The organism is Agromyces litoreus (assembly GCF_040496015.1).
GTDB classification, from domain to species: domain Bacteria; phylum Actinomycetota; class Actinomycetes; order Actinomycetales; family Microbacteriaceae; genus Agromyces; species Agromyces litoreus.
Genome location: NZ_JBEPKA010000003.1, coordinates 111,552 through 167,772 on the forward strand (window position 1 = coordinate 111,552; position 56,221 = coordinate 167,772).

Sequence of the window (56,221 nt, forward strand, 5' to 3'; positions counted from 1 at the left end):
CGCGGCATCCGTGGTCAGCTCGCTGCCGGCCGTCGGCGCCATCCTCGCGATCGCGCTGATCGCCGCCCCGGCCGCGGCGGCGAGGGCGGTCGTGCCGACCTACCGCGGGGTGCTGCTGGCGGCACCCGTGATCGGCGCCGCATCCGGGGTGATCGGCGTGCTCGTCTCCCGGGTCGCCGCCGTCGCGGCGGGCCCGGCGATCGCGCTCGCCGCCGCCGGCTTCCTCGTCGTCGCGCTGCTCGGCTCGCGGGTGCGGCGGCTACCCTCGAGGCGGGCTCCCATTCCGGTGGAGACCGCGGAGGACGCACGGATCGCATGAAACGGAACACCTGGCAGCGCGAGGCGGTGCGCGAGGCCCTCGACGACACCGAGGGGTTCATCAGCGCGCAGGCGCTGCACTCGGCGCTGCACGCGAGCGGCTCGCCCATCGGCCTCGCCACGGTCTACCGCGCACTCGGCGACCTCGCGGCCAGCGGCGACGCCGACTGCCTCCAGTCTCCCGAGGGCGAATCGATCTACCGGGCGTGCAGCACCGGCCACCACCACCACCTCATCTGCCGCAACTGCGGCCTCACCGTCGAGATCGCGGCCGATGAGGTCGAGGCGTGGGCGCAGCGGGTGGCGGGAGAGCACGGCTTCACCGCGGCGGCGCACGTCGTCGACGTGTTCGGCCTCTGCGCCGAGTGCTCGCGCGAGGCCGGGTCGGCGCCGCTCGGGTGACGCGCCCGGGCGACACGTCCGGCCGAACGGTGAATCGCCTGATCACACGGATTTCACACCGGCGGATTTGAACTCGGTGCGACGGGGTGGATACCGTACTCGACGGTCCTCGTGGACCAAACCGCCCAGTCCGCGCCCGCGGCGCCACGATCGAATCCATCGTGCCGTCGAGGTCGTACGGTTCCTCGCGTGGTATTCGGCCCGGATGGCCGGATGCGCTGGACCCGGCGCTCGCCAGGCAGCACAGCACCGCCCAGGCTCGAGCCCGTCTCCCGGATCGCAGGAACCCGGCCGTGACCTACGAGCGCGCTCGCGCCCGCCGGAGCACCGCACCGTCGCCCGGCGCTGGGAGCGCGCATCGGAGTGCCTTCACACATGCTCGAACCGTCCGTCACCCCCGCGGCCGGCGCCGCGACCGCCCAGGTCGTGTCGCCGCCCGGCACCCCGTCCGACCCCGCCGCCGCGCACGCCGAAGCGGCCGCCCGGCGCGCGACGCCCGCGCTCGAGGTCCGCGGCCTCACCAGGTTCTTCGGCCGCCGGTCCGGCGAGGCCCTGCAGCGCCTCGCCGACGGCGCGACCCGCGAGGAGATCGCCCACCTCGGGACCGCGGCCGTCGTCGACGCGGAGTTCGACGTCCGTCGCGGCGAGATCTTCGTCGTCATGGGCCTGTCCGGCTCCGGCAAGTCGACGCTGATCCGCATGCTCAACGGCCTGCTCGAGCCCTCCGCCGGCTCGGTCACCGTCATGGGCGAGCCGATCACCGGCGTGCCGCCGAAGCGGCTCCGCTCGATCCGGCGCGACCACGTCTCGATGGTCTTCCAGCACTTCGCCCTGCTGCCGCACCGCACGGTGCTCGACAACGCCGCGTACGGCCTCGAGATCCAGGGCGTTCCCGCCGAGGAGCGCCGCGAGCGCGCCGGCCGCGTGCTCGAGCGCGTCGGCCTCGGCGGCTGGGGCGACAAGATGCCCCGCGAGCTCTCCGGCGGCATGCAGCAGCGCGTCGGCCTCGCCCGCGCCCTCGCCGCGGACACCGACATCCTGCTCATGGACGAGGCCTTCTCGGCGCTCGACCCGCTCATCCGCCGCGAGATGCAGGAGCAGCTCGTCGAGCTGCAGCAGGAGCTCGGCAAGACCATCGTCTTCATCACGCACGACCTGAACGAGGCCATGTTCCTCGGCGACCGCATCGCCGTGATGCGCGACGGTCGCATCGTGCAGAACGGCACCGCCGAGGAGATCCTCACGGACCCCGCCGACGACTACGTCGCGCAGTTCGTGCAGGACGTCGACCGGGCCCGCGTGCTCACGGCCGGCAACGTCATGGAGGCGCCGCGCGCGCTCGTCTCGTCCTCCGCAGGCCCGCGTGCGGCGCTGCGCACCATGCGCGACCTGCAGACCTCGACCGTGTTCGTCGTCGCGCCCGGCCGCCGCCTGCTCGGCGTGGCGCATGACCGCGAGGTGCTCCGCCTCGTGCAGCGGGGCGAGCGGACCCTCGAGCCCGCGATCCGCGACGACATCGCGACCGTCGGCCCGGACGTGCCCCTGGCGGAGCTCCTCGGCAGCGCCGTCGAGCACGAGCTGCCGCTCGCCGTCGTCGACGACCGGCACCGCCTGCTCGGTGCCGTGCCGCGCGTCACGCTCCTGGCCGCGCTCGGCAACGTGCCCGCCGCCACCGGCGAGCTCCCGGCGATCACGCCGCCGGCGACCGTGCCGATCGACGTGATCACCGAGACGCTGCGCTCGACGGAGGAGGCCGAGTCCGAGCCGGCGCCGGGCCTGGAGGAGGCGCTCGCCGCCGACACGGAGCCCGCGATCGAGGGGAGCCGCGCATGAACGAGTTCCGACTTCCGCTCGGCGAGATCGTCGAGGGCGCGATCGACATCCTGACCGAGGCGCTCGACGGCCTCTTCGCCGTGATCCGCGCGATCTTCGCCGGGTTCTACGACCTCGTCGACCTCGTGCTGTCGACGCCGCCGTTCTGGGCCGTGATCCTCGTGATCGCCGCGCTGGCCTGGTTCGCCAAGGGCTGGAAGCTCGCCATCGGCACCCTCCTCGGGATGCTCGTCATCGTCGGCGTCGACCAGTGGGACAACGCGATGGACACGCTCGCGCTCGTGCTCGTCTCCAGCGCGATCGCCGTCGTGATCGCCATCCCGCTCGGCATCCTCGCCGCCCGCAACGACGTCGCGAGCCGCATCATCCGGCCGATCCTCGACTTCATGCAGACGATGCCGGCCTTCGTGTACCTGATCCCGGCGCTCATCCTGTTCCGGGTCGGCGTCGTGCCGGGCATCGTCGCGACCATCGTGTTCGCGATGGCCCCCGGCGTGCGCCTCACCGAGCTCGGCATCCGCGGCGTCGACCGCGAGGTGGTCGAGGCGGGCCAGGCGTTCGGTTCGTCGCCGTGGCGCATCCTCCGCCAGATCCAGCTGCCGCTCGCGATGCCGAGCATCATGGCCGGCGTCAACCAGGTCATCATGCTCTCGCTCTCCATGGTCGTCATCGCCGGCATGGTCGGCGCCGGGGGCCTCGGCGGCGAGGTCGTGCAGTCGCTGACGCGCATCGACGTGGGCCTCGGCTTCGAGGCGGGCCTGTCGGTCGTGATCCTCGCGATCGTGCTCGACCGCATCACGGGCGCGTTCGGCTCGGGCCGCCGCCGCGTGCTGCCGCGACTGCGCCGTGCGGATGCCTCGGATGACACGATCACGGATGCCTCGAAGGCGACCGACCTCGCCGAGACCGACGACTCCGGCCTCGCGCTGAATCACTCGGGCGTGAAGTCGCCCGTCGGCTCCAAGTAACCAGACCATCCGGTCACCGCCGCGTCGTACGTCGACGGCGGCGACCGGCATGCCCCGGAGGCGGCGGACGCCGACTCCGGGACCCCCGCGCGGACCTCGCGCGGAGCCCGACGCCCGTGCCTCAGCACACGGGAGGAAAGGAAACACCCTGCACATGACCAAGCGTCACCTGCTCTCCACCCTCGCCCTCGGCGGCGCCGCGGCGCTCGCGCTCACCGGCTGCACCGCCGGCGGCGCCGACGCCGAGGCCGAGACCGTCGCCAACGGCGACCGGAAGGATCTCACCATCGCCGTGTTCAACGGCTGGGACGAGGGCATCGCCGCGAGCGAGCTCTGGAAGGCCGTGCTCGAGGAGCAGGGCTACGACGTCGAGCTCGAGTACGCCGACGTCGCGCCCGTCTACTCGGGCCTGTCCACCGACGACTACGACGTGGTCCTCGACACCTGGCTGCCCATCACCCACCAGGACTACATCGACGAGTACGGCGACGACCTCGTCGACCTCGGCGCCTGGAACGAGGACGCCAAGCTCACCATCGCGGTGAACGAGGACGCCCCGGTCGACTCGCTCGCCGACCTCGCCGCGAACGCGGACGCGTTCGACAACCGACTCGTCGGCATCGAGCCGGGCTCGGGCCTGAACCGCGTGACGACCGAGAGCGTCATCCCGAACTACGGCCTCGAGGGCATGGACTACCTGACCTCGTCGACCCCGGCGATGCTCGCGGAGCTCACCGCGGCCACCGACGCCGACGAGAACATCGCGGTCACGCTGTGGCGTCCGCACTGGGCGTACGACGCGTTCCCGATCAAGGACCTCGAGGACCCCGAGGGCCAGCTCGGCGACGCGGAGGGCATCCACTCGTTCGGCGGCAAGAGCTTCGAGGAGAACTTCCCGACGCTCTCCGGCTGGCTCCAGGGCTTCGAGATGGACAGCGAGCTGCTGTACTCCCTCGAGAACGCGATGTTCAACGAGAACGACTCGGACGACTACGCGCCGATCGTCGAGCAGTGGATCTCCGAGAACCAGGAGTACGTCGACTCCCTGACCTCCTGATCCCCGCATCGATCAGCACGGATGCCGCGGCGCCCTCGGGCCCGCGGCATCCGTCGTCTCCGCGGCGCCGCCGCGCGGGGCGTCCAACGTCCCTTGAGGCGCCGGTGGGCCCGCACTAGCGTTCGCAGCGGGCGCGGGGGCGCCCGTTCCGACGCGATGGAGGGGACCATGGCGCACGACGACGCACTCACGCCCACGTTCACGCGAGCCGGCGAGTCGACGACCGCGAGGTACACGACGATGCCGGACGGCGTGATGCTGCCGGAGACGGCGTACCGCATCGTCCGCGACGAGACCATGCTCGACGGCAACGCGCGGCTCAACCTCGCGACGTTCGTCACCACGTGGATGGACGACCACGCCGATCGGCTCTACCGCGACGCGTTCGACAAGAACATGATCGACAAGGACGAGTACCCGGCGACCGCGGCGATCGAGGAGTACTGCTGGCGGATCCTCGCCGACCTCTGGAACGCGCCGGACCGCTCCGACGTGATCGGCACCTCGACCATCGGGTCTTCCGAGGCGTGCATGCTCGGCGGCCTCGCCCTGAAGCGGCGCTGGCAGCACGCGCGCCGCGCCGCCGGCGAGTCGACCGAGACGCCGAACCTCGTCATGAGCTCGGCGGTGCAGGTGTGCTGGGAGAAGTTCTGCAACTACTTCGACGTCGAGATGCGCTTCATCCCGACGACCGAGGAGCACCCGATGATGGACGGCACGGGGCTCGAGGACGTGGTCGACGAGCACACGATCGGGGTCGTGGCGTTGATGGGCGTCACGTACACGGGGGCCTACGAGCCCGTGACCGAGATCGCAGCGAAGCTCGACGAGATCGAGGCCTCGACCGGGCTCGACGTGCCGATCCACGTCGACGGGGCCTCGGGGGCGATGATCGCGCCGTTCCTCCAGCCCTCGCTCGAATGGGACTTCCGGGTGCCCCGCGTGCACTCGATCAACACCTCCGGCCACAAGTACGGGCTGGTCTACCCCGGCGTCGGATGGGTGGTGTGGCGCAACACCGCCGCCCTGCCCGAGGACCTCGTCTTCAAGGTCAGCTACCTGGGCGGCGAGATGCCCACCTTCGCGATCAACTTCTCGCGACCGGGTGCGCAGGTCCTGCTGCAGTACTACCGCTTCCTCCGGCTCGGGCGCACCGGCTACACCGAGATCCAGCAGGCCTCGCAGAACGTCGCCCGCTACCTCTCGCACGGGGTCTCGAAGATCGGCGCCTTCGAGCTCATCACCGACGGCAGCGACATCCCGGTCTTCGCCTGGCGGCTCAAGCCGGGCCACACCGACAAGTGGACGCTCTACCACCTGTCCGAGCGGCTTCGCGTGAAGGGATGGCTCGTCCCCGCCTATCCGCTCTCGGGAGAACTGTCCGGCCAGACCGTCATGCGCATCGTGTGCCGGAACGGGCTGAGCCGCGACCTCGCCGAGGACCTGCTCACGGACATCCGCATCGAGACGGACTTCCTCGAATCCCTCACCGAGCCGATGCCCCACCCCGGGATCGGAGAGACGTTCCACCACTGAGGGCCCGATCGCGGATTTCGGGCACTCCGGCGCGGTCTGGTAGGCTCTCCCTTTGGCTGGGCGCTTCCACCGCCCGGACCGTGGATGAATCCCCCTGTATCTACCGCGCGAGCGGAGGGGCTCGTCTGCAGACAAGAGACCTTGGGAGGGGCCGTCCGGCCCCTCGGTATTGGAGGAAAGACCAATGGCAGCAGTGTGCCAGGTGACCGGAGCCGTCCCCGGCTTCGGCCACAACATCTCGCACTCGCACCGCCGGACGAAGCGCCGCTTCGACCCGAACGTGCAGAAGAAGACCTACTACGTGCCGTCGCTGCGTCGTAACGTCACCCTGAACGTGTCCGCCAAGGGCATCAAGGTGATCGACGCCCGCGGCATCGAGGCCGTCGTCAAGGACATCCAGGCACGTGGGGTGAAGCTCTAATGGCGAAGCAGCAGGACATCCGTCCCATCATCAAGCTCCGTTCGACGGCCGGCACCGGGTACACCTACGTGACCCGCAAGAACCGTCGCAACAACCCCGACCGTCTCGTGCTCAAGAAGTACGACCCCGTGGTGCGCAAGCACGTCGACTTCCGAGAGGAGCGCTAAGACATGGCCAAGAAGAGCAAGATCGCGCGCAACGAGCAGCGCAAGGTGATCGTCGATCGCTACGCCGCGAAGCGCGCCGAGCTGAAGAAGACCCTGGTCGACCCGAACGCGACCGACGAGGCCCGTGAGGCCGCCCGCGTCGGCCTGCAGAAGCTGCCGCGCAACGCGTCGCCCGTGCGCGTGCGCTCGCGCGACGCCATCGACGGCCGCCCCCGCGGCGTGCTGACGAAGTTCGGCATCTCGCGTGTCCGCTTCCGCGACATGGCGCACCGTGGCGAGCTGCCCGGCATCACCAAGTCGAGCTGGTAGGCCACGAGCCTTCCCGAGAGGGGCGTCCCGGTCATCCGGGGCGCCCCTCTCGCATGCGGCGGATTCCCAGTCGACTCGCAAGGCGGATGCCGTAGCGTTGTCGACATCTGCAGTGGGCGTTCGCCCGCGTGAACCGGCTGGGAAGTCGACGACCAGCTGGGACCACCCCATCTCCTCACACCTCCTCTCCCAAGAGCCGTCTCGCGGCGGCATCCGGGAAACGAAGCCCCGCACCAGCACGATCGACATGACCGGGAGCTACACCGCCGTGGCTCGCGTCATCCGGGAGTCCGGCCTGCTCAACCGCACGCCCGTCTTCTACCTGCTCATGGTCACCGGCCTCACGCTGGCCCTGGCCGGCGCGATCGCCGGGTTCATCCTGCTCGGGGACTCGTGGTACCAGCTGCTCATCGCGGCGGCGCTGGGCATCATCCTGACGCAGTTCGCCTTCATCGCGCACGAGGCGTCGCACCGGGCGGTCTTCGCCTCGGGCCCGGCCAACGACCGGTTCGGGCGGACGCTCGCGAACATCGTGGGCATCAGCTACGCGTGGTGGATGACGAAGCACACGCGTCACCATGCCAATCCGAACAGGATCGGCAAGGACCCCGACATCGAGTTCGACACGATCTCGTTCGTCGAGGCGGATGCCGCGCGGCAGCGCGGGTTCATGGCGGCCCTGACGCGCCGCCAGGGCTGGCTGTTCTTCCCGCTGCTCACGCTCGAAGGACTGAACCTGCACGTGCGCTCCTTCGGGACCCTGCTCCAACGACGACCCGTGAAGGGTCGCTGGATCGAGATCGGGTCGATCGCCCTGCGCTTCGGGGTCCTGCTCACGGCCGTCTTCTGGATGCTCCCGCTCGGCATGGCCTTCGCGTTCCTGGGCGTGCAGCTCGCCGTCTTCGGCATCTACATGGGCGCCTCGTTCGCGCCGAACCACAAGGGCATGCCGATCGTCCCCGCCGACGCGAAGCTCGACTTCCTGTCCAAGCAGGTCCTGACCTCGCGCAACATCTCCGGCGGGTGGTGGGCGAGCGCCCTCTACGGCGGGCTCAACCACCAGGTGGAGCACCACCTCTTCCCGTCGATGCCCCGGCCGCACCTCGCGAAGGCCCGCGAGATCGTGCGCGAGCACTGCCGAACCCTCGGATTGCCGTACACGGAGGCCACGATGGCCGAATCGTACGGTATCGTCATCCGATATCTGAACCGAGTGGGCCTCGCGGCCCGTGATCCGTTCGACTGCCCGCTGGTCGAACGATTCCGGCGGACGTGAAGTCCGTCGGGCGCACCAGACTTCGGGGGCGGATATCGCCTCCGAACCCGCACGACCACCACGGTCGTGCCGTCGCCGCCGATCTTCGTCGGTGACATGAACACAGAAGGAAAACACAGCATGGCAACCGGAACCGTCAAGTGGTTCAACGCCGACAAGGGCTTCGGCTTCATCGCCCCCGACGACGGCAGCGCCGACGTCTTCGCGCACTTCAGCGCCATCCAGTCGGGCGGCTTCCGCTCGCTGGAGGAGAACCAGAAGGTCGAGTTCGACACCGAGCGCGGCCCCAAGGGCCTCCAGGCGTCGAACATCCGGGTGATCGGCTAGTCCGACCCCGACCTGCCGCGGCATCCGTCACGTCTCGCGTGGTGGGTGCCGCGGTCCGCGTCAACCCCTGCCCCGACGGGCCGCGAAACCCCGGAAATCCGCGTGATTCCGCGGGATTCTGCTACATTCGAGGCGGCCTGAACGGCTACGGGGGATCGGAACGTGACGTTCCCCGTGTTTCCACACGACAGCTGTATCCACAGCGAAGGTCCGAGGAGGACATTCAATGGCTGACAAGTCGCTCAACAAGTCGGAGCTCGTTGCCAAGATCGCCGCGTCGACGGGCCAGAGCCAGACGGCCGTCGACGCCGTGCTCAACGGCTTCTTCGACACCCTCGCCGAGTCGGTCGGCTCGGGCACCAAGGTGTCCATCCCGGGCTGGCTCGCCGTCGAGCGCACCCACCGCGCCGCCCGCACGGGCCGCAACCCGCAGACCGGTGAGACCATCCAGATCGCCGCCGGCAACTCGGTCAAGGTCACGGCCGGCTCGAAGCTCAAGGCCGCCGCGAAGTAAGTCCGCGGCGTCGCCAGACGCATCCGAGACTCGAAGAAGGGGCGCCCGGTCGATCCGGTGCGCCCCTTCGTCGTCCCCAGTCGCCGACGGCCCTCGCCAGAACCGCTCCGGACCGTGAGGTCGGGGCCCGCCCGCTGCTCATCGCTCCCAGCCGGCTCGCCTAGGCTGCTACGGTGATCCGTTCCGTCCGCGTGCTCGGCCCTGCCGTCGTCGTCGCCGTCGCGCTCGTCGCGACGATCGCCGGCCTCGCCTACGGCGGCGGCGCGGACCCGTACCCGATCCAGGACCCCGGCCCGGTCGCCCGATGGGGCGTGCCGATCGCGAAGCTCTTCGTCAACCTCGGCGCCGCGGGCATGATCGGGGCGCTCGTGCTCGCGGTCTGGGCGCTCTCGCCGCAGCGGCGGGAGTTCGGCCTCGCCCTCGACGTGGCGGCGGCGTCGGCGGCGGTCCTGACGGTCGCGAGCGCCGCGACCACGGTGCTCACGTTCGTGCTCGTCACCGGCGTCGAGGTCACGTTCACGGACCGCTTCGGCCAGCAGCTCGGGCAGTTCGTCACCTCGATCGAGCTGGGCCAGGCCTGGCTCGCCACCACCCTCGTCGCGGCGGCGGTGACCGTGCTGGCCTTCGCGGTCCGCAACCACACGGCGCTGGTGTTCGTGACCGTGCTCGCCGTCGCGTCGCTCGTGCCCCTTGCGCAGCAGGGCCACGCCGCAGGCACCTCCGGCCACAACGAGGCCGTCGCCGCGCTCGGCCTGCACCTCGTGTTCGTCGCCGCCTGGCTCGGCGGACTGCTCACGATCGTCCTGCTCAAGCACGCGCTCGACGGGGACCGCCTCGTGACCGTGCTCTCGCGGTACTCCACCGTCGCACTCGTCTCGTTCATCGTCGTCGCGATCTCCGGGTACGCGAGCGCAGCACTGCGCATCGGCAGCTGGGAGCAGCTCGCGACGCAGTACGGCGTCCTCGTCGCGCTCAAGGTGGCGGCGCTCGTGGCGCTCGGCCTCCTGGGCGCCCTGCAGCGCCGGGTCATGATCGGGCGGATATCGCGCGAGACGGTCCCCGGGGGCGCACCCACCCCGGCGGCGAACCGGATGTTCCGCCTGCTCGTCGTCGTCGAACTCGCGTTCATGGGCATCGCCTCCGGCGTGGCGGCCGCGCTCGCCCGCACGGCGACGCCGGTGCCCGAGGACGTCTCGGTCGGCCTCGCGCGCACGCCGGCCGAGATCCTGACGGGCGAGCTCCTGCCGCCGCCGCCCGACGCGTGGCGCTACCTCACGTCGTGGAGCCCCGACCTCATCTGGCTGCTCGCCTGCGGCTTCGGCATCTTCTTCTACGTGGCGGGCGTCGTGCGCCTCCGCCGGCGCGGCGACCGCTGGCCCTGGTACCGGGTCGTGCTCTGGGTCTCCGGCATGCTCGTGCTCGCCTGGGTCACGAGCGGCGGCGTCGCCGCGTACGAGCAGTACCTGTTCTCGGCCCACATGCTCGCGCACATGACGCTCACGATGGCCGTGCCGGTGCTGCTGGTGCCCGGGGCGCCGGTCACGCTCGCGGCCCGCGCCATCCGTCCGAGGAAGGACGGCAGTCGAGGCGGCCGCGAGTGGATCCTGCTCGCCGTGCACTCCCGCTTCGCGGGCGTGATCGCGAACCCGATCGTGGCCGCGGTGCTCTTCGCCGGCTCGCTCTGGGTGTTCTACTACTCGCCGCTGTTCCGGTGGGCGATGGAGGACCACGTCATCGGGCACCAGTGGATGAACGTCCACTTCCTGATCACCGGCTACCTGTTCGTCCAGTCGCTGATCGGCATCGACCCCGTGCCGTATCGCCTGCCGTACCCGTTCCGGCTGCTCCTGCTGCTCGGCACGATGGCGTTCCACGCGTTCTTCGGGCTCGCGATCATGATGGGCACGGGGCTGATCCTCGCCGACTGGTACGGCGCGATGGGATGGGGCACCGACGCGCTCGTCGACCAGCAGGTCGGCGGCGGCATCGCCTGGTCGATCGGCGAGATCCCCACCGTGGCGCTCGCGATCGCGGTCGCGGTGCAGTGGTCGCGCTCCGACGAGAAGGAGACCCGACGCCGCGACCGCCACGCCGAGCGCACCGGCGATGCGGAGCTCGAGGAGTACAACGCCCGGCTCGCGGCGCTCGCCGAGCGCGACGGCGTCCGCTGAGCGGCCTCAGCGCAGCTGGATCGAGATCGACCCGTCGGGTCGCACGCTCGCGTCGAGGGCGAGCGTGAACCCCTCGTCCTGCTCGAGCGTGGAGAACGTGCCGTCGAACAGCGACTGGACCTCGACCGAGATGTGGGCGACACCCGGGGTCGGCGGCATCTCGAACGCGGTGTCGCCGGGGACGAGCGTGACCTCCGGCGACTCGACGATCGACCAGACGGGCTCGCTGACCACGCGGTCGTCGATCACCACGCCGAACGGGCAGCCGGCCGGCTGCAGCACGGGCTGGCTCGCGCACTGGTCCTCGAGGTACTCGTCGACCTTGGTCTGCACCCGCTCGGCGAACGCCTCGGTCGGCAGGGCGTCGACCGTGACCTCCGCCGCCGCGCCGGGCTCGGCGACCACCTGGGCGGGGATCGCCTCGAGGAGCGTCGAGTCGTACCCGAACTCGTACGCGGCCGGCGCGATCGCGAGGTACGGCGCGGTCTGGGTGAACGCGGTCAGCTCCTCCCCGGACTTCGTGGCCCGGGTGTCGAGCGTGAGCGTCCCGACGGTGAACACCGGGTTGTGCGCGGCGGTGACCTGGATGACGGCGAGCGGGCTCGTGGCGAACTCCCACCGGTGCAGCAGTCCGTACAGCGGCTCGATCGGTCGCACCTCGAACGCGGTCTGCACGATCGAGGCGTCGAGCCGGTAGCTCACCGTGACGGTGTGCCGCCCGCCCTCGTGGGCCTCGTCCGAGATGACCCGCACGTCCTCGGGGCCCGCGTCGACGACCCGCGAACGCAGCATGGCGGTCGAGATGTCGGCGGGCAGCCCGGCCGCGGCGAGGTCGCCCTCGTCGAGCTGCACGCCCGGCGTCGCCGCGGCGCCGACGATGTCGTCGCGGGCGATGGCGTCGAGGTAGCGCTCGACGAAGGCCGGCGCGCCGTAGATGCTCTGGTTCAATCCGCCGAGCGCGGCGAGGAACGCGCCGAGCAGGAGCATGGTGAGGCCCGTCCACCCCGCGATCGCGGCCGGCGACAGGCGTCCCGCTCGTCGGCCCGATCTCCCCACGCGGCAAGTCTAGACAGGGTGCGCGCACGCCCCCACCCATCCACGACGGCGGGTGACGGGGCCACGGATGCGTCCTCGCGGCCGATCGGCGGGGCGACCCGGTCTACAGTGAAGACGCCCGCGTGCGGCATCCGCGCCGTCTCCGCCACCGAACGTCCGAAGGCTCCCCGTGCAGACCGTCACCCTGACCGCCGAACAGGAGGCGGTGTTCCGGGCCATCGAGCACACGCGAGAGCACGTGTTCGTGACCGGGCGGGCCGGCACCGGCAAGTCGACGCTGCTGAACCACCTGAACTGGAACACCGGCAAGCAGATCGTGATCTGCGCGCCGACGGGGGTCGCGGCGCTCAACGTCGGCGGCCAGACCATCCACTCGCTCTTCCGGCTCCCGATCGGCGTCATCGCCGACCACGACATCGACCAGAACGACGCCGTGCGCAAGATCCTGAATGCGATGGACACGCTCGTGGTGGACGAGGTGTCGATGGTCAACTCCGACCTCATGGACGCGATGGACCGCTCGCTCCGGCAGGCGCGCCAGCGCCCGCACGAGCCGTTCGGCGGGGTGCAGGTCGTGCTGTTCGGCGACCCCTACCAGCTCGCACCCGTGCCGGGGTCGGGCGACGAACGCCGCTACTTCGCCGACACCTACCGGTCGATGTGGTTCTTCGACGCGAACGTCTGGCAGGAGGCGGACCTGCGGATCTACGAACTCGGGGAGGTGCACCGCCAGCACGACGATGCGTTCAAGCACATGCTGAACGCCGTGCGCCACGGCATGGTCACCGCCGAGATCGCGGCCGCGCTGAACGACGTCGGCGCGCGGCGGCCGCTGCCGGAGCAGGGGGCGATCACGCTCGCGACCACGAACGAGACCGTGAACCGCATCAACCGCTCGGCCCTGCACCGGCTGCCCGGCCACTCGCTCGCGAACGAAGCGGAGGTGAACGGCGAGTTCGGCGGGCGCGGGTACCCGGCCGACGAGCGCCTCGAGCTGAAGGTCGGCGCGCAGGTCATGTTCCTGCGCAACGACACCGGCACCTGGAACGAGGGGCCGCGCTGGGTCAACGGCACGATCGGCACGGTGACCTCGCTCGACCGCGAGGTGCGGGTCGAGGTCGACGGCGAGGAGCACGAGGTCGAGCCCGCGACGTGGGAGAAGTACCGGTACACCTGGGATGCGGCCTCGAAGCGGCTCGAGCGCGAGATCGTGGCCGAGTTCACGCAGTTCCCGCTGCGGCTGGCCTGGGCGGTGACGATCCACAAGTCGCAGGGTGCGAGCTACGACACCGCGATCGTCGACCTCGGTCCGCGCGTGTTCAGCCCCGGGCAGACCTACGTCGCCCTCTCCCGCCTCACCGCGCTCGACGGGCTCTACCTGGCGCGCGCGCTCGTCCCGCGCGACATCATCGTCGACCGTGACGTGGAGCGCTTCATGACGGGCGCGAACCGGGGGATCGAGCCCGCCCGCGACGCGACGGCCTGACGCGGCTCAGGCGGCCGCGGCCGCGCCCGCCGGGGATCGGGGTCCGATCTGCGAGACTCCATGCGTGGCCTGGCTCTTCCTCTCCCTCGCGATCGCGGCCGAGGTCGCGGCGACGAGCTTCATCGGGTTCACCGCGGGATTCACGAGGCTCTGGTGGACCGTCGTCGTGCTCGTCGGCTACGCGTTCTCGTTCTGGATGCTCGCGCTGACCGTGCGCGAACTCGAGATCGGCATCGTCTACGCGATCTGGTCGGGCGTGGGGACTGCCGCGATCGTGGCGATCGGCGTGCTCTTCCTCGGCGAATCGCTGACCGTGGCGAAGCTGCTCGGCATCGGGCTCATCGTCGCCGGCGTGCTCGTGCTCAACCTCTTCGCCGGAGAGGCCGCGGCGCACGGCTGACGCGGCCGTCCCGGCCGCCCGGTCAGTGGGCGTGGCCGGTCCGCACGTGCAGTTCGCCGTGCGGAACCGCCAGCCGCCCGGCATCGGTGGCCGCGAGTGCGGGGGTCGCGAGCGCCGAGACGAGCACGGCGCCGACGGCGAGGCCGGCGAGCGAGCGTGCGGAGCCGGTCGCGCGGGGCCGGGCGGTGCGCTCGCGCGGCGTCGAGCGCACCGCGGAAGCGGCGGACACGGCGACCGCCGTGGTGAAGACGGCGGCGGCGCCGAGCGGCAGGCCGGGAACCGCCGACAGGCCTCCGCCCGCGACCGCCGCGCCACCGGCCACGAGCGCCGCGGTGGAGGCGGCCAGCGTGGTGCGCGGGGCCACCACCCGGCCGGCGCGGAGCCCCGAGACGCCCCAGCCGAGCGCGGCGATGCCGAGCCCGGCCAGGACGACCCGGGGTGCACCCCCGGCACCGGCGGCCAGCGCGGCGAGGACGAGCCCGCCGCCGAGCGCGGCGAGCATGGGCCAGGTCCGCGTCATCGTCGCCAGTGCCCGCATGGCCGGCCCCCTACGCCGTCGCCACACGCGTGGTGCGCTCGACGCCCAGGCCCACGCCGAGCAGCACGATCGCGCTGGCGAGGTGGAGGAAGTGGTCGGGCGTGTTGAGCGCGAGGATGTTCGCCGGCGTGCCGGCGATGAAGAAGCCGACGACGCCGAGCAGCAGGTAGGCGGCGCCGACGATCGTGTTCACGGTTCGTGCGGCGGCGACGTTCGCGAGTCCGGCGATCAGCAGGGCCGCGCCGATGGCCAGGTGCGCGATGTTATGCAGCGGATTCACGGCGAAGACGCCGAGCAGGAGCCCGCCCTCCGTCGCGAACAGGTCGACGCCGCCGGTGACGGCGAAGCCGAGCAGCCCGACCAGGACGTAGACCGCGCCGAAGACGGTCGCGGCGATGCGGTTGGGTGAGTTCTTCATGGCGATGCCTTCCGTGTCGTCGCGCGGCGGATGCCGTGCTGGGAGGGATTCGGCGCCGAAGCCGCAGCGGATTGCCCGGGTCGCCGCGACCGCGTCGCCGGGGGACACCGGGCGCGACGACCGCCGCGCATCACGGATGGCGGCGCGGAGCGCCGTCCGGCCGATCGCCGGAGTCGGGTTACAATCGCTGCGGACACACGGCGGGGGGCACGGTGGCTGCAGGGGCAGGGCGCATTCGACGGCTCGTCGCTGCGTGCGTCGCGACGACCCTCGCCCTCGCCGGGCTGGCGAGCTGCACGACGTCTGGCGGACCCTCCTCCGAGTACGACCAGGCCGACGCCGCCTTCTCGCCCGAGGTCGTCGAGCAGCTGGAGGCCACGCTCGCGGATGCGCTCGAACTGAGCGGGTCCAGCGGCGCGGTGGCCGGCGTCTGGGCGCCGTGGGCCGGCGAGTGGACGACCGGCGCGGGCGCGGTCGACTTCACCGACGGCGCCGCGGGGGTCACCGAGGAGACCCGGTTCCAGCTCGCCGCGGGCACCGGCGCCGTCACGTGCCTCCTCATGCTGCGGATGGTCGACGCCGGCGTCGTGGAACTCGACCAGCCGGTGTCCTCGCTCGTGCGCGGGATCCCCGGGCTCGATGGCATCACGCTCGAGCAGCTGTGCCGGAACACGTCGGGGATCGCCGACTACTACGAGCCGCTGCGCCGCTACTTCCGCGACAACCCGGAGCGAGTGTGGCCGGCGGCGGAACTCATCGCGAGCGGGCTGGCGTCAGGCCGCACCGGCGAGCCGGGCGCGGCCTGGCGGCGCTCCGACACCGGCATCGTCCTGCTCGCGATGGCGCTCGAGCAGCACACCGGCCGCAGCTGGAGCGACCTGGTGGGGCAGTACGTGCTCGGACCGCTCGGCCTGGACGACACCGGCATTCCCTCGCCCCGCCGCACCGGGTACGAGGGCGCGCTCGGCGGCTATGCGTTCCTCACGCCCGGCGGGCAACCGAACTGCGACGCCCGCGTCGACGTCTCCGAGCGGTCGAGCTCGATCGGCGGCGCCGCAGGGGGTGCGCGGACGACGCTCGGCGACGCGCTGGTGCTGAGCCGCGCGATCGCCAGCGGCTCGCTCCTCGAGGAGAGCACGGCGCGGACGGCATGGACGCCCATCCCGTTGGGCGGCGATGCACCGGGGTGGCAGGCCCAGGGAATCGGAGCGCGCGAGTACGGACCGCTGCGCGGCACGTCGGGCGAGTCGATGGGCGCGCTCGCGGCCATGTTCACCGACCCGACCACCGGCCTCACGGTCGTCGTGGCGCTGAACAACTCGGCCGGCGGGGAGCGGATGGTGCGCGAGACGGCCTTCGCGCTCGCGTCGATCGCCGCGAAGGCGGCACCCGTCGAGGGCCGCGAGCTCCCGCTGGTGGAGCTTCCCTGGTCGCTCGACCAGGCCCGGGAGCGGATGGCGGCGGCCGCGCCGTGCCCGCCGCCGGAGGAGCCCGCCTCCGACGGGTGACCAAGGGCCCGGAGCCTCGGTCGGGACGACGGCAGACTCGCGGTGTGGCCGCGGCCCTGCCGCGGCCCGGAAAGGGGCCGCATGTGCCGCTGGTTGGCCTACTCGGGTGAGCCGCTGCGCACGTCCGCGGTCATCCTCGATGCCACCCACTCGCTCGTGGCGCAGTCGCTGGACTCGCCGCTCGGTGCCGAGACCGTCAACGGCGACGGCTTCGGCATCGGCTGGTACCCGGTGGGGTCGGTGGCGGGGTCCGTGCCCGCGGTCTTCCGGAGCATCGAGCCCGCGTGGAACGACGAGAACCTGCGGGAGCTCTCCCGGTCGATCGAGAGCCCGCTGTTCCTCAGCCATGTGCGGGCGGCCGCCGGCCCGCCGATCCAGCGCACCAACTGCCATCCGTTCCGCTGGGAGAACTGGCTGTTCATGCACAACGGATTCCTCGCCGAGTTCGGGAAGGTCCGACGCGAGCTCGCCTTCGCGATCGACCCCTCGCTCTACCCGCACGTGCTCGGCACGACCGACTCGGAGGTGCTGTTCCACCTCGCGCTCACCTTCGGCCTCGTCGACGATCCCGTGAAGGGCCTCACCGCCGCGATCGACCACGTCGAGCGCGTGGGACGCGAGCAGGGCATCCTCTTCCCGATGCAGGGGACGATCGCCGTCGCCGACGGTGCCACCGTCTGGGCGCTGCGGTACTCCTCGCAGGGGCGGTCCCGCACGCTCTTCCACTCGGCCGACATCCCCACCATCCGGGAGATGTACCCCGAGGCCGAACGCCTCGCGCAGTTCGGAGACCACGCGCACGTCGTGGTCTCCGAGCCGCTGAACGACCTCCCGGGGGCCTTCATCGAGGTGCCCGAGTCCACGATCGCGATCCTCGACCGAGAGGGGTACCACCATGAGCCCTTCCGCTCCGCGGCCTGAACCCGGCGGAGGGGCCGCCGGCGCTCCCTCGACCGCCCGACCGCGCGAGGCCGGATGGGTCGTCGTGACCGCACTGTCGGCGGCCCAGTTCGTCATGGTCCTCGACAGCACCGTGATGAACGTCTCGATCTCGCAGGTGGTCGAGGACCTCGGCACCTCGGTCTCCGCGATGCAGGCCGCGATCACCTTCTACACGCTCACCATGGCCGCGCTCATGCTCGTGGGCGCGAAGCTCGGCGACCTGTGGGGCCGCCTGCGCGCGTTCGTCATCGGCGCGATCATCTACGGCGTCGGCTCGCTCACGACCGCGCTCAGCCCGAGCATCGCGGTGCTCTTCACGGGGTGGTCGGTGATCGAGGGCGTGGGCGCGGTCCTCGTGATCCCGGCGATCGCCGCGCTCATCGCCGACAACTACGAGGGTCGGCAGCGGGTCACGGCCTACGCGATGATCGGCGCGGCCTCGGGTGCCGCGGTGGCGGCGGGGCCGCTCATCGGCGGATTCCTCACGACCTACGCCTCGTGGCGCTACGTGTTCATCGGCGAGGTGGTCGTGATGGCCATCGTCGTGCTGTTCTCCCGGCGCATCGTCGACCGCCACGAGCCCGTGCCGCTGCGGATCGACGTGCCCAGCGTGCTGCTCTCGTCGGCGGGGCTGATCGCGATCGTGCTCGGGATGCTGCAGAGCAAGACCTGGGGATGGATCGTCCCGCTCCAGGTGCCCGTGATCGCCGGCGTCGAGCTCGCGCCGCTCGGCGTCTCGCTCACGATCTGGCTGATCATCGGCGGCATCGCCCTGCTCGCCTGGTTCGCGCACCGCCAGCGCCGGCTGCTCGAGACCGGCCGGGAGGCCTTCGTCGACGTGCGTCTGCTCCGGATCGGCCGACTGCGCAGCGGCCTCTCGTCGCTCGGTGCGCAGTACGCCGTCACGGCGGGGCTGTTCTTCATGGTGCCCGTGTACCTGCAGATGACGCTCGGGCTGGACGCGCTCCAGACCGGCCTGCGCATCTTCCCGCTCTCGATCTCGCTCATCTTCTTCTCGTTCGCCGGCACGCGCCTCTCGAGGGTGTGGTCGCCGCGCCGGATCGTGCGCCTCGGGCAGGTCGTGCTCGCCGCCGCGGCGTTCCTGCTGCTCGGCTCCGTGGATGCGGAGCTGCGGCAGGTGGCGTTCACGACGGGCATGTTCATCGCGGGCGCCGCCCTCGGCCTGCTCGCCTCGCAGCTCGGCAACGTGAACATGTCGAGCGTCGGCCCCGAGCAGTCGAGCGAGGTCGGCGGCCTGCAGGGCGTCTTCCAGAACCTCGGCTCGTCGCTCGGCACCGCGCTCATCGGGTCGATGCTGATCGGTGCGCTCGCCACCTCGTTCGCCGGAACGGTCGCCGAGAGCGACCTGCCCGAGGACGTGCAGGTGGCGATCGACGAGGCCACCGAGCACGGCGTCGACCTGGTGCCCGCCTCGACGGTGACGGAGATCGGCACCCAGGCGGGGCTCACCGACGACCAGGCGGCCGAGCTGGCCTCGGTGTACGGCGACGCCCAGGTGCTCGCACTGCGCGTCGCCTTCGTGGGGCTCATCGCCCTGGCCCTGCTGGCGCTGCTGCTCTCGCGTCGCATCCCCGACGAGGTCGAGGGACGCGAGGTCGAGGAACGCGAGTCCGAGGAGAGCGGGGAACGATCATGACCACCATCCGCTTCGACCGACCGTCGGAGGGAGGACCGACCGTCGAGTTCGACGAGCCCGCTCCTCGCCACGACTTCGCGGCACGCGCGGCGGCCGGCCGCGCGGCGCGCGACGAGGCGCCGCGATCGTCGCACGCCGGCTGGACGCCCCCCGAGGACCGGGCCGACCCGATCGGGCTGCTCGAGGAGCAGGAGACGACCCGAGTGCCCGAACTCGTGCCGATCCGGCACGCCCGGATGCTGGTCTCGCCTTTCACCTTTTACCGCGGTGCGGCACTCATCATGGCCGCCGACCTCGCCCGGACACCGGTGTCGGGGATCACCGCGCAGATCTGCGGCGACGCGCACCTGTCGAACTTCGGTCTCTTCGCCTCGCCCGAGCGCGACCAGGTGTTCGACGTCAACGACTTCGACGAGACGCTGCCCGGCCCCTGGGAGTGGGACGTCAAGCGGCTCGCGGCGAGCTTCGAGATCGCCGGCCGGTACCGCGGGTTCGACGACGACGACCGGCGACGGATCGTGCTCGAATGCGTCTCGGCGTACCGGGCCCAGATGCGAGGGTCCGCCGAGGCGCGCGTGCTGGACGCCTGGTACGACCACCTCGACGCAGAAGGAGCCCGAGCGTGGCTGGCCCGGGAACGCAAGGCGAACCGGATCGGGCGCAAGGCCCTCGAGCGCAGCCGCACCGCGATGGCCAAGGCGCGTCGTCGGGACAGCGTGCGCGCGTTCAGCAAGCTCGTGCGCTCGGAGGACGGCGTCATGCGGATCGCCGCCGACCCGCCGCTGATCGTGCCCATCGAGGACCTCGTCGACGCCGGCATCACCCGGGCGGACGAGGAGCGCCTGATGCGCGCGATGCTGCACGAGTACCGCTCGACGCTGCCCTTCGCGCGCCATCCGATCGCCGAGTACGACTACGTGCACCTGGCGCGCAAGGTCGTCGGCGTCGGGAGCGTGGGCACCCGTGCCTGGATCATCCTGCTGCGGGGCCGCGACGACCGCGATCCGCTCATCCTGCAGGCCAAGGAGGCGCAGGCCTCGGTGCTCGAGCGGTTCCTGCCCGCGAGCCGGTACGACAACCACGGCGAGCGGGTCGTCCGCGGCCAGCGACTCATGCAGGGGGCGAGCGACATCTTCCTCGGCTGGCAGCGGGTCACGGGCGTCGACGGCGTCGATCGCGACTTCTACCTGCGCCAGCTCGCCGACGGCAAGGGTGCTGCCGACGTCGAGGTGATGACGCCGAAGGCCGGGCTGCTCTACGCCCAGATCTGCGGCGCGACGCTCGCTCGCGCCCACGCCCGCGCGGGCGACCGAGTGGCGATCGCGGCGTACCTCGGGAAGTCGGACCGCTTCGACCGCGCCATCGCCGCGTTCGCCGCCGACTACGCCGACCAGAACGAACGCGACTACGCGGCCTTCTCGCGAGCCGTGGCCTCGGGGCGCCTCGACGCCGCCGACTCCGAGTAGGTCGATCGCGCCGAAGGCTGCCGCCCGGACCGCCGCCTTGGTAGCGTGCTGGGCATCGGGCCGTGCGCGAGGGCGCCATGGCCGACACGACGAGGTCCGGGGGGCGCGATGTCGACATCCGAGGGCGGTCAGGCCACGACGGCGCAGCCGCGCGAGTTGTGGACCGGACAGGTCGGCTTCATCCTCGCGGCGATCGGCTCGGCCGTGGGCCTCGGCAACATCTGGCGCTTCCCCGGGGTCGCCTACGAGAACGGCGGCGGCGCGTTCATCATCCCCTACCTCGTGGCCCTGCTGACCGCGGGCATCCCGATCCTCTTCCTCGACTACGCGCTCGGACACCGGTTCCGCGGCGCGGCGCCCACGGCGTTCCGCCGCCTCGGCGGGGGTCGGCTCCGCTGGCTCGAGAGCCTCGGGTGGTTCCAGGTGATGATCTGCTTCGTCATCGCGCTCTACTACACCGTCGTCATCGCGTGGGCGGTGAGCTACTTCGTGTTCTCGTTCGACCTGCGCTGGGGCGAGGACACCGCGGGCTTCTTCGTCGGCGATTTCCTGCAGGTGGGCGAGGCGAGCCTGTCGCTCGAGTTCGTACCCGGCGTCCTCATCCCGCTGGTCCTCATCTGGGGCGCCGCGGTCGTGGTGCTCGCGTTCGGCGTCGCCCGCGGCGTGCAGCGCATCAACGTCATCTTCCTGCCGCTGCTCGTGGTCGCGTTCGCCGCGCTCGTGGTGCGCTCGCTGTTCCTCGACGGCGCGGCCGACGGGCTCAACGCGCTGTTCACCCCGGACTTCTCGGCGCTGGCCGACCCGAACGTGTGGATCGCGGCCTACAGCCAGATCTTCTTCTCGCTCTCGATCGCGTTCGGGATCATGATCACCTACGCGTCCTACCGCAAGCGGCGCTCGAACCTCACGACCCCGGGCCTGGTCGTCGCGTTCGCGAACTCGTCGTTCGAGATCCTCGCCGGCATCGGCGTGTTCGCGACGCTGGGGTTCTTCGCGTTCCAGCAGGGCGTCGACGTGGCCGAGCTCGAGGGCCTCACCGGCGTCGGGCTGTCGTTCATCACCTTCCCGGCGATCGTCTCGCAGATGCCCGGCGGCCCGATCTTCGGCATCCTCTTCTTCGGCTCGCTCGCCATGGCCGGCTTCACGTCGCTGCTGTCGGTGCTCCAGGTCGTCTCCGCTGGGTTCCAGGAGAAGTTCGGCCTGACCCCGCGCCAGGCGGCGACCCGGGTGGGTCTCGTCTCGATGGTGCTCTCGGTGCTGCTCTTCTCGACGACTTCGGGCCTGATCGCGCTCGACACGGTCGACAACTGGGCGAACAACATCGGCATCGTCGCCTCGGCGATCCTCGCGGGCGTCGTCACCTTCTGGGTGCTCCGGAAGGGCCCCGAGCTGCGGTACCACCTGAACTCGGTCTCGACGTTCCGGGTCGGCGGCGTCTGGACGGTGCTCGCGGGCGTGCTCGCACCCGTGGTGCTCGGCTACATGCTCGTCTCCCGGATCGTGGTGCTCCTGGTCGAGGGCTACGAGGGCTATCCCGACTGGTACCTCGCCGTGGTGGGCTGGGGCACGATCCTCTTCTTCATCGTCGCCGCGCTCGTGCTCACCGGCATCCCGTGGCGCCGAAGCCCCGACGCGTTCCGACCGTGGCCGCCGCTGCCGGAGCCGGGCGCGCGCGCTGATGCCGGCATCCCGACGGAAGGGGGTCGGTCATGACCGGCACCGCGATCGTCTTCCTGCTCATCGCGATCCTCCTCGTCTGGGGCGGGTTCACGGTCAGCGTCCTCGCGCTGAGCCGCCGCCCCGAGCGCGGGGACTACCCGGCCGGCGGGGAGGACGACCACCGCGAGGACCTCGGCCCGGTCGAGCGGGACACCTGACACGCGGAGCGCAACCCCGAGAGCCGGGCGGGCCGGTCGCGGCATACTGTGGTGACCCGCGCACGCGGCGAACAGGAGGTGCATCGTGGGTGAACCGGACGCGAACGGGTCCGATGCGGCCGTGCAGGACGACTCGGACGAGCGACCCGGACGGTGGAAGCGGTTCCACGAGCGGTTCATCGTCGAGGAGCGGTACCTGTCGGCGACCACGCGCCGGAACCTCTACGTCATCTCGGCCGCGCTCGTCGTGGTCGGGCTCGCCGGGTTCTTCGTCGTGCTCGACTCGATCCTCGAGGCCGACGACCTCTCCGCGATCGACGCCCCCGTCCAGGACTGGCTGGAATCGGGGCGCGACCAGTGGCTGACCACCTTCATGATCGTGCTGGCGGTCGTCTTCGGGCCGATCGCGATGCCGATCATCATCCTCGTGACGACCGTCGCGTGGGGCGTCTTCGCCAAGCACGCGTGGCGGCCGCTGCTGCTCGCGGGCGGCATGATCCTCGGCGTCATCGTCGTGCAGGTGCTCGCGCCGCTGATCTCACGTGATCGCCCGCCGGCCGACGAGATGCTGTTCGGGTACGACCCGACGTCCTCGTTCCCGTCCGGGCACGTCATGGGCGTCGCCGACTTCCTGTTCATCGGCACCTACCTCGTCTTCTCGCGCCACCGGAGGCCGGTCGTGACGACGCTCGCCTTCATCGGGGCGGCGTTCATCGTGCTGCTCACGGCGGCGTGCCGCATCTACCTCGGCTACCACTGGGCGACGGACGCGCTCGGCTCGATCTTCCTCTCGCTGGTGGTGCTCGGGCTCGTGATCGCGGTCGACACCTGGCGCACGGTCCGAGTGGGTTCGCCCGAGCAGATCGCCGAGGCGGACCGCGCCCCCGAGATGTGGGGGCGCGATGAGCGCGAGTGAGCCCGACGGCACGTCGAAGCGGCCGCACGCGCCGACGCCGCTGCGCGTCAGCCGGCGGCCGTGGCTCGTCGCGGGCCTGATCGCACTCGTCGCCGTCGTGGCGATGGGCGTGGTGATCGTCGTCGCCGAGTCGCGACAGGCGTTCCCGTTCGAGGTCGACCTCGCTGCGGCCCTCGCTGCGGCGCGGACGCCGGCGGTGACGGCGTTCGCCCAGGTGCTGAACGTCGTCGGTGGCGGCGTGCTCTCCAACGTCGTGCTCCCGATCCTCATCGTGGTGGCGTTCCTGCTGTGGCGCCGGCCCTGGGCCGCGCTGTACTTCGCCATCGCCGCCGCGGCCAGCGCGGGCGTGACCCGGCTCGTGAAGGTGCTGGTCGGCCGGGTGCGTCCCGAGGACATCCTCGTGGAGCCCGACTTCGGCTCGTTCCCCTCGGGCCACAGCTCGGCGGCGGCGCTCATCGCCACGGCCCTCGGGCTCGTCTTCCTGCGGACCTGGGTGTGGGCGGCCGCGGTCGTGTACACCGTGCTCATGATGCTCAGCCGGATGTACCTCGGCGCGCACTGGCTGTCGGACACGATCGGCGGCGCCCTCGTCGGCGCAGGGGTGGCGCTGGTCGTCTGGGCACCGTTCGCCTACCGCCTCTACCGTGAGAACCGGCTGCCGCATCCGCCGATCTGGCGACCCGTCGCGACCTCGGCGCCCGACGACGGCGTCGGCGCCGCCCGGGCCGACTGATCAGGCCGGGACGCGTCGTGTCGACGGCCGGAGGGCGGTTCGCACGGTGGCTGCCGCCGGGCGTGCGCACCGCGATGCACTACCGGCGCGACTGGCTCATCCCCGACCTGCGCGCGGGCCTCGTGGTCACCGCACTGCTCATCCCCGCCGGGATGGGCTACGCCCGGGTCGCCGGCCTGCCGCCCGAGACCGGCCTGTACGCCACGATCGTCCCGCTGCTCGCCTACGCGATCTTCGGGCCCAGCCGGGTCCTGGTGCTCGGACCGGACTCCGCCCTGGTGCCGATCATCGGGGCCGCGATCCTGCCGCTCGCCGTCGGCGACCAGGACCGCGCGGTCGCGCTCGCCGGGCTGCTCGCCCTCATGGTCGGCGGCATCCTGCTGCTCGGCGGCATCCTCAGGCTGGGCTTCGTCACCGACCTGCTGTCCAAGCCGATCCGGGTCGGCTACCTGAATGCGATCGCGCTGCTCGTCCTGGTGTCGCAGGTGCCCGACCTGCTCGGGTTCGAGGTGGAGTCGGGGTCGCCGATCGAGGAGCTCGGTGCGATCTGGGTCGCGATCACCGGGGGCGGGATCGACCTGCTCGTGGCCGCGTTCGGGGTGGGCTCGCTCGTGGTCATCTGGGGGCTCACGGCGCTGCGCTCGCCGGTGCCGGGCGTGCTCGTCGCCGTCGTGGCGGCGACCGCGATCACGGCGCTCGCGGGCCAGGAAGGCCGGATCCCCATCGTCGGCGCGCTCCCGCCGGGGCTCCCGGCACCCGCGCTCGGCGGCCTCGAGTGGGGCGACGTGCTCGACCTCGCGCTCCCCGCGGCGGGCATCGCGCTCGTGGCGTTCACCGACACCGCCGTCTTCTCGCGCTCGCTCGCGGCGCGGCGCGGCGAGACCGTGAACGGCAGCGCCGAGATGGCCGCGATCGGCGGGGCGAACCTCGCCGCGGGCGCGCTCGGCGGGTTCCCCATCTCGGCGTCCTCGTCGCGGACCCCCGTGGCCGAGCAGGCCGGGTCGCAGTCGCAGCTCACCGGGGTGGTCGGCGCGGTGCTGCTCGTGGCGTTCATCGTCCTGGCGCCGGGCGTCACCGCGTTCCTGCCGACGGCGGCGCTCGCCGCGGTCGTGATCACCGCGGTCGTGCGGCTGCTCGACGTCCGCGGGTTCATCCGCCTCCTGCGCATGGACCGCGTGGATGCCGCGCTGTCGCTCGCGGCCTTCGTCGGGGTCTTCGCGTTCGGCGTGATCCCGGGCATCGCGGTCACGATCGGCCTGTCCCTGCTCGCGTTCGTGATCCGCTCGTGGCGGCCGTACCGGGCGGAGCTCGGCCGGGTGCGCGGGCTCCGCGGCTACCACGACCTCTCCCGCTACGACGAGGGCGAGCGGATCCCCGGCATCGTGATCGTGCGCTGGGACGCCCCGCTCTTCTTCGCCAACGGGGGACTGTTCGACGACTTCGTGCGGTCGCGGGTGACGGCGGCCGGGTCGGAGATCGGCACGGTGATCCTCGCGGCCGAGCCGATCACCGACATCGACACGACCGCGGTCGACGAGCTCGTCGAGCTCGACGAGTGGCTCGCGGCTCGCGACATCCGGCTCGTGATCGCGGAGATGAAGGACCCCGTGCTCGACGACCTCCGTCGCTACGGCGTCGCCGACCGGTTCGAACCCGACCGGATCGCGCCCACGGTCGGCGCTGCCGTCGACGAGATCACCGGGACGCTGCGCGGCGACCTCGAGGGCACGCGGTGGGATGACGACGCCGACGGGGGAGGGGACGACGCGCCCGGATCCGTCGGCGGTCGCGACGGCTGACGCTCACCAGGTCGTGTCGCCGCGGATGACCGCATCCGAGCCCCCGTCGATGAAGACGACCTGGCCGCAGAGGTGCGCGTTCTCCTCGCTCGTCAGCCACGCGAGCAGGTACCCGGCGTCCCGAGGCCCGAAGATGCCGTTCAACGGCATCGGGACGGTCTCGAGGATGGCGCGGCGCGCCTCCTCGGTCCCGGTGAACGCCGCCGTCATCGGCGTCTCGACCACGCCCGGGGCGATCGCGTTGAGCGGGATGCCCGCTCCGGCCCAGTCGGCGGACGGGGCGGCTCGCCTGATCCAGCGTGCGAGCGCACGCTTCGCGGTGCCGTAGATGAGGTTCGCCTGCTCCGGCGGCCCCGCCTCGAGTTCGCGGGCACGGGCCGTCGCGGCCGGTTCGTCGCCGGCGAGGAAGGCGTCGAGCAGGGCGTCATCGGGCGGGAAGAGGGAGGCCATCGACGTCGTCGCGACGGCACGCGGCGCGGTCGATCCCGCGAGCAGTGGCCGGAGGCCCTCGAGCGTGGCCAACGTGCCGAAGTAGTTGACCGCGGCGGTCGCGGCGATCGGCGCGGCCAGCCCGGCGTTGGCGATGACGGCGTCGACGACTCCGCCGGTCGCGTCGGCGACGCCGGTGACGAGGTCCGCCCGTCCGGTCGGAGTCGACAGGTCGACGGTGACGTCGGCGTCGTGCAGGTCCACGCCGACCACGCGGTGCCCGCGCTCGACGAGCAGTTCGCTCGTCGCCTTCCCGATGCCGCTGGCCGATCCGGTCACGACGTACGTGCGGGTCATGTCGTCCACCCTCCTCGCCGGGCGCCGCGCCGATCCGGTGCAGGCGCGGTTCGGCCCGTCACCAGCCTCGCCGCGCGGGCCGCGCCGAGGCGGGCCGTTCGGCCCCCGACGGGCGGGCGCCGGGGCCTACCTTCGGGTGGACGGAGGTGCGGGATGAGCAGCGGTGGGAACGCGGGCGTCGCGGGCGGCGGCGCGATCTACGGACTCGGGATCCTCGGCGCGTGGGTGTACTTCTGGCAGCAGGCCGATGCGTTCTGGGAGTACGTCTGGGCGATCGTGCAGGGCCTGTTCTGGCCCGCGTTCATGGTCTACGACCTGTTCGCGGCCCTCGGCGACTGACGCGCGCGGCCGGGAGGCAGAAGGTCCCGGATCCGCCGACGGCCGCGCGGATACCCTCGGGGTATGCCCGAGCACAGTGCGGACGACCCGGACGACCGGTCGCGGCCGGAGACCGACGCGTCGTCCGGCCCCAGTCGTCGAACCGTCCTCGCCGCGGGCGCCGCGGCGGTCGGCGTCGTCGCCGTCGGCGCGGGCGGCCTCGCGTGGTGGACCTCGACGCGCGACTCGGGGCCGGACCCGGCGGCACCCGTCGGGACGGACGGGGCGGAGCCGTCCGGAGAGGCGGCCGACGGGTCCGTCGTGGAGACGTTCCGGGAGCCTGAGGTGCGTGCGAGCACGGATGGACGACTCGACCTCGAGCTCACCGCGGCGGCGACGACCGTGACGATCGACGGGCGCTCGGTGCGCGTGCTCGGGTTCGAGGGCGGCATGCCGGGTCCCACGCTGCGGGTCCGTCCCGGCGACCGCATCGCGCTCCGGCTCAGGAACGAGCTCGACGCCGCCACCAACCTGCACACGCACGGCCTGGAGGTCTCGCCCGAGGGGAACTCGGACAACGTCTTCGTGATGATCCCGTCCGGCGGTGCGTTCGACTACGCGTACGAGCTGGGTGACGAGCACCCGCCCGGCGTGTTCTGGTACCACCCGCACCACCACGGCACCACCGCGGAGCAGCTGTTCGCCGGCCTGTACGGCGCCATCGTGGTCGAGGAGCCGGACCCCCTCCCGGTCGACCGCGAGCGGGTGCTCGTCATCGCCGACATCTCGTTCGACGCGAACGGCGACCTCGCGACGGCGACCCGATTCGACCGGATGCTCGGTCGCGAGGGCGACCTCGTGCTCGTGAACGGGCAGCTGCAGCCCACCATGGTGGCCACGTCGGGGGAACGCGAGCGGTGGCGGATCGTGAACGCCTGCACCTCGCGGTACCTGCGCCTGCGCCTGGACGGGCAGCGGATGCGACGGCTCGGCATCGACGCCGGCCGCGACGCCGCGCCACGCGACGTCGACGAGCTCGTCCTCCTCCCCGGCAACCGCGCCGACGTGCTGGTCGACGCGACGGCGGGGGCGGACGCTGTGCTGCGCACGATGCCGTTCGACCGGGGCGGCATGGGCGCGATGGGTGCGCCGCGCAGCGCGACCGTCGGCGCCGACCTCGCGCGGTTCGTCGTGCGGGGGGATGCCGCGGCATCCGCCGCACCGGTGCCCGGGCCCACGGCGCCACCGCGCGACCTGCGCGAGGAGGCGGTGACCGGCCGTCGGACCCTCACGCTCGCGATGGGCGGCGCCGGCGGGGGGATGGGCCAGGGCATGGCGTTCACGATCGACGGGCGCACGTTCGCGGAGGGGCGGATCGACCTCGAGCCGGCAGCGGGTGCCGTCGAGGAGTGGACGATCGTGAACACGAGCACCATGGACCATCCGTTCCACCTGCACGTCTGGCCCATGCAGCTGGTCGAGGTCGACGGGGCGCCGGTCGAGGGCGTGGACCGCCGCGACGTGGTGCCGGTGCCGGCCGCCGGCCGGGTCGTGGTCCGCATCGCGTTCGAGGGGATCACCGGGCGCACGGTCTACCACTGCCACATCCTCGACCATGAGGACCTCGGCATGATGGGCGTCATCCGGGTCTGATCCCTGCGGCCGACACGCCGATCCCGGCCCGGGACCAAAGACCGTCCCGGCAGGGTCGTCCCGGGTACCGTGTGAGGCGTCAGCGACGCCCGACGAAGGGATTGCCCGTGGACCTCTGGAACTGGATCTGGTTCTTCTTCTGGACCTTCGCCTACATCGCGTACCTGATGGTCCTGATCTTCATCGTGATCGACATCTTCCGCGACCACTCGCTGAACGGCTGGTGGAAGGCCGTCTGGCTCATCTTCCTCGTCTTCCTGCCGTGGATCACCGGACTCGTGTACCTCATCGCGCGCGGCCAGGGCATGGCGGAGCGATCGCAGCGCAAGCAGGTCGAGTACGAGCACCGCACGGCGGAGGAGTACCGCGAGATCTCCTTCGCGAATCCCGCCGAGGAGATCGCGAAGGCGCAGGCGCTGCGCGAGCAGGGCGTCATCACCGACGGCGAGTTCGAGGCGATCAAGGCGAAGGCGCTGGGGTCGAAGTTCTGAGCAGCGGATCGACCGACTCGCGGCACCGCGCGCGGTACCGCGAGATCGCGACGGTCCTGCGCCGGCACGGCCTCGGCCTGCTCGCCGGGGTGGTCGGGGCGGGCCGCCGTCCCGGGCTCCGCCGTGCGGCACCGGGCGACGAGCGCGCTTCCGGCGGCATCGTCGCGCCGCCCGAGCACCTGAGGCTCGCGTTCGAGGAACTCGGACCGACGTTCATCAAGCTCGGGCAGCTGCTCTCCACGCGCTCCGACCTGGTGCCGCCGGCGTACGCCGACGAGCTCGCGAAGTTGCAGGACGCCGCGCCGCCCGTGCCGGTCGAGCACGTGCGGGCCGTGATCCGGAGCGAGCTCGGCGCGGACGCCGACGAGCTGTTCGCCGACTTCGAGGACGTGCCGCTGGCCTCTGCTTCGATCGGCCAGGCGCATGCGGCGAGGCTCGACGACGGGACCCGCGTCGTCGTCAAGGTGCGCCGGCCCGGCGCCGTCGCGCAGGTGCAGCAGGACCTCGAGATCCTGCGCAACCTCGCCGAGCGGGCGAGCCGGACGTGGAGCCTCGCCCGGGACCACGACGCGCGCGGGCTCGCCGAGGAGTTCGGGCAGACACTGCTCGCCGAGCTCGACTACCTGCAGGAGGGCCGGAACGCCGAGCGGTTCGCCGAGGACTTCGCGTTCGAGCCGGATGTCGCCATCCCGCGCGTGTACTGGGACTACACGACCTCGCGCGTGCTCACCCTCGAGCGCATGACGGGACTCAACGTCGGCGACGCGGCGGCGCTCGATGCGGCCGGCGTCGACCGGAAGCGGGTCGCGCGCCGCGGGGCCGAGATCGTCCTCAAGATGACGTTCGAGGATCGCTTCTTCCACGCGGACCCGCACCCCGGCAACCTCTTCGTCGAGCCCGACGGCACGATCGCGCTGATCGACTTCGGCATGGTCGGCGAGATCGACGCGTCGCTGCGCGACCACCTCGGCGCGCTCTTCGTCGCGCTCGTGCGCGGCGACCCGGAGCGACTCGCGTCGGCGCTGATCGACCTGTCGCCGACCTCCGCGGGCGTCGACCGCGAGCTCCTGCAGGACGACCTCTCCGACTTCCTCTCGCGGTACCGGCTCGATTCGCTCCGCGACACGCCGTTCGCCCGCATGATCGCCGAGCTCTTCGGCATCCTGCGCCGGCATCGGCTTCGGCTGCCGCGGGAGATGGCACTCCTGTTCAAGGCGCTGCTGGTCATCGAGGGCCTCGCCCTGCGACTCGACCCGGAGTTCCGGCTCGGCGAGACCCTGCGCCCGTACGCGCAGCGACTGGCGCGCGAGCGACTGAGCGCGATCGTGCTCGCCACGCGCATCGCGCGGGCGACCGCCGACCTCGGCGAGCTGGCGCTCGACATGCCGGGAACACTCCGGCGGCTGCTCGAGCACGCAGATGAGGGCGGCATCCAGGTGCACCTCCGCGCGGCGGAACTGGAGCCGCTGATGGGCAGGGCGGAGCGGATCGGGAATCGCCTCGTGGCCGGGATGATCAGCGCCGCGTTCATCACCGGCGTCGGCAGCCTGGTCGCGAGCGAGCGCCGATGGCGGTCGTGGGAGGGCGTCATGGTCGGCACCGGGCTCGGCGTCATCGGCTCGCTGGGCGGCTACCTCGCCGTGACGATGCGCCGGACGGGGTCGCGGCGCGCTCGGTGAGCGGCGGAGGCGATCGCGACCGTGCCGGTGTGTGGACGGAGACGTCGTCGCGCGGGCCCCTGACCTACACTCGTGCGGGTGGCCGACCCCGACGGCGCGCTCGCCCGCCCCGCCCTCCGCACGGAGTCGTCGTCTCGCGTGCCCGCCGCGGCGCTCGCCGGGGAGTTCGGGACCGTGCTGCTCGCGGCGCAGGCGGGGGCTCGCTGGGCGAACACGCGGCTGTGGAACGAGTACGCCCCGGCGGTCGCGGCGTTCCTGCGCGCGAGGGGGTCGCGTGAACCCGACGACCTGACGAGCGAGGTGTTCCTCGCGGTCTTCGACCGCCTGCCCGAATTCGACGGCGGCGAACCCGAGTTCCGGGCGTTCGTGTTCACGATCGCGTATCGCCGGCTCACCGACGAGCTGCGGCGCCGCGGACGGCGCGGGGAGGCCGAGGAGTGGCGACCGGAGCTCGACGGGCGCCGGGTCGCGAGCGCCGAGCAGGAGGCGATGACGCGGCTGGGCGACGACGGCGCCCGACGGCTGCTCGAGGGACTCTCGCCCGACCAGCGCGACGTCATGGTGCTGCGCATCATCGTCGACCTCACCGTCGACCAGGTGGCGGCCGTCCTGGGCAAGCGTCCGGGGGCGGTCAAGGCGCTGCAGCGACGCGCACTCGAGACGCTGCGGAAGAGAATCGCGTCGGGCCGTACCCCTCGCGGCGTCTCCGTCGATGGCAGGGAGTGAGATGAGGACACACCGGATCACCGACCACGACGCGGAGGCGCTGCTCCGCGGGCGTTCCCCCCACGCCCGCACCGAGCTCTCCCCCCTCGCCGACGCCGTCGCGGAGCTCCGGACCTCTTCCTCATCCGGGATGCCACCGCGGCCTTCGGCGGCGGTGGCATCCCGGCTCGACCTCGACCTGGTGTCGGCGGTCGGGTTCGTCCCTGCAGATGACCCGGATGCGACGGCGCCCACCCCCGCGCCGTCGGCGAGGAGACGACGAGTGGTGACGGAGTGGTTCGCGGGCCTCGGCCTGGCGACGAAGATCGCGATCGGTGCGAGCGCGGCCCTGGCGGTCGGCGCGACGGGTGCCGGTGCGGCCGGTGCGGCGGGCGTCCTGCCCGAGCCGGCGCAGGTCGTGTTCGAGGAGATGACCGGCACCGACGCGGCCGACGTGGCCGACGTGGCGGAGACCGAGGAGATCGCCGACGAGGGCGAGCGCACGACCGGCCTCGAGCACGCCGAGGAGCAGGCCGGCTCAGGCCTCGAGGTGGCCGTCGAGCACGCTGACGAGCACGCCGAGCAGGGCCTCGAGACCGCCGAGGAGAACGCCGGGCACGGCATCGGGACGGGCGACGAGGCCTCCGAGGGCGCCGGCGCGCCCGAGGGCAAAGGTGCTCCGGAGGGTGCCGGCGACCAGGCGTCGAACGCCGACGACCGCCCGACCGGCGGCAAGGACTGACCTCCCGCCCCCGCACGACGGGCCCTCGCCGGAGACGGCGGGGGCCCGTCGCCGTCTCCGGGATCACTCGGCTGAGTGATACCTGAGGGGTATTTTGACGATACCCCGGGGGTATTGATATCCTCGGGTCATGACCTCGAAGCGGTACCTCATCATCGGCGGCGTCGCAGGCGGCATGTCCGCCGCGACGCGCCTCCGTCGGCTCGACGAGCAGGCCAGCATCATCGTGCTCGAGCGGGGCGGCCACGTCTCGTTCGCCAACTGCGGCCTGCCGTACTACCTCGGCGGCGTCATCGAGGAGCGCTCCAGCCTCCTGCTCCAGACCCCCGCGTCGCTCGGCAGCCGGTTCAACCTCGACGTCCGGGTGCGCACCGAGGCCGTCTCCATCGACCGCGCCGCGAAGACCGTCCTGGTCCGCGACCTGGTCACGGGGGAGGAGGTCGTCGAGGCCTACGACGCACTCGTGCTCTCGCCCGGTGCCACTCCCGTCCGTCCCCCGATCCCGGGCGGCGACCGCATGCTCACGCTGCGCGACATCGACGATGTCGACCGCGCGATGGGCGAGCTCGAGGTCGCGCCGCGCACCGCGCTCGTGATCGGCGCCGGCTTCATCGGCGTCGAGATGGTCGAGAACCTCGTGCACCGCGGCCTCCGGGTCACGCTGGTCGAACTCGCCGACCAGGTGCTTCCGCCGCTCGACGCCGAGATGGCGGCGCCCGTGGCCGAGCGCCTCCGCGCCGCCGGCGTCGACGTCAGGCTCGGCACGCAGGTGACCGAGCTCGCCGAGGACGCGGCCACCCTGAGCGACGGCAGCACCGTCCCGGCCGACTTCGTGCTCGGCTCCATCGGCGTGCGGCCCGACACGACGCTGGCCGCCGCCGCCGGCCTCGAGCTCGGGGAGCGGGGCGGCATCCGGGTCGACGACCACCTTCGGACCAGCGACCCCCACATCTGGGCCATCGGCGACGCCGTCGAGAAGGTCGACGCGATCAGCCGCGAGCCCCGCCTCGTCGCCCTCGCGGGCCTGGCGAACCGCCACGGCCGGCTCGCGGCCGACGTCATCGCCGGTCGCGACATCCGCGTCCGCGATGCCCTCGGCACCGCCGTCGTCGGCGTCATGGACCTCACGATCGCCTCGACCGGATGGCCCGAGAAGCTGCTGCGCCGCACCGGCCGCGAGCTGCGCGTGATCCACACCCACCCCGCCTCGCACACCGGGTACTACCCCGGGGCGCAGACGATGGCGCTGAAGCTCGTCGTCGACGCCGAGACCGACGAGATCCTCGGCGCGCAGGGCGTCGGCGGCGAGGGCGTCGACAAGCGCATCGACGTCATCGCGACCGCGATGGCGGGCGGGCTCACCGCCTCCGAGCTGGCCGACCTCGAACTGGCCTACGCGCCGCAGTTCTCGTCGGCGAAGGACCCGGTCAACATGCTCGGCTACGTCGCGCTGAACGCCGCCGAGGGACTCACCCCGTCGATCCAGTGGCACGAGCTCGACGCCGCCCTCGAGGCCGGCGACGTCCTCGTCGACGTCCGGACGCCGGCCGAGGTCGCACAGGGCGCCATCCCCGGCTCGGTCAACATCCCGATCGACGAGCTGCGCGAGCGCGCCGACGAGCTGCCCGCGGGTCGCCTCGTCGTGCACTGCAAGGTCGGCCAGCGCGGCCACACCGCGGTGCGCCTGCTCGCCCAGCTCGGCCGCGAGGCCGTGAACCTCGACGGCGGCTACCTGACGTGGCAGGCCGGCGAGGCCGCGCGCCGGGACGCCGAGGTGCGCGAGCCCGCGACCGCGGCCTGAGCACCCGGCCACGCCCTCACCAGACCACCGTACGCACACCACCGAGGAGATCCATCACCATGTGCAGCCCCGTCACCTGTTCCTGCGGCAAGACCACCTGGGCCGGCTGCGGCCAGCACGTCGATTCCGTGAAGGACCACGTGCCCGCCGAGCAGTGGTGCGACGGCGACCACGGCACCCGCTGAGCCGAACCGCCCGACACCCCCACCGACCACCGAACCCGAGGAGATCACCATGTGCCGAGCCGTCACCTGCCGGAAGTGCGGGAAGACGACGTGGGCCGGCTGCGGCCAGCACGTCGACCAGGTCATGCGCGGCGTCGCCCGCGCCGACCGCTGCCAGGGCCACGAGAACGAACCCGCCACGGGCTTCTTCGCGCGCCTCTTCGGCCGCTGATCCGGGCCGTGCCGCTGCTGCTGCCGTGGCGTCGGTCGGAGCGTCCGCGATCGGTGCGGCGTGTCGGATCCCGGCACGCCGCGCCCGCATCGGAACCGGCGGAACGGTCCGTTCCCGCCCGTGAGGCCGTCCGCGCCGCGCGTGCCGAGGCCGCGCAGGACTGGTCCGCCGCGATCGGGCCCGCCACCTCGTGCGCGCTCGCCAAGGACGGACGCTCGCATCCGGCCGCGAAGTTCCACGAGGGCCGGACCGCGGCGCTCGGCGAACTGCTGCGCGCCTGCCCGGACGACGCCTCCTCCGACGACGTGGCCGCGCTCGCCGCGGCGAACGCACTCGACTGGACGACCCGCGCACTGCCGGGGGCAGGTCGCGGGGACTGGGAGAGCTACCGCGCCGGTGCCCTGGAGGTGCTCCGCGGGATCGCCGACGCCTGATCCCGACGCCGCGGCGCGCGCCGTGTGGTGCTCGCGCCCGCGGCATCCGTAGCATGGCCGGGGGGTCGCCACGGCGACCGCGCGGGCGATCGGGGGCGGGTCGGCATGCTGGCGGTGATCGTGGTGCTGGCGATGATCATCGTCTGGAGCGCGCTCTCCCGCCCACTCGATCGCCGCGGCATCACCTCGGCGCTCTTCCTCATGGTCGTCGGCTTCGCGGTCGGCCTGGTCGCGCCCGACCTCCTCGACGTCTCGCTCGAGACCGTGGTCGCGGAGCGCGTCGCCGAGATCGCCCTCGTGCTGCTGCTCTTCAGCGACGCGACGCGGCTCGACCTGCGGGTCCTGCGCCACCAGCTCGGCTGGCCTGCGCGCCTGCTGCTCATCGGCCTGCCGCTGACGATCCTCGCGGGGGCCGCGATCGGCGCGCTGGTCTTCCCGGGCATGGCCCTGGCCTCCGCGTTCCTCCTCGCGACGATGCTCGCGCCGACGGATGCCGCGCTGGGCCAGCGCGTCGTCTCCGACGACAAGGTCCCCGCCCGGGTCCGCCAGGCCCTCGACGTCGAGAGCGGACTCAACGACGGCCTCGCGGTGCCGCTGTTCCTGGTCGCGCTGTCGATCGCCAACGCCGAGCTGGAGACCGGCCTGACGACGGCGGTCGCCGGCAGCATGACGGCCCAGATCGGCTGGGGGGTCACCGCCGGCCTCGTCGCCGGCCTCCTCGGCGGGATCCCGTTCCGGCTGGCCGATCGGCGCGGATGGATCGCGCGGGACTGGCGGCAGATCCTCCCGCTCGCGGTGGCGCTCCTGGCCTACGCGATCGCGGAGCAGCTCGGCGGCAGCGGGTTCATCGCCGCGTTCGTCGCGGGCCTCGCCTTCGGCCGGCTCGCCGGCCCGGCGCGCTCCACCGTCACCGTCCTCTCCGAGGCCGCCGGCGACCTGCTCGCGGCCGTGACCTGGATCGCCTTCGGCGCCATCGCGATCGGGCTCGCGCTGCCGTACCTCAGCTGGCAGGTCGTGCTCTACGCCATCCTGAGCCTCACCCTCGTGCGCATGGTGCCGGTGGCGATCGCGCTCCTGGTCGGCCGCGGCGGAGCGCCGAGGATCGAGACCATCGGGTTCATCGGATGGTTCGGACCGCGCGGACTCGCCTCGCTCGTGTTCGTGCTCATCGCGGTCGAGCGCGGCGTCCCCGAGTCCGAGACCGTGCTCACCACCGTCGTGGTCACCGTCGCGCTGAGCATCATGCTGCACGGCCTGACCTCGGCGCCGCTCGTCGCCGTGTACCACCGGTGGTACACGGCGCGTTCGGACCTCGACTCGGCCGCGGCCGAGGCGGTGCCGACCGAACTTCCGCGCCGACGCCGGCAGTTCCCCGGGGTGAACGGGCGCGACGCGTCCTGACCCGGTCCATCGCGATGCCACGGCGCATCCACGCGGGTCCGCGGAAATGAGGACTGGTCGCCGTCCGGGCAGGCGAGTAGGACGAAGACGGGCCTGAGGAACGCGCCGGATCATCGTCGGTCCGGCCGCCGGCCGCCGTGCCCCCGCGGCCGGACGCCGGTGCCCGTCCCCGGCCCGAGCCGAGGAGGCGGTCATGTCGTCGATCAGCACAGCCGAACTGGCACCGGGGCACGGCCTCGGGGCGGTCCGCACGATGCCCGAGTTCCGCGACCTGGTGGGGGCCGGATCGCTCACCCCCGAGGACCGGCTGACGCTGGTCGACCAGGCCGAGGCGCTCATCGACGGCCTCTACGTGCACCTCCCGCTCAAGCGGGCGATGCACGCCGTCGATCCGTCCCAGAGCCTCCGGCTCCTGCGCTACCGGTCGCCGATGCTCACCGAGCCGGAATTCCACACCGCGCTCCAGCGCGTGTTCCTCGGCCTGCGCGACCTGCACACGAACTACATCCTGCCCGCGCCCTATCGAGGCTTCGCGTTCCTCGGCATCCTCGTCGAGCGGGCCGTCGACGGCGACTCCACCGAGTGGATCGTGACGCGGACGTTCGACCACCTCACGGGCGACCCGCACCTCGTGGTGGGCGCGAGGGTGACGCACTGGAACGGGACGCCGATGGCCATCGCCGTCGAGCGCAACGCCGCGCGGGAGGCGGGCAGCAACCGCGCGGCCAGCACGGCGCGGGGCCTGGAGAACATGACGATCCGTCCCGTGGCGATGTCGCTGCCGCCGGACGAGGACTGGGTCGACCTGACCTACCGCGTCGCCGGGAACGAGCACGAGACCCGGCTGCCATGGCGGGTGTTCGAGTCGGCCGACGAGGTGACCGGCGGCAACGCGACGGCGAGCCTCCCGAGCGGCGTCGCGGCTCCGGCGACGAAGCTCCTCGGGCTGGATCTCAAGACCGAACTGAGCCGGCAGGTCAAGCGACGCCTGTTCGCACCGGCCTCGGACGAGGAGCAGCAGCGCTACGCGCGCGGCGGAAGCGGTGCTCGCGGGGCGTTCGGGATGGCGCCCGCGACGGAGCTCGAGGTGGCGGCGGGGATCATCCCGACCGTGCGGCCGGAGTTGAAGGCGCGCACGGTCGACACGGCCCACGGCACCTTCGGCCACCTGCGGATCTTCACGTTCTTCATGGAGGACTTCAAGGTCGAGGCCTTCATCGAGGAGGTGGCACGCCTGCTTGAGGAGCTGCCCCGGGACGGGCTCATCCTCGACGTGCGCGGGAATGGCGGCGGGTTCGTCATCGCGTCCGAGTTCCTGCTGCAGTTCTTCACGCCCCGGCGCATCCGCCCCGAGCCGATGCAGTTCATCAACACGCGCGCCACGGCCGACCTCACGGCGCGGGTCGCGGACTACGGCGACTGGCGTCCGTCGATCGACGAGTCCATCGCCACGGGCGCGCCGTTCTCGAGCGCGATCCCGCTGTACCCGGAGGAGGTCGTCAACAGCGTCGGGCAGCTCTACCACGGGCCGGTCGTTCTGGTCACCGACGGGCTGTGCTACAGCGCGACCGACATCTTCGCCGCGGGCTTCCAGGACCACGAGATCGGCCCGGTGCTCGGCGTCGACGAGAACACCGGCGCCGGCGGCGCGAACGTGCTCACCCACGAGGACCTCCGCAAGGACTGGGTGGGTGGACCGCTGCGCCCGCTGCCCGCCGGGGCGCAGTTCCGGGTCTCGCTGCGACGCTGCCTCCGCGTCGGCACCCGGTTCGGTCAGCCGGTGGAGGACCTCGGCGTCGTGCCCGACCACCTGCACCGGCTCACATCGCGCGACGTGCTCGAGGACAACGACGACCTGATGGATGCCGCGGGAGCGCTGCTGGCGGCGGGGGTGCCCCGCACGCTCGACGCCGAGCTCGAGCTCTCCTCGAACGGCACGCGGACGCTGACGCTCGAGACCGCCGCGATCGAGGGCGTGGACGTCTACCTCGACGGACGGCCGGTCGCCACCGCGGTCACCCCGGACGGCACCACGGAGGTCGGGATCGCAGCCCCGGTCGCGGCGGGCGCGACGCTGCGCGTCGAGGGATTCGTCGACGGGACGCTCGTGGCCGCCCGGCAGCTCAGGTCGTGACGCGCGCGGGCTGGCGCCGGCCCGTGTCTCACGCGAAGACGGTCAGGGCACGGGAGGCTCGAGTCTGACACGCGCCCGCACCTGCACCGGGGAGCGACGAGGGTCCAGGCGATCATGGCGCGGGCCGGACGTGCCGCGATCGACGACGTCCACCGAAGTGAGGACTACTCGGATCATCGGGGTGCGAGTAGACAGGAGGGACGACTCTCGACGAGCCGGTCGTCATGCCAGCGGGTGGTGAGTTGCGCCTGCTCGATCGGGGAGCGCGTCATTGCTGACGAGGGGTCGAACCATGGACGCTCCACTTGAATTCAGATCATGGCGGGACCGCGTCGAGCGGCGCGAGGCCGAGCCGCTCGCAGAGCGCGCAAGCCTTCGCCTCGCGAGCTTCGATCGCGTCGATGGCGTCGAGTACCGGCTCGAGGGCCGCGATCGCTCGGTCGATGTGATCGCCGAGGTCGGCGAGTTGGGCCGGCACGCCTTTCCTCCCAGGATCGAGGGGATCGATGCGGGCGAAGCGCTCGAGCGCCCGGACGGGCACGTGGATCTGCCTGCGTTCCGGCCGCCGCATCTGGCTGTCCACCCGCAGCCCGACGATCTCCCGGAAGACCTGTACCGACGCCGCTGGGCGCGGCGGCCGATCGGCGAGCAGGACGACAGCGGCGATCCCACCACCGTGTTCGTGCCCGACACTCGCTTCGAGTTCTCGGACACCTCCTATCCCTGGAGCTGCTGCGGACGGGTCGACACACCCGGCGGCAGTGGGTCCGGCGTCATGATCGGTCGCCGTCACATGATGACGGCCAGTCACGTCATCGATTGGGGTCCGAGCAACACCGCCGGTTGGGTGAAGTTCACCCCGATGGTCTTCGACACGAGCGAACCCTTCGGCTTCGCCTATGCGACCCGGATCTACTGGTGGTTGCAGGCGGATCCGTCCGACCAGATCCAGTCCGGGGAGGCGGCCTTCGACTACGTGGTCTGCGTGCTCGATCAACCGCTCGGTGACCTCACCGGATGGATGGGGACTCGCGGCTACTCCACCGACTGGGACGGCGGCGCGTACTGGGCGCATGTCGGCTATCCGAGTGATTCGGGCGGCGACCGACCGATCTACCACGGGCCCGGCGTGATGGACAGCACCGTCACCGAGACGACCGGCGGTCGCGACTCGTTCCGCATCATGCACCAGAACGACGTGATCCCCGGCCAGTCCGGCGGCCCGTTCTTCGGCTGGTGGGACGGCGAAGTGGGACCGCACGTGATCGCCAGCCAGAGCGCCGAGAACTGGAACACCACGCCGGGTCCGAATGCGGCCGGCGGGGGAAACCCGCTGCCCGAACTCGCTCGCCATGTGCTGACGGTGGAGCCCTGACCTCAGCGGGACGGCGAGCCGGCTCGATCAGAGCCGATGACGGGAATCGAACCCGCGCTGTCTGCTTGGGAAGCAGAAGTTCTACCATTGAACTACATCGGCGTATCGCATCCGCTGCGCCGAGGCGTCCGGATGGGACGCAGTCAGCATAGCAAGCGCGGCCGCGCCGATCGCACCGGAACGAGCCCGTGAGCGGCTCGCCTATCGGCGCAGCAGCCGACGAGCCCGGCGGACGACCGGCCGGAGCACGTGGCGCGCCAGCGCGGCGGGTCCGTGCGACCACGCGTCGAGCAGCCGGTACCGGCGGATGGCGCCGCGCATCGGTCGCGCGTAGCGCTCGTAGTCGCCCGCCTCGCGGGCCTCGGCGAACGCGTCGAGCGAGAGCCGGGAGATCCGGCGTCGCTGTCGCAATACGGCCGCGCGCCGGCGCGACACCACGGTCCGGTCGGGCGTCACGCGCTTGACGGGAACGCTGAGCCCGGCGGCGGCGTCATCGGCGAGCCGGACGGCCAGGCCCGTCCGGCGGTGGCGGAACCCGCCGGCCTGCGTTCCGGCGGCGTCCTCCACCGACAGCGGCTCGAGCTCGACGTCGCCGCGCTCCGCGGCCGACCGCAGCAAGGCACGCACACGCTCGTCCCGAACGACCACCGCGTTGGTGCCCCGCCAGTCCGCGGCGTACCGCTGCAGCCAGGCGTCGGCGAAGGCGACATCCGCGCCCTCCGCGAAGACGTCGTCGCAGAAGTTGCACGCCTCCGGCTGGAACGCGCCGAACCCCCACCCGCCGTCGAGCGTCTCCGCGGACCGTCGCACGTGGTGGGTGCCGTCGCGACCGACTGCGTCGTAGTCGTAGTCCCAGGCGTAGCGGTCGGGGTTCTTCACCCGGAAGTCGATGCGCTCGAGCTCGGTCGGCGGGACGCCCGCCTGCCAGCCGAGCGACTCGGCGAAGAAGGTGGACTTGAGGTGGCCGCAGACCAGGCCGACGTACACCCCGAACTGCGCGTCGAGGTCGGGCATCTCGCCCGCGAGCAGGCGCAGCGCCTTGATGAAGCACGGCACGCCGACGACCGCGTACGTGCGCCCGTCACCGCGGATGGCGGCGACCACGTCGGCGAGCGTCGTCGCGGAGTACATCGACTTGCGGTTCGCCTCGATCTCCTCGGGCGAGGTCGAGACCGTGTACGAGAACCGGGGGTCGCCGGCCGTCCGGCCGACGTGCAGCACGCCGTCGACGAGTCCGGCACGCAGCAGTTCCTCGAGCACGAGCGAGGTGAGGCCGCCCGAGCTGCTTCCGACCACCTCCGCCTCCGACGCGCGCCGCCCGGCGACGATCTCGAGGTGGGCGCCGAGCCGGCCGTCCGTGGGCAGGTCCGGGAAGCGCTCGCGGGTGAGCTCGTCCTCGTTCCGCGCCTCGTCCGAGAACGGGCACACCCGACTGGCGGCGCGCACCGCGGCGGGGTCGACGCCGTCGAGGGCGGCCCCATAGACCCCCGTCGCCCGGTCGTGACGGGGATCGCGCCAGAGGTCCGCACCGAGCAGGCGCCGCATCCGATGCACATGCCGCGGTCGACGACCTGCTCGATGCCGTGCGTCATGCGCCCCCCTGTCCACCGGGCCGCTGGTACCGTCGTCCCGTGTCTCGCAGGGTACTGATCAAGACGCTGCCCCTCCACACGAACTACGGCGGCATCGTCCAGGCCTACGCCCTGCAGCGCGCCATCCGAGACCTCGGGCACCGGGCGTTCGTCGACACCGGCGATCCCATCCCGCTGCGGCGCCGGCTCCTGCACCGCATCTGGGCCGTCCGGCGTGCGATGCGGATGCTGCTGCCCGCGCGTGCGGACTGGCGCTGGCGGGCGCCGCGCGAGGTCCTCGCCCCCCAGCAGCGCTTCCTCCGGCGCCATCTCTCGACCTCGTCCGCGGTCGAGCGTGCCGACACCCCGCGCGGGCGCGCACGACTCGCTCGTCGCTTCGACACGTTCGTGGTCGGGAGCGACCAGGTCTGGCGCGCCGCGTACGCCGAGATCCCGGAGGAGTACCTCGAGGTGATCGAGGAGTTCCACGGCCCGCGGCCGCGGCGCATCTCGTACGCGGCATCCTTCGGCCGCGACGACATCGACGAGTACAGCGACGAGGAGCGCACGCGCGCCACCGAGTTGATCCGACGGTTCGACGCCGTCTCGGTGCGCGAGGCGTCCGGCATCCGGATCTGCGCGGAGGAGTTCGGCGTGCACGCCGAGCGTCACCTCGACCCGACGATGCTCCTCACGCCGGAGCACTACCGCGGACTCGTCGCCGGGACCGGGACGGATCCGGCGCCGGCGGCCGGACGGACCCTCGTCTACCGGCTCGACGCGACCGACGAGATGCTGCGCGCGGAGCGGGCGATCGCCGACCGGGTCGGCGCCCCGACGATGGAGTTGCTGCCGACCGCCTCGCCGGCCTCGTACGCGGCGTACGCGGCGGATCGCGCCCGGTTCGACCGTCCGTCCGTCGAACGCTGGCTCGCGAGCCTCGCCTCGGCCGACTTCGTCGTGACCGACTCGTACCACGGCTGCGTCTTCTCGATCCTCTTCAACCGGCCCTTCCTCGTGCATGCGAACGCGAGGCGAGGGGCGGCGCGGTTCGACTCGCTGCTCGGCGTCTTCGGCCTCGAGCACCACCGGGCCGACATCGCCGCCGGGGCCACCGCGGAGGGCATCGACGACCGGGTCTTCGCGCCGGATTGGGCGCGGGTGAACCGAGTGCTCGACGCCGAGCGGGCGAGGGCGACCGCGTACCTCGTCGGGAACCTCTGAGCCCTCGGTACGCTGAGGGCATGCTGCTCTCGGATCGCGACATCAGGGCCGAGGTCGAGCGCGGGCGCGTCCGGCTCGACCCGTACGATCCGGGGATGGTGCAGCCGTCGTCCATCGACGTGCGACTCGACCGGTACTTCCGGCTGTTCGACAACCACAAGTACCCCTTCATCGACCCGGCCGAGGACCAGCCCGAGCTCACCCACCTGATCGAGGTGCGGCCTGACGAACCGTTCATCCTGCACCCGGGCGAGTTCGTGCTCGCGTCGACCTTCGAGGGCGTCACCCTCCCCGACGACGTCGCCGCCCGGCTCGAGGGCAAGAGCTCGCTCGGCCGCCTGGGCCTCCTCACGCACTCGACGGCCGGGTTCATCGACCCCGGCTTCACCGGCCACGTCACCCTCGAGCTCTCGAACGTCGCGACCCTCCCGATCAAGCTCTGGCCGGGCATGAAGATCGGCCAGCTCTGCTTCTTCCGGCTCTCCTCGCCGAGCGAACGGCCCTATGGCTCGGCCGAGTACTCCTCGCGCTACCAGGGGCAGCGCGGGCCGACCGCGTCGCGCTCGTTCCGGAACTTCAGCCGGGCGGATGTCGGCGTGACCGACGCCGGCTCGGCGGGCCGCTAGCCGCGCATGCCCATCGTCATCGGGCCCCCGGAGGTGCGCTCCCGCGAGGGGCGCACCATCGTCTCGTTCCGGCTCTCCGGGCTCGACGGCGCCGACCGGCTCCGGTTCTCGGTGCCGGATTCCGCAGCCGGGTTCCTCGAGGAGCGGGCGGATGCGGCCGTGCTGGCGCTGCTCATGCCAGCGATGCGGCTGCGGCGCGACCTCCTCGTGGAGGGGCCCGTGACCGACGAGCTCCTGTGGAGCCTGCGCCACGACGTGCCCGTGATCCTCCGCGGCGTGCGTCCGGAGCTCTCGACTATCGACATCGAGGCCGCCGACACCGTGCGCGCCGGGCCGAGGGGCGATGCGGTGGTCACCGCGTACTCCGCCGGAGTGGACTCCTACGCCACGCTGGCGCGCCACCACTTCGCGGACGACGTCCCGGACGCGCTCCGCGTCACGCACCTGCTCTACAACGACGTCGGCTCGCACGGCCGCGGCGATCGGGGTCGCGAACTCCACGGGCGTCGGCTCGCCCGCATCCGCCAAGGCGCCGCCACGATGGGCCTGCCGCTGATCGACGTGGACTCCGACCTCGACGACCTGCACCTCGCGCCGGGGCTCGGCTTCCAGCAGACGCACACCATGCGCAACGCCGCCATCGCGCACCTGCTCGCCGGCGGGGTCCGGCTGTTCCTGTACGCCTCCTCCGTGCCGTACCGCGACATGGCGATCGCCCCGGTCTACGACCTCTCCTATGCGGACCCGATGCTGCTCCCGGCCCTCTCGACCGAGGCGCTCACGCTGCGATCGTCGGGGGCCGACCTCGACCGGGCGCAGAAGACCGCCCTCGTCGCCCAGGTGCCGCACTCGTACGACCGGCTCGACGTCTGCACCGAGTCCGTGGACGGCACGAACTGCTCGAACTGCTGGAAGTGCCGGCGCACCATCCTGACCCTCGACCTGCTGGGCGCACTCGACCGCTACCGCGGCGTCTTCCGGGTCCCGAGCGACCCCCGGTGGCGGGAGCGCGTGCTCCGCGAGGCGCTCGACCGCGCGCTGCAGCCGCGGTCGCAGCCGAGCACGCGGGGCGTGATCGAGCTCTACGACGAGCGCGTCGGCATCCCGAAGGCGTGGCGCGTGCGAGCGCGGGGACGGGCCGCCGTCGCCGGCGCGGGCCGTGCGGCCCGCACGGCGTCCCGCGGCGCCGTACGGATCGTGCGCGGACGCCGGGAGGTGCCGTGACCGACATCGTCCTCGCGCACGACTACCTCGTGCAGGTCGGCGGCGCCGAAAGGGTCGTCGCCGAGTGGGTCGCGGGCTTCGACGCGCATCGCGTGGTGACCTTGGCGTACCGGCCCGAGACGACGTTCGACGCCTTCGGCGGGGTCGACGTGCAGGCCGCCATCCCGGGTGCGCTCGCCGGCCAGGTCGAGCGGATGCTCCCGGCGCTGCCGGCCATCGCGGCGCGCACGAGGGTCTCGGGCGGCGACGTCGCGCTCGCGTCCTCCAGCGGCTGGGCGCACCGCTTCCACTACGAGATGCCGCACGTCGTCTACGTGCACAGCCCCGCCCGATGGCTCTACGCGGCGGACGACTACCGGCTCCGGCTCAGCGCGTTTCGGCGAGCCGGCCTCGCCGCGAGCACGCCGGTCCTCCGGCGCGGCGATGCCGAGGCGATGTCGCGGGCGACCGCGATCATCGCGAACTCCGCGGTGACGCGCGAACGGATCCGCGCCGCGTACGGCCTCGAGTCCGTCGTCGTGCACCCGCCGGTCGAGCCGGTCTCGACGACCGCGATCGCGCCCGACCGTGAGCTTCCGGCGGCCTTCGCCATCGTGGTCGCACGCGATCGCGGCTACAAGAACGTCGCGCTCGCCGTGGACGCGGCCGGCCTCGCCGGGCTCGCGATCGTCGTGGTCGGCTCCGGCTCGGAGGCCCTCGATGCGCCGGAGTCCGGGGTGCACGGGCTCGGCCGGGTCGGTGACGCCGAGCTCTGCTGGCTCTATCGCGAGGCAGTCGTCGTCATCGGGGCGGGGCGCGAGGACTTCGGGCTGACCGTGCTCGAGGCGGCGCTCGAGGGGACGCCGGCGGCGACCATCGCGGCGGGCGGCTACCTCGAGACGGTGCGCCCGGGGGTGAGCGGTGCCCAGGCGGCATCCGCCACGGCCGGCGACCTGGCCGACGCGATCCGGGTCGCCCGCTCGCTCGATCCCGAGGGGGCGAGGTCGTGGGCCGCCGCGTTTCGCCGCGACGCCCACGTCGAGCGGATCGCTACAGTGATCGGCGAGGCGGTGCGATGGGCGTGAGCGAGGCCGAGGTCCAGGTGCCCCGTCCCGTGCGCCTCCGATTCGGGCACGCCGCGGTCCAGCACGTCGCGGACGCCACCGGCGTCGAGTTGCTGCACATCAAGGGCGCGGCCGCCGACCCGTCGATCCGTTCGGCGGACCACGTCGCGAGCGACGTCGACGTCCTGGTCCGGCCGGACCACGTCGATCGGATCGATGCGGCGCTCCGCACCCACGGGTGGGAGCTCTACAGCACGTTCGAGCACGGTTCGCCGTTCGGCCACGCGCAGACCTACCTGCACCACGCCTGGGGGTTCATCGACATCCACCGGTACTTCCCCGGCATCCGGCTCGCGCCCGAGGCGGCCTTCGACCTCTTCTGGGCGGATCGCCGCCAGGTCGAGATCGGCGGCGTCGCCTGCCCGGTGCCCGAGGTCGACGCCCACGCCGTGCTCCTCGTGCTGAACGCGGCGAGGTCGGCACCGGGCATGCGCGGCGACGTGCAGACGGCCTGGGAGCAGGCGGATGAGGCCACCCGCGCGCGTCGGCGCGCCCTGGTCGAGCGGCTGAATGCCGAGGTCGCCTTCGCCGCCGCCACCGGGGGACTCGAGCGTCACCGGCACGAGCGCGACTACCTGCTGTGGAAGGTCTCGTCCGAGGGAGGCTCGCGCACCCGGGAGTGGTGGGCTCGCATCCGGGCGGCGACGAGCGCGCGCGAGGGGCTGCGCATCGCGCTGCGTGCACCGCTGGTGAACGTCGAGCACCTCGGGCACCGGCTCGGACGTCGCCCCACGCGGCGCGACGTCGTGCTCGAGTTCCTCCGACGGCCGGTCAGCGCGGTCGGCGAGGCCGCGCGGGCTATTGTGCGCCCGACGCGCCGCAGGCGGGTGATGCGCTGATGGGCGGGTATCGTACGGGCGACGCGGTGGGCGTGCTCGAGTACGGCGGCGAACTGTACGCGGCGACCCTGCCCGACGGGCCCATCGCGGTGCTCGACGGGGTCGCCGGCCTGATCTGGCTCGAGGCGGTCGGCGGCCCGGCCGAGACGCTCGTCGAGCGCGTGGCGGAGGCGACGGGAGCGGAACCCGAGGTCATCCGCGGTGAGGTCGAGCGCTTCGTGGCGGAACTCGTCGCCCGCGGGCTGCTCGTCGCGGAGCGTGCCTGACCCGTTCGCCGCATCGGGTCCGGCCGGGCCGCGGCTATGATTCCGGGAGGCCCGCCCGCACCCACCCCAGGGCGAGGTGCGGAGGGAACCGAATGGCACGAGTCGCACGCGAGCGGACCCTGACCGCGCAGTTGCGCATGATGCTCGACATGGCCGGTGCCGCGCCGAGGGCCTGGGTCCTGGGCGCCATCGGCGCATCGCTGGCCCTGGCGACGCTCGACACCATCGGCGTCGCGGCGATGGTGCCGCTCACCCAGTTGTTCACCGGCGACACCTCCAACTGGTTCGTGCAGTGGATCTCCGACGTGCTCGGCACCACCGAGCTGTCGACGCTCATCCCGGTGGTCGCCGCCCTGATCACCGCGGTCTTCCTCGTGAAGAGCATCGGCGCCCTGGCGTTCCGCTGGTGGCTGCTCGGACGCACCACGCGGATCTCCGCGCTCTCGTCGGCCGAGCTCGCGCGCCGCTACGCCCTCGCGCCCTACGCCGACCATCGCTCGCGCCGGCTGAGCGAGGTGTACCGCAACATCAACGACGCGACGATCCAGTCGGCGAGCGTGCTGCTGAGCGCGGTCAGCATCGTCTCCGACGTGGTCGTGCTCGGCGGCATCATCGTGGTGCTCCTGCTCACCTCGGTCTCGGTCACCCTCTTCGCGGTCGTCCTGTTCGGCGTGCTCGTCTTCGGCGTCCAGATGCTGCTCCGCCGCCGTCAGTACCGCATCGGCGAGGAGGTCGCCGCGGCGGGTCTGCAGGCCTGGCAGTTCCTCCTTCCTGGCCTCGACGGGTTCCGCGAGGCTCGGCTCACCTCGAGCGCGAACGCGTTCATCGACGGCTTCCGCGAGGCGCGCATGCGGCGCGCCAGGGCATCGCGGGTCATGGGCATCCTCTCCGACGCGCCGCGGTACCTGCTCGAGATCGGATTCATCGTCGCGATCCTCGGGATCTCGGTGATCCTGTTCACGACCGGCACCCCCGAGGAGGCGCTGGTCGTGCTCGGCGTCTTCGCCGCGGCCTCGTTGCGCGCGCTCCCCGGCATGAATCGCATCGCGGCCGGCCTCGCCACCATCCGCACCGGTCGCGCCGGGCTCGACATCGTCTCGAAGGCGGTCGAGGAGCTCGACGCCGGGGGCGTGCACGACGAGCGCCCTCGCGGCGACCGGCCGTTCGACGGCGACATCGTGCTCCGCGACCTCAGCTTCCGGTACCCCGATTCCGACGAGTACGTGCTCCGCAACATCGCCCTCGACATCCGGGAGAACCGGACCACGGCCTTCGTCGGCTCGAGCGGTGCGGGCAAGAGCACGCTGCTCGACATCGTGCTCGGACTGCTGAACCCGACGGAGGGCGAGGTCCTCATCGGCGGCCGATCGATCGCCGACGACCTCGCGGGCTGGTACGCGGGCCTCGGCGTCGTGCCGCAGGACGTCTTCCTGCTGAACGACACGCTGGCGACGAACGTCGCGTTCGGCGTGCCTTCGGACGAGATCGACCTCGACCGCGTTCGCGAGGTGATCCGGATGGCCGAGCTCGAGGGGCTCGTCGCCGAGCTGCCCGAGGGGCTCGGGACGTTCGTCGGCGAACGCGGCGTGCGGCTCTCCGGCGGGCAGCGCCAGCGCATCGGCCTGGCCCGCGCGCTGTACCGGCGCCCCCGCATCCTCGTCCTCGACGAGGCCACGTCTGCGCTCGACAACGTGACCGAGCACGAGATCGCGAACACCCTCGCTGCGCTCAAGGGCACGCTGACGATCATCATCGTCGCGCACCGGCTCTCGACCGTTCGCCGCTCGGACACCCTGGTCTTCCTCAAGGACGGCCGGGTCGAGACCGAGGGCACGTTCGACGAGGTCCGGGCGGCGAGCCCGGACTTCGCCCGGCTGGTCGAGCTCGGCGAGCTGAACTGATCAGCTCCGCGGCGCCGAGGCGCTGCCGCGCGGGAACCGGGCGCGGAGCTCCCTGACCACCGGGAAGCGCTCGAGTGCGCGTCGACCGGGAAGGATCGAGCGCGCGAGACCGGGCGGGGTCCACCGGGTGGCGGCGACGCCGAACTCGTCCGCCATCGCCCGCCCGACCGGGCGCCCGAAGCCGCCGAGCGACACCCCCGAGTGGTTCTCGCCCGTGCCCACGCGGTACAGCGCCGCGGTGAATCCGATCGGTTCGAGCGGATGCCCCTCGGCCGCGAGGTCGGCGCTGAGGTGGCGGTGCGACCCGATGTGGCGGAACAGGCGCTCGCCGAAGGCCTCCTGCAACTCGGCCTGGTCGGCGTCGGGGCCGAGGGCGTCGGGGAGGGCGAAGTGGTCGGGGCGGACGATGAACGCCGTGCCGCAATGGCGATGGAACTCGTGCTGGCGCCGGACGGCCCGGCGTTCGCTCGACCATCGCCACCCGTCGACGATGCGCCAGCCGTCCGCGCCCGGGGCGGCGGCGGACAACCCGGCCAGGCGGTTCGAGACCATGTCGTCGGCGTCGAACAGCATCACGTGGTCGGGGGCGCTGGCTCGTGCCGCGAGGAGGCCGACGGCGAGCTTCGTGCCCTTGTCGAGCAGCACGGCTTCGCGACCGGTGATCGGGCCCCGGACCTCGCTCGGGGCGGGGAAGTCGACACCCACCCAGTTCACCGCATCGGGAAGCTGCTCCGGGCGGCGGTTGCCGACGACCCAGACGCTGAAGTCGGGGTGGTGCTGGCGCATGACCGAATGGAGCGAGTCGAGCAGCAGCCGTTCGACGCCCGCATAGTCGGTGCTGTTGCGTGGGTGCCGCAGCGAGGTGATGAAGGCGAGCACGCTGCCAACCTATCCGACGGCCGTCATCGGGCCGGCCGGGTCCGTCGGTCGAGCTCGTCCATCAACTCGGCGCCCGCCACCGGATCCACCTTGCGCGCGAACGCCGACCCGGAGCGAACGAGGACGTCGAGGTCGTGCATGCCGAGCACGGTCGGCTGGTCGCGTGCGACATCCCAGGTCACGTGCGTCACCGGCGGCAGCGGAGCCGGAGCGGCCCGCCAGGACAGCGGGGTGACGAGCGCCGACTCGTCGGGGATCACCGAGTGCCGGTAGAGCCGGCGCAGGCGCGAACCGGGCGCGAGATCCTCGTCGAGCAGCGGATCGAGCAGCGATCGCGGCACCGCGAGCCACTGGCTGCCGAGGTGGCACGGCCGGGCGTCGGAGAACGGCGTGGGACGTCGGACACCCCACATGACGCCTCGGCCGCGGGTCACGACGCGAACGCTGAGGACTGGCTCCATGCGGAGCGCCACCGCGCCGCGGAGGCGTCGGAGCAGGGACCCGAGCCGTCCCGGAACACGGACGCGGCGTCTCGCGAGCGGCGTCTGGAACCATCGGTGGGTGTAGCGGGTGAGCGCGTCCGCGCCCTCGCCGCGGCGCCGGCCCCAGTGCGGGGTGTACCGGAGCTCCTCGGAACGCCCCACCCATGACCCGGTGGCCAGGACCTCCGACTCCCAGGCCTCCAGCGGACGGACGGGATAGTCCTGCCCCGAGACGAGGACCACCAGCTCGGCGTCCGCGACCTCGCGCGCGAGCTCGAACGCGCGCAGCGTCGCCTCGACGAGCTCCCAGGAGCCCCAGTCCGTGGCGAGGCCGTGCTCGAAGACCCGGACCCGAGCACCCTCGGGCGATGTCGGGGGAGGTTCGCGGCGCGAATCGTGCGCGACGACCACGAACGCCCCGGGACTGGACGCGAGGATGGCGCGGACCAGCCGCTCGACCTGCTCGGGGTGCGCGTGGCTGAGGACGACGTAGGCCGTGCGGGCCGGATGCGGCGGTGCGGCCTCGCGAGCGGCATCCTCGGACATGGGCGAAAGCATAGGGCGTGCCCGTGGATAGAATCGCCCCGGACGGGCCGACGAACGGGAGACCATGGGCGACTCACCCCAGCTCAGCGTGTGCATCGTCACCTACGAGCGCCCGGACTTCCTGCGGCGGTGCCTCCGCTCGCTGGCGGAGGGGCTCTCGCCGGAGACGGAGATCGTGGTGGTCGACGCCTCGGCGGCGGACCGTCGCGACCTCGCCGCCGAACCCGATCGTCCGGTGATCTACGTGCACGCCCCGCAGCTCGCCGGCTGGATGACGCGGTCGCGGAACGAGGCGCTCCGGCATGCCGGCGGCGCGATCGTGAGCTTCCTCGACGACGACGTCGTGCTGCGGCCGGGCTGGGAGCCTGCGCTGCTCGCCGCATTCGACGATCCGTCGGTCGCCGCCGTGTCGGGCCGGACGTGCAACGGCATCGAGGGCGAGGAGCACTACGGCAAGCCGGTCGGCCGGCTCCTCGACGACGGGACCCTGACCGACGGCTTCGCGTCGGCGCCCGACGGGCCCCAGGTCGTCGACCACGGCATCGGGGCGAACATGTCGTTCCGACGGTCGGTGCTCGCCGAGCTCGGCGGCTTCCGTGACGACTACCCCGGCACGGCGCTGCGCGAGGACACCGATATCTTCCTCCGCGTCGGGGCGATCGGCGGCCGGGTGATCTTCGCACCGGATGCCGCGGTCGACCACCTCCCGGCACCGCACGTCCGCGGCGCCCGCTTCGACACGCGCTACAAGCTCTACGGGCGGCGGAACCACATGGTGCTCCTCGCCCGGCACGACGGGCTCCGTTCCCCGCTCCTGCGCCGGTGGGTGCGCACGCAGTTCCGGGCCGTCGGCCGCGCGGGCGGCGTCGGCGCGCGGGCGAAGCGCCTCGGAGTCACCGTCGTGGGCGTCGGATGGGGCTGGCTCGCCGCGCTGCGGTCGGCATCGTGGCGCCCGACGCCGCCGCGTCGCGACGACGAGCTCGGCCGGGAACTGCGCGCCCGGCTCGCGGCGCCGTCCGGCGCGGCCGCGTGATCAGCCTCGGCCGGCCACCACTCCGGTGACCCGCCGCGCGCCGGCCTGCACCCAGCGCGGTGCGGCGGCGCGCAGGCGATCCGTCCGGCGCGGCAGGATGTCTCGTCCGAGAGCGAGCGCCTCCCGGTAGGCCCGGAGGTCGCGCGCGCGCCAGCAGGCGCGCAGCGCCCAGCCCAGGACGTGGCGGTAGTTCGCCCGATACGCGTCGAGCGGGCGGTGCGGCGGCGTGGGCAGCTCGGTCGGCTGCCAGAAGGAGCGGATGGCGCGCAGCGCGGTCAGGCCCTTCGCGGGCGACCCCGTGCGGGTGATCGAGTTCGGCAGGTCGCGGAAGAACGCGAGGCGCTCGGGGATCAGCCGCCACTCCGTGAGCCGGGCGACGTTGACGTACATGACCCAGTCCTGTGCGGTGACCATCCCATGCGGGAACCCGCCCGCCCGCATGAGGAGATCGCGCCGCACCGCGGTCGTGCTCATCGAGCCGCGCATCCGCTCGAGGAGGAGGTCGAAGCTCCGGCCCTCGATCTCGAGGTAGGAGAGGTCGCGCGTCGGCACCGCCGTGCGGATGGCCTCGAGGCATTCGTCGAGCGTCTCCGCTGCGAACTCGTCGTCGGGACCGGCCTGCGGGGCGAAGCTCCAGTACGCGGTGTTCATCGCGCCGAGCTGCGGCGACTCCAGGATCTCGAGCTCGATCCGTGCGAGGTACTCGGGATGCAGGAGGTCATCGTCGTCGAGGAAGCAGACCCAGTCCGTCCCCGACGCGTCGACGCCGGCGTTCCGGGCCGCCGCGACGCCGGCCTTCTCGATCGCGACGACCTCCACCGGGAGGTCCGCCAGGGCCGCGGCCCCGGGGTCGTCGAGCCCGTCGGCGACGACGAGGACCCGGTCGAAGGGCCGGCGCTGCCGCAGCGCGCTCTCGACCGCCTGCCGGACGAACTCCGGCCGCTGGTGCGTCGGGATGATCAGCGCGAACGTCGGCACGGGAGCATCCTCCGGTCCATCAGGCATGCGGTCATGCTAGCGAGCGCGCTCGATCCCGCCCGCCGGGCGCAGCGGGGCCGGTGCGCATCGCCGGGCACCTGCGATACTGGAGCGAATCTCACGAAGGACCGGGCCATGAGTACGACCAAGGAGCGCCGGGCGATCCGGCACCTGCGGATCGTCGAGTGGTGGTCGGGCGTGTGGCGCTGGGTGCTCATGGCGTTCGCGGCGGTCGTCGTCACCTACCTGCTGCTCGACCGTGGCGCGCGGGGCGGAGCGGTCCTCGCGGTCGTCCTGGCCGCGTTCGTCGTCGCGGCCTCGCTCACGGGGTCGAAACCGCTCGCGATCGCCCTGTTCGCGGTCCCCGGGCTCTTGATCCCGCAGCGCATCGGCATCGGCGGCGGCGACCTCTCCGTCTCGGATGCCGCGCTGGTCGCGGCCTTCGGCACCGCCCTGCTGCTCGGGCAGCGACCCTACAGCCGGCCTCTTCGAAGCCTTCTGGTGCTGAACCTCGTGTACCAGTTCGCGACCTTGCTGACCGTCATCGTCAATCCCTACCTGGCGAACACCTTCGAGTGGTTCCACGCGTGGATGCTCGTCTCGGGTGCGCTGATCGTCGGCTGGGCGCTCGGCGCGGCCGGGTACGGCCGACTCGCGCTCTCGGCGCTCGTGTTCACGGCGTGCGTCATCGCCGGATTCACGCTGCTCCAGGCGGCACTGCAGTACGCCTCTGGCAACTTCGGGCCGGCCGCCCCGACCTGGCCGATCTCGATGCACAAGAACTTCGTCGGAACGGTGTTCGCATTCGCGGCCGTCATCGCCTACCTCGATCCCGACTGGGTGGGCTGGACGAAGGGTTGGTCGAGATTCGCGTTCTGGCTCCTCGTCGCGGGCACCGTCGTCTCGCAGTCGAGGCAGGCGCTCATCGGGTTGATCGCCGGCATCCTGATCGCCGTCATCCGTCGCAGCACCTCGCGCCGCTCGCGGATCCTGATCCTGGTGCTCTCGATCCCCGCCGTGTGGCTGGTGGTCACCATGGTGATCGACCAGGTCCAGTCGCAGAATCAGCACAACTCGGTCTTCCAGCGGATCGACTGGTTCCGCGAGGTGTACCGCTTCTGGCGCGAGTCGCCGATCTTCGGCCACGGCCTCCGGTATTGGAAGGAGCCGGGGAGCCTCGGCTACCAGCCGCCGCAGGGCGAGCTCGAGGTGCTGGCCAGCGCCGGCCTGGTAGGGCTCGCTGCGTTCACGGTCATGTGGATCGGCACGCTGATCGTGCTGTGGCACGTCGATCCGCGGTTCGGGACGTTGGCGGTGGCGGTGCTGGTCAGCCGCCTGGCGCAGGCGCAGTTCGACCTGTTCTGGGTCGCCGCCCAGGTCTCCATCCCATTCGTGGTGGCCGGCGTCTGCCTGGGCGCGATGGCGCGAGACGAGCGTGAGCGCGGCGAGGCGGCGACAGGTCCACCCAACCTCGCCGCGCTCGCCTCGACTCGGCCGGCCACACGCTGAAGGGAGCGTCGGCGCGACCGCCCTGCGAACCGCGACGTGCTGTCGCGTGGGGTCAGGCGCGGACCAGGAGGTCGGCGGTGACGAGTTCGTCGAGCGTTGCCTCGACGATCGCGGCGGGGTCGATGTCGGCGGGAGGGGGCGGCATCTCCTGGAGCGCGGCGTCGGTGAGCTCGGCGGCCGTCGCGTCGGCGGCGGCGAACCACAGCACCGGACCGAGGCCGCGCAGAGCCGTCACGACATTCCGGCGGAGGACCACGAGCGCGTCGTCGACGCTGAGCGCGTCGCGGTACTCGCCGCGGCGGTAGATGGTGCCGGGTGCGGCGTCGACCACGACCTCCTCCTCGCCGAGCTTCGCGCCGCAGTCGCAGTCGCTGGTGGACACCCCGACGTCGACGAGCTGGGGCGACTCGTCCGTCCGCGTCGCGAGGATGTCGTCGACGACGCTCGCGAGGGTCTCGGCCTCCGTGTAGACGACTCGCCGGACGCCGCCGGTCGAGAGGACGGTCGTGAGCAGAGTCCGGATCGGGCTCCTCAGCATCGACAGGAAGCTGGTCTGCGGGACGAGCTCCTCGATGGCGTCGAGCAGCGGAACCGTCTCGACGTAGGGCGTCTCGACGCCCTCGCGGCGATCGAGCAGGACGATCGCATCCAGCGTGAGCGGCGCCGCCGGCAGGTCGCGCAGGCCGTCCGTCGACGCGGCCAGCTGCGCCTTCTCCTCCGGATCGTCGCCGATGGAGAGCGGCTTGCGATAGGGGAGGACCTCGCCGCCCGGGAATACGGCCAGGGTCTCGTCGGTCACGTAGCCGAACGCGCGACCGAGCGCCCGCGCCGCGGTGGTCTTGCCTCGACCCGACGGGCCGACGAGCGCTATCACTCGGCCGTCGTCGAGCGCGACCGCACCGGCGTGGAGCATGAGCGCCTCGCCGCCGAGCCCCGCGATGCCGGCGAGCGTGACCTCCGAAACGATGCCGGCGGCGAGCCTCTCCGGGGAGTTCGCCGACACCACCCGATGTTCAGGACCCGAGGTCTGCCGTCCCCGCGCCATCGTCGCGGTGACGGTCACGTCGACTTCGGAGGCGGCACCTTGGTCGATGAGGTCGATCCAGTGGCCGCGGATGGTCTCACGGACGGGCGCGGGCACGGACTCGTCGAACTCGACTCGGACCGTGGAGTCGAGGATGCGCGCGGCGAAGGCGGTTGACATACCATGGACCCTACTCGCTCATGGTCGACCGCGCCGGGGCGCTCGGCGGCACGACACGGAGGTGTCCATGGAACTGCGCGATTACCTCCGCGGCTTGCGCCGGCATTGGTTCGCGATCTTGCTCATGACCCTGATCGGCGTCGGCGCCGGCTACGGGTGGACGCTGCTGCAGACGCCGGTCTATGTCGCGAGCGCGAGCGGCATCGTGCAGTCCACCGGTGTCGGCGACGTGGCGAATGTGTCGCTCGGTGACAGCGTGGCCCGTTCGCGCGTGCCCTCGTACCTCGTCATGGCCGGCTGGACCGACGTCGCACAGAACGTCATCGACGACCTCGAGCTCGACACGACGCCAGAGGCGCTGATCCAGCGCGTCGCGGTCGACAATCCGACGGGCACCGTCATCCTGAACGTCACGACCGAGGCGCCGACGCCCGACGGCGCGCGCGAACTCGCCGAAGCTTGGCTTGCGTCGCTCGCCGGTGTCGTCGAGGAGGTCGAGATCGAGAGCAGCCCCACCGCTGAGGCCCCGGTCAAGCTCGTCTCACGTCAGTCAGCGTCGCTCCCCTCGAGCCCGGCGTTCCCCGACGTCCAGACCGCGCTGATCGTCGGCGGCGTGCTCGGGTTCGGTTTCGGCGTGGCCTTCGCGATGATCCGCACGGCCGCGGACCGGCGCATCCGGAACGCGGAGGACACCGAGCAGAAGACCGGCGTCGGCGTCGTCGGTACGATCCCCTGGGTCCCCGGTCTCGACGCCGGCGACCGACTGGTCGACTCGTCGGCGGCCAACAGCACCGGCAAGCGCGGGACGTTCGCCGTCTCCGAGGCG

General features: G+C 72.2%; 56 protein-coding genes and 1 tRNA gene (2 of these 57 only partly in view). 47 read left to right on the top strand and 10 right to left on the bottom strand.

Annotated features, from left to right (window positions below):
* From ABME01_RS03545 to ABME01_RS03605, 13 genes are all read left to right on the top strand, one after another.
* Positions 1–319: the 3' end of a metal ABC transporter permease gene (locus ABME01_RS03545; RefSeq protein ID WP_353826975.1), read on the top strand. Its footprint begins 524 nt before the window's first position; only the last 319 of its 843 coding nucleotides appear in the window; its start codon lies off the left edge, out of view; it ends in the stop codon at positions 317–319.
* Complete coding sequence (locus tag ABME01_RS03550; RefSeq protein WP_353826976.1) at positions 316–720, top strand: Fur family transcriptional regulator; 405 nt, start codon at positions 316–318, stop codon at positions 718–720. The genes ABME01_RS03545 and ABME01_RS03550 overlap by 4 nt, the downstream gene beginning before the upstream one ends.
* A 375-nt stretch (positions 721–1,095) precedes the next feature.
* Positions 1,096–2,553 carry a quaternary amine ABC transporter ATP-binding protein gene (locus ABME01_RS03555; protein ID WP_353826977.1) on the top strand — a complete coding sequence of 486 codons (1,458 nt, stop codon included), beginning with the start codon at positions 1,096–1,098 and terminating at the stop codon, positions 2,551–2,553.
* Entirely contained in the window at positions 2,550–3,521 is a 972-nt protein-coding gene (locus tag ABME01_RS03560; protein WP_353826978.1) for an ABC transporter permease, read from the top strand. Before ABME01_RS03555 ends, ABME01_RS03560 begins: the two co-directional genes overlap by 4 nt.
* 154 nt (positions 3,522–3,675) lie before the next feature.
* Entirely contained in the window at positions 3,676–4,578 is a 903-nt protein-coding gene (locus tag ABME01_RS03565; RefSeq protein ID WP_353826979.1) for a glycine betaine ABC transporter substrate-binding protein, read from the top strand.
* A 168-nt stretch (positions 4,579–4,746) separates the two neighbouring features.
* Entirely contained in the window at positions 4,747–6,114 is a 1,368-nt protein-coding gene (gene gad / locus ABME01_RS03570; RefSeq protein WP_353826980.1) for a glutamate decarboxylase, read from the top strand.
* A gap of 184 nt (positions 6,115–6,298) precedes the next feature.
* Complete coding sequence (gene rpmB / locus ABME01_RS03575) at positions 6,299–6,535, top strand: 50S ribosomal protein L28 (protein ID WP_136708936.1); 237 nt, start codon at positions 6,299–6,301, stop codon at positions 6,533–6,535.
* Complete coding sequence (gene rpmG, locus ABME01_RS03580; RefSeq protein ID WP_021760158.1) at positions 6,535–6,702, top strand: 50S ribosomal protein L33; 168 nt, start codon at positions 6,535–6,537, stop codon at positions 6,700–6,702. Before rpmB ends, rpmG begins: the two co-directional genes overlap by 1 nt.
* A gap of 3 nt (positions 6,703–6,705) precedes the next feature.
* Positions 6,706–7,011, top strand: coding sequence for a 30S ribosomal protein S14 (gene rpsN / locus ABME01_RS03585; protein WP_353826981.1), 306 nt, complete (start codon positions 6,706–6,708; stop codon positions 7,009–7,011).
* Positions 7,012–7,258: 247 nt separating this feature from the next.
* Complete coding sequence (locus ABME01_RS03590) at positions 7,259–8,287, top strand: fatty acid desaturase family protein (protein WP_353826982.1); 1,029 nt, start codon at positions 7,259–7,261, stop codon at positions 8,285–8,287.
* Between the two features lie 120 nt (positions 8,288–8,407).
* Positions 8,408–8,614: a cold-shock protein gene (locus ABME01_RS03595; protein WP_353826983.1), complete on the top strand. Its 207-nt coding sequence runs from the start codon at positions 8,408–8,410 to the stop codon at positions 8,612–8,614.
* A 226-nt stretch (positions 8,615–8,840) separates the two neighbouring features.
* Complete coding sequence (locus ABME01_RS03600) at positions 8,841–9,128, top strand: HU family DNA-binding protein (RefSeq protein WP_129233735.1); 288 nt, start codon at positions 8,841–8,843, stop codon at positions 9,126–9,128.
* A gap of 173 nt (positions 9,129–9,301) precedes the next feature.
* Positions 9,302–11,299 carry a bifunctional copper resistance protein CopD/cytochrome c oxidase assembly protein gene (locus ABME01_RS03605; RefSeq protein ID WP_353826984.1) on the top strand — a complete coding sequence of 666 codons (1,998 nt, stop codon included), beginning with the start codon at positions 9,302–9,304 and terminating at the stop codon, positions 11,297–11,299.
* A gap of 6 nt (positions 11,300–11,305) precedes the next feature.
* Here the strand turns inward: ABME01_RS03605 and ABME01_RS03610 are convergent, their stop codons facing one another.
* Complete coding sequence (locus tag ABME01_RS03610) at positions 11,306–12,355, bottom strand: hypothetical protein (protein ID WP_353826985.1); 1,050 nt, start codon at positions 12,353–12,355, stop codon at positions 11,306–11,308.
* A 169-nt stretch (positions 12,356–12,524) separates the two neighbouring features.
* Between ABME01_RS03610 and ABME01_RS03615 the strand changes: the two genes are divergently transcribed.
* Together ABME01_RS03615 and ABME01_RS03620 are read left to right on the top strand one after the other, a co-directional pair.
* Positions 12,525–13,841, top strand: coding sequence for an ATP-dependent DNA helicase (locus tag ABME01_RS03615; protein ID WP_353826986.1), 1,317 nt, complete (start codon positions 12,525–12,527; stop codon positions 13,839–13,841).
* Between the two features lie 64 nt (positions 13,842–13,905).
* The gene (locus ABME01_RS03620) at positions 13,906–14,241 is read left to right on the top strand and encodes a DMT family transporter (protein WP_353826987.1); all 336 of its coding nucleotides are present in this window, start codon (positions 13,906–13,908) and stop codon (positions 14,239–14,241) included.
* A gap of 22 nt (positions 14,242–14,263) precedes the next feature.
* On the opposite strand, the gene ABME01_RS03625 is transcribed toward ABME01_RS03620, so the two are convergent.
* Together ABME01_RS03625 and ABME01_RS03630 are read right to left on the bottom strand one after the other, a co-directional pair.
* Positions 14,264–14,779, bottom strand: coding sequence for a hypothetical protein (locus ABME01_RS03625; RefSeq protein WP_353826988.1), 516 nt, complete (start codon positions 14,777–14,779; stop codon positions 14,264–14,266).
* Positions 14,780–14,789: 10 nt separating this feature from the next.
* The gene (locus ABME01_RS03630; RefSeq protein WP_353826989.1) at positions 14,790–15,197 is read right to left on the bottom strand and encodes a DUF4383 domain-containing protein; all 408 of its coding nucleotides are present in this window, start codon (positions 15,195–15,197) and stop codon (positions 14,790–14,792) included.
* Positions 15,198–15,409: 212 nt separating this feature from the next.
* Here ABME01_RS03630 and ABME01_RS03635 point away from each other — a divergent pair, with 212 nt between their 5' ends.
* From ABME01_RS03635 to ABME01_RS03675, 9 genes are all read left to right on the top strand, one after another.
* Complete coding sequence (locus tag ABME01_RS03635) at positions 15,410–16,705, top strand: serine hydrolase domain-containing protein (protein ID WP_353826990.1); 1,296 nt, start codon at positions 15,410–15,412, stop codon at positions 16,703–16,705.
* Positions 16,706–16,786: 81 nt separating this feature from the next.
* Positions 16,787–17,626 carry a class II glutamine amidotransferase gene (locus ABME01_RS03640; protein WP_353826991.1) on the top strand — a complete coding sequence of 280 codons (840 nt, stop codon included), beginning with the start codon at positions 16,787–16,789 and terminating at the stop codon, positions 17,624–17,626.
* Between the two features lie 64 nt (positions 17,627–17,690).
* Positions 17,691–19,304, top strand: a complete 1,614-nt coding sequence (locus tag ABME01_RS03645) for an MFS transporter (protein WP_353826992.1) — start codon at positions 17,691–17,693, stop codon at positions 19,302–19,304.
* Complete coding sequence (locus tag ABME01_RS03650; protein WP_353826993.1) at positions 19,301–20,770, top strand: DUF2252 domain-containing protein; 1,470 nt, start codon at positions 19,301–19,303, stop codon at positions 20,768–20,770. Before ABME01_RS03645 ends, ABME01_RS03650 begins: the two co-directional genes overlap by 4 nt.
* A gap of 108 nt (positions 20,771–20,878) precedes the next feature.
* Positions 20,879–22,483 (top strand): sodium-dependent transporter, encoded by a 1,605-nt coding sequence (locus tag ABME01_RS03655; protein WP_353826994.1) that lies wholly within the window; start codon positions 20,879–20,881, stop codon positions 22,481–22,483.
* Positions 22,480–22,647: a methionine/alanine import family NSS transporter small subunit gene (locus ABME01_RS03660; protein ID WP_353826995.1), complete on the top strand. Its 168-nt coding sequence runs from the start codon at positions 22,480–22,482 to the stop codon at positions 22,645–22,647. Before ABME01_RS03655 ends, ABME01_RS03660 begins: the two co-directional genes overlap by 4 nt.
* Positions 22,648–22,732: 85 nt before the next feature.
* Positions 22,733–23,563: a phosphatase PAP2 family protein gene (locus ABME01_RS03665; protein WP_353826996.1), complete on the top strand. Its 831-nt coding sequence runs from the start codon at positions 22,733–22,735 to the stop codon at positions 23,561–23,563.
* On the top strand, positions 23,550–24,296 hold the full coding sequence (locus ABME01_RS03670; protein WP_353826997.1) for a phosphatase PAP2 family protein: 747 nt from the start codon (positions 23,550–23,552) through the stop codon (positions 24,294–24,296). Before ABME01_RS03665 ends, ABME01_RS03670 begins: the two co-directional genes overlap by 14 nt.
* A 17-nt stretch (positions 24,297–24,313) precedes the next feature.
* Positions 24,314–26,095 (top strand): SulP family inorganic anion transporter, encoded by a 1,782-nt coding sequence (locus tag ABME01_RS03675; protein ID WP_353826998.1) that lies wholly within the window; start codon positions 24,314–24,316, stop codon positions 26,093–26,095.
* 3 nt (positions 26,096–26,098) lie between these two features.
* Here ABME01_RS03675 and ABME01_RS03680 read toward each other — a convergent pair whose 3' ends face one another.
* Positions 26,099–26,881, bottom strand: a complete 783-nt coding sequence (locus ABME01_RS03680) for an SDR family oxidoreductase (RefSeq protein ID WP_353826999.1) — start codon at positions 26,879–26,881, stop codon at positions 26,099–26,101.
* Between the two features lie 153 nt (positions 26,882–27,034).
* Here ABME01_RS03680 and ABME01_RS03685 point away from each other — a divergent pair, with 153 nt between their 5' ends.
* From ABME01_RS03685 to ABME01_RS03745, 13 genes are all read left to right on the top strand, one after another.
* Positions 27,035–27,220 (top strand): hypothetical protein, encoded by a 186-nt coding sequence (locus tag ABME01_RS03685; protein WP_353827001.1) that lies wholly within the window; start codon positions 27,035–27,037, stop codon positions 27,218–27,220.
* A 63-nt stretch (positions 27,221–27,283) separates the two neighbouring features.
* The gene (locus ABME01_RS03690; protein WP_353827002.1) at positions 27,284–28,852 is read left to right on the top strand and encodes a multicopper oxidase family protein; all 1,569 of its coding nucleotides are present in this window, start codon (positions 27,284–27,286) and stop codon (positions 28,850–28,852) included.
* A 167-nt stretch (positions 28,853–29,019) separates the two neighbouring features.
* Positions 29,020–29,343: an SHOCT domain-containing protein gene (locus tag ABME01_RS03695; RefSeq protein ID WP_436407395.1), complete on the top strand. Its 324-nt coding sequence runs from the start codon at positions 29,020–29,022 to the stop codon at positions 29,341–29,343.
* Positions 29,344–29,432: 89 nt separating this feature from the next.
* Positions 29,433–31,022 carry an ABC1 kinase family protein gene (locus ABME01_RS03700; RefSeq protein WP_353827004.1) on the top strand — a complete coding sequence of 530 codons (1,590 nt, stop codon included), beginning with the start codon at positions 29,433–29,435 and terminating at the stop codon, positions 31,020–31,022.
* Between the two features lie 78 nt (positions 31,023–31,100).
* Positions 31,101–31,748 (top strand): RNA polymerase sigma factor, encoded by a 648-nt coding sequence (locus ABME01_RS03705; RefSeq protein WP_353827005.1) that lies wholly within the window; start codon positions 31,101–31,103, stop codon positions 31,746–31,748.
* Position 31,749: 1 nt separating this feature from the next.
* Entirely contained in the window at positions 31,750–32,469 is a 720-nt protein-coding gene (locus ABME01_RS03710) for a hypothetical protein (protein WP_353827006.1), read from the top strand.
* A gap of 130 nt (positions 32,470–32,599) precedes the next feature.
* On the top strand, positions 32,600–34,270 hold the full coding sequence (locus ABME01_RS03715) for an FAD-dependent oxidoreductase (RefSeq protein WP_353827007.1): 1,671 nt from the start codon (positions 32,600–32,602) through the stop codon (positions 34,268–34,270).
* A gap of 59 nt (positions 34,271–34,329) precedes the next feature.
* Positions 34,330–34,455, top strand: coding sequence for a DUF8730 family Cys-rich protein (locus tag ABME01_RS03720; RefSeq protein WP_353827008.1), 126 nt, complete (start codon positions 34,330–34,332; stop codon positions 34,453–34,455).
* 49 nt (positions 34,456–34,504) lie between these two features.
* Positions 34,505–34,666 carry a DUF8730 family Cys-rich protein gene (locus tag ABME01_RS03725; RefSeq protein ID WP_353827009.1) on the top strand — a complete coding sequence of 54 codons (162 nt, stop codon included), beginning with the start codon at positions 34,505–34,507 and terminating at the stop codon, positions 34,664–34,666.
* Positions 34,667–34,719: 53 nt separating this feature from the next.
* Positions 34,720–35,100 carry a hypothetical protein gene (locus tag ABME01_RS03730; protein WP_353827010.1) on the top strand — a complete coding sequence of 127 codons (381 nt, stop codon included), beginning with the start codon at positions 34,720–34,722 and terminating at the stop codon, positions 35,098–35,100.
* A 105-nt stretch (positions 35,101–35,205) separates the two neighbouring features.
* The gene (locus tag ABME01_RS03735; protein ID WP_353827011.1) at positions 35,206–36,501 is read left to right on the top strand and encodes a cation:proton antiporter; all 1,296 of its coding nucleotides are present in this window, start codon (positions 35,206–35,208) and stop codon (positions 36,499–36,501) included.
* 193 nt (positions 36,502–36,694) lie between these two features.
* Complete coding sequence (locus ABME01_RS03740; protein ID WP_353827012.1) at positions 36,695–38,635, top strand: S41 family peptidase; 1,941 nt, start codon at positions 36,695–36,697, stop codon at positions 38,633–38,635.
* A 292-nt stretch (positions 38,636–38,927) separates the two neighbouring features.
* Entirely contained in the window at positions 38,928–40,010 is a 1,083-nt protein-coding gene (locus ABME01_RS03745; protein WP_353827013.1) for a trypsin-like serine peptidase, read from the top strand.
* 31 nt (positions 40,011–40,041) lie between these two features.
* Here the strand turns inward: ABME01_RS03745 and ABME01_RS03750 are convergent.
* Positions 40,042–40,112 (bottom strand) — tRNA-Gly (locus ABME01_RS03750).
* A 99-nt stretch (positions 40,113–40,211) separates the two neighbouring features.
* Positions 40,212–41,555 (bottom strand): Coenzyme F420 hydrogenase/dehydrogenase, beta subunit C-terminal domain, encoded by a 1,344-nt coding sequence (locus ABME01_RS03755; protein WP_353827014.1) that lies wholly within the window; start codon positions 41,553–41,555, stop codon positions 40,212–40,214.
* Between the two features lie 86 nt (positions 41,556–41,641).
* On the opposite strand from ABME01_RS03755, the gene ABME01_RS03760 reads away from it, so the two are divergent.
* From ABME01_RS03760 to ABME01_RS03790, 7 genes are all read left to right on the top strand, one after another.
* Complete coding sequence (locus tag ABME01_RS03760) at positions 41,642–42,805, top strand: polysaccharide pyruvyl transferase family protein (RefSeq protein WP_353827015.1); 1,164 nt, start codon at positions 41,642–41,644, stop codon at positions 42,803–42,805.
* 20 nt (positions 42,806–42,825) lie between these two features.
* Entirely contained in the window at positions 42,826–43,431 is a 606-nt protein-coding gene (gene dcd / locus ABME01_RS03765) for a dCTP deaminase (RefSeq protein ID WP_353827016.1), read from the top strand.
* Positions 43,432–43,437: 6 nt separating this feature from the next.
* On the top strand, positions 43,438–44,655 hold the full coding sequence (locus tag ABME01_RS03770; protein ID WP_353827017.1) for a hypothetical protein: 1,218 nt from the start codon (positions 43,438–43,440) through the stop codon (positions 44,653–44,655).
* The gene (locus ABME01_RS03775; protein WP_353827018.1) at positions 44,652–45,719 is read left to right on the top strand and encodes a glycosyltransferase; all 1,068 of its coding nucleotides are present in this window, start codon (positions 44,652–44,654) and stop codon (positions 45,717–45,719) included. The genes ABME01_RS03770 and ABME01_RS03775 overlap by 4 nt, the downstream gene beginning before the upstream one ends.
* The gene (locus ABME01_RS03780; protein ID WP_353827019.1) at positions 45,710–46,597 is read left to right on the top strand and encodes a nucleotidyltransferase family protein; all 888 of its coding nucleotides are present in this window, start codon (positions 45,710–45,712) and stop codon (positions 46,595–46,597) included. Before ABME01_RS03775 ends, ABME01_RS03780 begins: the two co-directional genes overlap by 10 nt.
* A complete protein-coding gene (locus ABME01_RS03785) occupies positions 46,597–46,863 on the top strand; it encodes a PqqD family protein (RefSeq protein ID WP_353827020.1) in 267 nt (88 codons plus the stop codon). The genes ABME01_RS03780 and ABME01_RS03785 overlap by 1 nt, the downstream gene beginning before the upstream one ends.
* A gap of 92 nt (positions 46,864–46,955) precedes the next feature.
* Complete coding sequence (locus tag ABME01_RS03790; protein ID WP_353827021.1) at positions 46,956–48,764, top strand: ABC transporter ATP-binding protein; 1,809 nt, start codon at positions 46,956–46,958, stop codon at positions 48,762–48,764.
* Here ABME01_RS03790 and ABME01_RS03795 read toward each other — a convergent pair whose 3' ends face one another.
* Together ABME01_RS03795 and ABME01_RS03800 are read right to left on the bottom strand one after the other, a co-directional pair.
* Positions 48,765–49,643: a hypothetical protein gene (locus tag ABME01_RS03795; protein ID WP_353827022.1), complete on the bottom strand. Its 879-nt coding sequence runs from the start codon at positions 49,641–49,643 to the stop codon at positions 48,765–48,767. It lies immediately after the preceding gene.
* A 23-nt stretch (positions 49,644–49,666) separates the two neighbouring features.
* Complete coding sequence (locus ABME01_RS03800) at positions 49,667–50,671, bottom strand: hypothetical protein (RefSeq protein WP_353827023.1); 1,005 nt, start codon at positions 50,669–50,671, stop codon at positions 49,667–49,669.
* A gap of 64 nt (positions 50,672–50,735) precedes the next feature.
* Between ABME01_RS03800 and ABME01_RS03805 the strand changes: the two genes are divergently transcribed.
* Complete coding sequence (locus ABME01_RS03805) at positions 50,736–51,704, top strand: glycosyltransferase family 2 protein (protein WP_353827024.1); 969 nt, start codon at positions 50,736–50,738, stop codon at positions 51,702–51,704.
* On the opposite strand, the gene ABME01_RS03810 is transcribed toward ABME01_RS03805, so the two are convergent.
* Positions 51,705–52,709, bottom strand: coding sequence for a glycosyltransferase family 2 protein (locus tag ABME01_RS03810; protein WP_353827025.1), 1,005 nt, complete (start codon positions 52,707–52,709; stop codon positions 51,705–51,707). It abuts the gene before it with no gap.
* Positions 52,710–52,817: 108 nt separating this feature from the next.
* Here ABME01_RS03810 and ABME01_RS03815 point away from each other — a divergent pair, with 108 nt between their 5' ends.
* The gene (locus ABME01_RS03815; RefSeq protein WP_353827026.1) at positions 52,818–54,191 is read left to right on the top strand and encodes an O-antigen ligase family protein; all 1,374 of its coding nucleotides are present in this window, start codon (positions 52,818–52,820) and stop codon (positions 54,189–54,191) included.
* 52 nt (positions 54,192–54,243) lie between these two features.
* Here the strand turns inward: ABME01_RS03815 and ABME01_RS03820 are convergent, their stop codons facing one another.
* The gene (locus ABME01_RS03820; protein ID WP_353827027.1) at positions 54,244–55,395 is read right to left on the bottom strand and encodes a hypothetical protein; all 1,152 of its coding nucleotides are present in this window, start codon (positions 55,393–55,395) and stop codon (positions 54,244–54,246) included.
* Positions 55,396–55,462: 67 nt separating this feature from the next.
* On the opposite strand from ABME01_RS03820, the gene ABME01_RS03825 reads away from it, so the two are divergent.
* Positions 55,463–56,221, top strand: the 5' portion of a protein-coding gene (locus ABME01_RS03825; RefSeq protein WP_353827028.1) for a tyrosine-protein kinase domain-containing protein. The gene runs 783 nt beyond the window's last position; only the first 759 of its 1,542 coding nucleotides appear in the window; the start codon lies at positions 55,463–55,465; the stop codon falls past the right edge of the window.

What these genes read in the sequence shown, in the direction of transcription:
- ABME01_RS03550 (WP_353826976.1), top strand. Translation starts at nt 316, where the DNA reads ATGAAACGGAACACCTGGCAGCGCGAGGCGGTGCGCGAGGCCCTCGAC.
- ABME01_RS03820 (WP_353827027.1), bottom strand. Translation starts at nt 55,395, where the DNA reads ATGTCAACCGCCTTCGCCGCGCGCATCCTCGACTCCACGGTCCGAGTC.
- ABME01_RS03790 (WP_353827021.1), top strand. Translation starts at nt 46,956, where the DNA reads ATGGCACGAGTCGCACGCGAGCGGACCCTGACCGCGCAGTTGCGCATG.
- ABME01_RS03780 (WP_353827019.1), top strand. Translation starts at nt 45,710, where the DNA reads ATGGGCGTGAGCGAGGCCGAGGTCCAGGTGCCCCGTCCCGTGCGCCTC.
- ABME01_RS03595 (WP_353826983.1), top strand. Translation starts at nt 8,408, where the DNA reads ATGGCAACCGGAACCGTCAAGTGGTTCAACGCCGACAAGGGCTTCGGC.
- rpmB (WP_136708936.1), top strand. Translation starts at nt 6,299, where the DNA reads ATGGCAGCAGTGTGCCAGGTGACCGGAGCCGTCCCCGGCTTCGGCCAC.
- ABME01_RS03625 (WP_353826988.1), bottom strand. Translation starts at nt 14,779, where the DNA reads ATGCGGGCACTGGCGACGATGACGCGGACCTGGCCCATGCTCGCCGCG.
- ABME01_RS03810 (WP_353827025.1), bottom strand. Translation starts at nt 52,709, where the DNA reads ATGCCTGATGGACCGGAGGATGCTCCCGTGCCGACGTTCGCGCTGATC.
- ABME01_RS03660 (WP_353826995.1), top strand. Translation starts at nt 22,480, where the DNA reads ATGACCGGCACCGCGATCGTCTTCCTGCTCATCGCGATCCTCCTCGTC.
- ABME01_RS03655 (WP_353826994.1), top strand. Translation starts at nt 20,879, where the DNA reads ATGTCGACATCCGAGGGCGGTCAGGCCACGACGGCGCAGCCGCGCGAG.
- ABME01_RS03670 (WP_353826997.1), top strand. Translation starts at nt 23,550, where the DNA reads ATGAGCGCGAGTGAGCCCGACGGCACGTCGAAGCGGCCGCACGCGCCG.
- ABME01_RS03650 (WP_353826993.1), top strand. Translation starts at nt 19,301, where the DNA reads ATGACCACCATCCGCTTCGACCGACCGTCGGAGGGAGGACCGACCGTC.
- ABME01_RS03725 (WP_353827009.1), top strand. Translation starts at nt 34,505, where the DNA reads ATGTGCCGAGCCGTCACCTGCCGGAAGTGCGGGAAGACGACGTGGGCC.
- ABME01_RS03555 (WP_353826977.1), top strand. Translation starts at nt 1,096, where the DNA reads ATGCTCGAACCGTCCGTCACCCCCGCGGCCGGCGCCGCGACCGCCCAG.
- ABME01_RS03685 (WP_353827001.1), top strand. Translation starts at nt 27,035, where the DNA reads ATGAGCAGCGGTGGGAACGCGGGCGTCGCGGGCGGCGGCGCGATCTAC.
- ABME01_RS03710 (WP_353827006.1), top strand. Translation starts at nt 31,750, where the DNA reads ATGAGGACACACCGGATCACCGACCACGACGCGGAGGCGCTGCTCCGC.
- ABME01_RS03640 (WP_353826991.1), top strand. Translation starts at nt 16,787, where the DNA reads ATGTGCCGCTGGTTGGCCTACTCGGGTGAGCCGCTGCGCACGTCCGCG.
- ABME01_RS03715 (WP_353827007.1), top strand. Translation starts at nt 32,600, where the DNA reads ATGACCTCGAAGCGGTACCTCATCATCGGCGGCGTCGCAGGCGGCATG.
- ABME01_RS03690 (WP_353827002.1), top strand. Translation starts at nt 27,284, where the DNA reads ATGCCCGAGCACAGTGCGGACGACCCGGACGACCGGTCGCGGCCGGAG.
- ABME01_RS03720 (WP_353827008.1), top strand. Translation starts at nt 34,330, where the DNA reads ATGTGCAGCCCCGTCACCTGTTCCTGCGGCAAGACCACCTGGGCCGGC.
- ABME01_RS03565 (WP_353826979.1), top strand. Translation starts at nt 3,676, where the DNA reads ATGACCAAGCGTCACCTGCTCTCCACCCTCGCCCTCGGCGGCGCCGCG.
- ABME01_RS03600 (WP_129233735.1), top strand. Translation starts at nt 8,841, where the DNA reads ATGGCTGACAAGTCGCTCAACAAGTCGGAGCTCGTTGCCAAGATCGCC.
- ABME01_RS03800 (WP_353827023.1), bottom strand. Translation starts at nt 50,671, where the DNA reads ATGTCCGAGGATGCCGCTCGCGAGGCCGCACCGCCGCATCCGGCCCGC.
- ABME01_RS03695 (WP_436407395.1), top strand. Translation starts at nt 29,020, where the DNA reads ATGGTCCTGATCTTCATCGTGATCGACATCTTCCGCGACCACTCGCTG.
- ABME01_RS03770 (WP_353827017.1), top strand. Translation starts at nt 43,438, where the DNA reads ATGCCCATCGTCATCGGGCCCCCGGAGGTGCGCTCCCGCGAGGGGCGC.
- gad (WP_353826980.1), top strand. Translation starts at nt 4,747, where the DNA reads ATGGCGCACGACGACGCACTCACGCCCACGTTCACGCGAGCCGGCGAG.
- ABME01_RS03590 (WP_353826982.1), top strand. Translation starts at nt 7,259, where the DNA reads ATGACCGGGAGCTACACCGCCGTGGCTCGCGTCATCCGGGAGTCCGGC.
- ABME01_RS03680 (WP_353826999.1), bottom strand. Translation starts at nt 26,881, where the DNA reads ATGACCCGCACGTACGTCGTGACCGGATCGGCCAGCGGCATCGGGAAG.
- dcd (WP_353827016.1), top strand. Translation starts at nt 42,826, where the DNA reads ATGCTGCTCTCGGATCGCGACATCAGGGCCGAGGTCGAGCGCGGGCGC.
- ABME01_RS03815 (WP_353827026.1), top strand. Translation starts at nt 52,818, where the DNA reads ATGAGTACGACCAAGGAGCGCCGGGCGATCCGGCACCTGCGGATCGTC.
- ABME01_RS03560 (WP_353826978.1), top strand. Translation starts at nt 2,550, where the DNA reads ATGAACGAGTTCCGACTTCCGCTCGGCGAGATCGTCGAGGGCGCGATC.
- ABME01_RS03630 (WP_353826989.1), bottom strand. Translation starts at nt 15,197, where the DNA reads ATGAAGAACTCACCCAACCGCATCGCCGCGACCGTCTTCGGCGCGGTC.
- ABME01_RS03805 (WP_353827024.1), top strand. Translation starts at nt 50,736, where the DNA reads ATGGGCGACTCACCCCAGCTCAGCGTGTGCATCGTCACCTACGAGCGC.
- ABME01_RS03740 (WP_353827012.1), top strand. Translation starts at nt 36,695, where the DNA reads ATGTCGTCGATCAGCACAGCCGAACTGGCACCGGGGCACGGCCTCGGG.
- ABME01_RS03735 (WP_353827011.1), top strand. Translation starts at nt 35,206, where the DNA reads ATGCTGGCGGTGATCGTGGTGCTGGCGATGATCATCGTCTGGAGCGCG.
- rpmG (WP_021760158.1), top strand. Translation starts at nt 6,535, where the DNA reads ATGGCGAAGCAGCAGGACATCCGTCCCATCATCAAGCTCCGTTCGACG.
- ABME01_RS03755 (WP_353827014.1), bottom strand. Translation starts at nt 41,555, where the DNA reads ATGCGGCGCCTGCTCGGTGCGGACCTCTGGCGCGATCCCCGTCACGAC.
- rpsN (WP_353826981.1), top strand. Translation starts at nt 6,706, where the DNA reads ATGGCCAAGAAGAGCAAGATCGCGCGCAACGAGCAGCGCAAGGTGATC.
- ABME01_RS03745 (WP_353827013.1), top strand. Translation starts at nt 38,928, where the DNA reads ATGGACGCTCCACTTGAATTCAGATCATGGCGGGACCGCGTCGAGCGG.
- ABME01_RS03785 (WP_353827020.1), top strand. Translation starts at nt 46,597, where the DNA reads ATGGGCGGGTATCGTACGGGCGACGCGGTGGGCGTGCTCGAGTACGGC.